This is a genomic window from Streptomyces sp. NPDC005402 (genome assembly GCF_040606575.1).
Classification (GTDB): domain Bacteria; phylum Actinomycetota; class Actinomycetes; order Streptomycetales; family Streptomycetaceae; genus Streptomyces.
This window is the reverse complement of record NZ_JBEXFB010000026.1, coordinates 1-56111: the sequence shown is the minus strand read 5'-3', so window position 1 is coordinate 56111 and position 56111 is coordinate 1. Positions and strand designations below refer to the sequence as shown.

The window sequence follows — 56111 nt, the reverse complement described above, 5'->3', positions numbered from 1 at the left end:
CGCCTGAGGCCGTGGGCGAGCAGCAGCAACAGCACGCCGGTGCTGAGCGAGAGCGCGGCCGCGAACGGGCCGAGCGCGCCGGGCAGTACCTCGGCCATCGTGTGCATACGGCTGTGCCTGAAGCGTGGGAAGACGCCGGCGGCGATGTCCAGAAGGCCTACAAGTGCGCAGGCTCTGGCGACGAGGACGGGGACGGCCTCGGGGCGCGGTCCGTGCAGTGCACGCCGTAGCCGTGTTGATCGGATCGGAACCCCGCCCGACATTTCCTCATCTGTCCTGACAGACATCGCATCCCATGGTTCTGCGAGTGACTCTGGATCCGGAGCCTGATTCGGGCATCCGGCGACATTGCGCCCTCTAGGACGGTGTCTCGTGAGGAGAGGTTCACTCATCTTCTCAAAGCCGTTTCAAAGGCCGAGGAAAGCGAAAGCAAGCAATGGGTCTCACGAGCAACAACACGCTGGTGCCGGCGGTCCTGTCCGCAGTCGCGCTGTTCGCCGGCACGGTGTGGCTCTGGCCACGGCTGGCGCGCCGGGGCTGGCGGTCCGTCAGCGGCCGTATCGGGCTGCTGTTCACGACGCAGGTCCTGATCTTCGTGTCGGTAGGACTCGCCGCGAACCAGGCCTTCGGGTTCTACGCCTCCTGGGCCGACCTGTTCGGTCAGGAGACCGACCAGGGCGTGGTGGTCGACCACACCCCGGGCAAACGGTCGAGCGGGCCTCTGAGGGTGACCGAGATAGGGGACGTGCCGGGCAGGGGCGGCTTTCGGCCGTCGTCGGCCGGGCAGGTCCAGAAGGTCGACATCGTCGGCCCCACCTCTCACATCGCCAGCCCCGCGTACGTCTATCTCCCCCCGGAGTATTTCCAGGAGCGCTATCGCACGCGTACCTTCCCCGCCGCCGTCGTACTCACCGGTTATCCGGGTACCGCGCGGGCGCTGGTGGACAAACTCCACTATCCGCGCACAGCTCTGGAACTCACCAAGAGCGGCCGTATCCAGCCGATGATCCTCGTGATGCTGCGGCCGACCGTGGCACCGCCGCGGGACACCGAGTGCGCGGACGTGCCGGGCGGTCCGCAGACCGAGACGTTCTTCGCGAAGGACCTTCCGAAAGCGATCGACGAGCACTACAGGGTGGGCAAGGAGCTGGGGAACTGGGGAATCATCGGGGACTCCACGGGCGGCTACTGCGCGCTGAAGCTCGCCATGCACCACCCCAAGGTGTACGTCGCCGGGGCGGGCCTGTCCCCGTACTACAACGCGCCCGTCGACCCCACCACAGGCGACCTCTTCCAGGGCGACAAGGCGCTGCGCAACCGCGCGAACCTGTGGTGGTGCCTCAAGCACCTGAGCGCGCCGGACACCTCACTGCTCGTCAGCAGCAGCAAGGTGGGCGAGAAGAACTACAAGGACACCCTGAAGTTCATAGAGCGGGTGAAGGCGACGGAGACGACACGGATCTCGTCGATCATCCTCGAAAGCGGCGGGCACAACTTCACCACCTGGCGGCGGGAGATCCCGGCGACCTTGGAGTGGATGAGCGGGCTGCTCACCGGTGATCAGCGATCGATGAGCGATCGGTGAGTGGTGTGAGTGGTCGACGAGTGATCAATACGCCGAATTCGGCGGCCGCTCCGATTCCTGATGTCGTGTGAAGGCCACGGGGTGGCTGTGTTTTTACGGGGCGGGGCACCATGGTTCGCCTACGCGCGGTAAGTTTCTGGCCATGCCACGTGGACGTCACCGCCATTCCCCGCCTTTGCACAGGCTGCTGCCTCCGTCGGCGATCGCAGGCGTCTCCCTCGTCTGCGCCTTCGGCCCCTGGGTTTTCTCGCAGCAGGCCGTGCTGCGCGTGATAGCCGCGTTCGCCGCGGCGGTCGCGGTCGTCGGGGCGGCCGTCATGCGGCGTTGGGACGCGCAGGCGGGCAAGCAGGTCGCCGACCTCACGCGCGCGCGTGCGAGCGACGAGTGGCGGCACGAGGAGCGGGTCGCCGAGCTCGAGACCGACCTCGAGGAGTCGCGGGAGCTGCGCGTCAAGCTGGAGCAGCGGCTGCGGGCCAAGCGCGCCGAGCTGGCGGGCCTGCGCAACGAACACGCGGCGCTGCTGCGGCGGTACGCCACGGCGGAGACGGAGCGGGCGAGCGCCCTGGAGGGCCGCCGGCTGCTGGAGATAGAGGCCGCCCCGGCGCGTGCGCTGCCGCCGGGGGAGCGGGCCGGGGCGGAAGCCGCGGCGGAGGCCGTGGTGGTGGCTGCCGAGGACGGGACCGAGGCCGAGGCCGAGGCGGGGACCGAGGCCGCGGAAGCCGTGGAAGCTCCGGAGGCCGCGGAGGCTTCTGAGGAGCAGCCGGAGCGGCCCGCGATCTTCTCCCCGGAGGGGTCGCGGTTGTTCCTGCGGGCGAACGCGGCGCTGAAGCGGCTCGACGAGGGTGGCGACGGGGACAGGGACGAGGACGACGGGGGCACGAGGACGGAGACCCCGGCCGAGGTCGAGGCTCTGGCCAGGACAGAGGTCAGGACAGAGGTCAGGACAGAGACTAAGGCGGAAGCCAAGGCCAAGCCGCCGGCCAAGGTCGAGCCCAAGGTCGATCCGGTGAACGCCGGTTCCGCCGCGGCGGACACCGCCGGTACCGAGGCGGAGGCCGCGCAGGAGGACGAGGCGCGGGGGAAGCCCGAGGCGGCCGACGGGCATGAGCGCGCGGCCGCCACCACCACGGCGAGAGCCGACCGGCCCCAGCAGCAGCCCGCCGGTCACTTCATCGCTCCGACCGCGGTGGCGGTGGCCCCCGCGGCTCCCGTGCGACGCCCGCGGGTCGAGGGCGGGTTCGACTTCTTCGGCACCAAGTCGGGGGCCTCGCGGGACGCCCTGGAGGCCGTGCAGAACGAGGACCTCGCCGATGTCGTCGGCCAGGAGGCACTCGCCCTGCACAAGGCCGAGTCGGAGGCGGAGTTCAAGCCGGCAGACGAGGATTCGCGGGGCGTCGGCCAGGTCATCGACCTGACGGCCCACGACGAGACGGAACAGATCAACCTGCAGGGACTGCGCAGCGCGGTCTCCTGACGGACGCACAGCTGCTCGCGAGGGGCACGGTCAGACCATCCAGCGGTCGGGCCGTGCCCCTTTCCGTCCCGTCCGCGACCTCTCGGCCTGTGCCCCGAGCAGCTGCGCGGCCTCCCGCGCGTCCCTCAGGCGGGCCGTGACGGTCTTGTTCGCTCCCGTGTCCACATGCACGTCGGCGACCCCCCACAGCCGCTCCCAGGGCCCCTGCGAGAGCCGTACGCTCTGGACCTTCGCGTGCGGCACGAGCGCCAGGCTCCGGCGCAGCAGCCCCCGCCGCGAGGCGAACACCGTGTCGGTGACGGCGAGTCCGTGGCCGCGCCACCACAGGGGCATGCACCGCCCGGCCCGCCGTGGAGGCCGCGACAGCGCCGACGGCGGCGGCACGGTCACCCCGGGCAGCACGCGCGCGACGACCGCCTCGGCGGCCTCGCGCGGGGCGACCGGCACCAGCACGGAGTTGGACGATCCGGCGACGTCCAGCTCGACGCGCACCCAGCCGCGCCGCCGCCACAGCAGCGGCTCCACGATCCGTACGGTCTGGACCCGCCCCGGCGGCACCGTCTCGTGGCTGCGGTCCAGGAGGCCGTGGTCGATGCGCAGCCCGTCGGGGGACTCGCCCACCGTCCAGTCGTACTCGGCGACGAACCGCCCGATGCTGCTCGCCCCCGCCGCGCCGAGCAGCGGCACGGCGGTCGCGAGGACCGTCCACAGGCTGTGGGTGGCCATCCACAGCAGCGGCGGTACGACGAGGGCGGCGACGAGGGCGCCCCAGGTGGCGCCCGTCAGTACGAGGGAGAGCGCGAGGTCACGCGGGGGCGTGCGCAGCAGCTCGCGCGCCGGAGCCTCGCCGACCTCGTGCGCGGTCTCGGGGGCGAACCCGGCGGCGCGCGCGAGGAGTTCCGCCCGCAGGGCCCGCGCCTCGCGCTCCCCGAGGAAGGCCAGTTCGTCCTTCTTGTCGGTGCCGACGACGTCCAGCCGGAGCTTCGTGACACCCGCCACGCGCGCGAGGAGCGGCTGGGTGACGTCGATCGCCTGGATCCGCTCCAGCCGGATGTGCGCGGTGCGCCGGAACAACAGGCCGGTCCGGATACGCAGTTCGGTGTCGGTCACCGCGAAGTGGGTGAACCACCAGGTGAGAAAGCCGTACAGGGCGGCGGCCGGGATGATGACGGCGAGCGCGATCAGCAGGGTGGTGGTCGTCAGCCGGGTCAGCTGGCGCTGCGCCTGGTCGGGGTCGTGCACGGCCCACCCGATGACCACGGCGACCGGCGCCCACGCCCGCCTGAGCGGCGTTATGGGATGCAGCCGCCGCTCGGCGACGGGTTCCTTCTCCGGCTTCTCCTGTACGGCGTCATCGACGCCCGGCGTCGTCACAGGCCCGCCGATCGGGCCTCGCCGAGTTCGGTGAGCCGGTCGCGCAGCCGCTCCGCCTCGGCCGGGTCGAGGCCGGGGATGGTCGCGTCGGTCGCCGCGGCGGCGGTGTGCAGCTGAACGCTGGCCAGCCCGAAGTGCCGCTCCACGGGCCCCGAGGTGACCTCCACCAGCTGCATGCGGCCGTACGGCACGACGGTCTCCTCGCGCCACAGCACACCCCGGCTGATCAGCAGGTCGTCGGCGCGCTCGGCGTAGCGCCAGGAGCGCCAGTTGCGGCCGAGCACCACCCAGCCCCAGCCGGCGAGGGCGAGCGGCAGCAGCGCGAACGCCGCCCACACCGGCCCGCACAGCAGACCGAGCAGCAGCCCGAGGGCCACCGCGAGCAGTCCCAGCCACACCACCAGCAACAGCCGCCGCATCCGCAGCAGCCCCGGCGGCAGCCCGGTCCACACCGGTTCGTCGCCCGCGACCTCTGTGTCCTGCCCGCTCCCCGTCTCCATAGGGCCAGCGTACGTAGGAGAGACTGTGTCCATGACTCCTACGACGGAGACCACGGTCGGCATCGGCGGCGCCGCGGAGAGCACCGACATGGTGCTCAACATCGGACCGCAGCACCCGTCCACCCATGGCGTGCTGCGCCTGAGGCTGGTCCTGGACGGCGAGCGCATCATGAGCGCGGAGCCGGTGATCGGGTACATGCACCGCGGCGCGGAGAAGCTCTTCGAGGCGCGCGACTACCGCCAGATCATCATGCTCGCCAACCGCCACGACTGGCTGTCGGCCTTCTCCAACGAGCTCGGCGTGGTCCTCGCCGTGGAGCGGATGCTCGGCATGGAGGTCCCCACGCGCGCGGTGTGGACACGCACGCTGCTCGCCGAGCTCAACCGGGTGCTGAACCACCTGATGTTCCTGGGCTCGTATCCGCTGGAGCTCGGCGGCATCACCCCGGTCTTCTACGCGTTCCGGGAGCGGGAGGTCCTCCAGAACGTCATGGAGGAGGTCTCCGGCGGCCGCATGCACTACATGTTCAACCGCGTCGGCGGCCTCAAGGAGGACCTGCCGGCGGGCTGGGCCACGCGTGCGCGTGCGGCCGTCTCCGCCGTGCGTTCGCGCATGGACCGCTTCGACGACCTGGTGCTCGGCAACGAGATCTTCCGGGGGCGCACCAGGGACGTGGGCGTCCTCGCCCCGGAGACCGTGCACGCGTACGGCGTCAGCGGGCCCGTCGCGCGCGCCTCGGGCGTCGACTTCGACCTGCGCCGGGACGAGCCGTACCTCGCCTACGGGGAGCTCCAGGACACCCTGAAGGTGGTGACCCGGGCGGAGGGCGACTGCCTGGCCCGCTTCGAGGTCCTCCTGGAGCAGACCCACAACGCCCTCGACCTCGCCGACGCCTGCCTGGACCGGCTCGCGGAACTCGAACCCGGGCCGATCAACCAGCGCCTGCCCAAGGTCCTCAAGGCGCCCGAGGGACACACCTACGCGTGGACCGAGAACCCGCTCGGCATCAACGGCTACTACCTCGTCAGCAAGGGCGAGAAGACCCCGTACCGGCTGAAGCTGCGCTCGGCCTCGTACAACAACATCCAGGCGCTGGTCGAGCTGCTGCCGGGCACGCTGGTCGCGGACATGGTGGCGATCCTGGGGTCACTGTTCTTCGTGGTCGGGGACATCGACAAGTAGGCCGTCGACCAGTAGGCCGTCGACGCCGACGGGCTGGAGCAGCCAGCCGAAGTCGCCGAGGCCGCCCGGCGCGGTGAGTTCGGCGGCCTCTCCGGCGCGCGCGAGGGCGCGTACGTACTCCGCGGGTTGCGTGGACGCCAGTGAGAGCGGGGGGCGTGCGCCTGTTATGCCCAGGGCGCGCAGGGCATCGCGCTGAGGCAGCAGGCGCCCTCCGGGGAGCGCGCACGAGTCCAGCGCCACATGGGCCGTGAGGTCGCACGACCCGTCCGGCACGGGTGCGCACTCGCGCCCCTCACGGAAGCCGGTGAGCGTCCCGAAGGGGGGACGCGCGGCTGCCGTGTGCGCATAGTCGACGGCGACCGCGAGCCCCCGCCCGACCGTCGCCACAGCCGACGCCCATGCCTGGTCCCGGCGCAGGCCGATCTCGGCCCGCAGTCCCTCCTCGGCCGGCAGCGGCCACCACCGGTCCAGCCACTCGGCCTCCGCACCGGCGACCGGTTCCCCGAGACGTTCGCGACCGTCGCGTCGTACGAGGACCCGTCGCGGCCGGCCCGAGGAGTCCGTCTCGGCGATCTCCACGGGTACGTTGTCCAGCCATTCGTTGGCGAACAGCAGCCCGGTGATGTTCGTCGGCGGCTCGGACAGCCACTCGATCCGGTGATCGAGGGCGGCGGGGCGGCCGGCGACTTCGACGGCGTACACGCGCGTGCGGGCGTTCACCTCCGCGGGCAGCGCGGCGAGGACACCGGTGGCCAACTCGCCCCGTCCCGCGGCCATGTCGACGAAGTCGAGGCGGGCGGGCCGGCCCAACGCCTCGTCGAGGCGGCACAGCAGCCGGGCCACGGCCTCGGCGAACAACGGTGAGGCGTGCACGGACGTACGGAAGTGCCCGGCGGGCCCCTCCGGCCTGCGGTAGAAGCCGTCCGGGCCGTAGAGGGCGGCCTCGGTGGCGGCCCGCCAACCGGTCCAGCCGCCCGTCGTGTCATTGGTCACGCCGTCAGGCTAGGCGCATGGGGGAAGGGGGCCTCCACCTTGGGGAGTACGCGCGGGCGGTACGGATCGGTCCTCCGGTTGACCCCTGCACACATCACGCTTCCCTACGCTGGGTTACGTGCAGCGCCTCTATGACTTCCTCCGCAGACACCCGACAGGGGTCGACGTCTTCTGGGCCGTCATCCTGTTCGGGATCTCGCTCGCGAGCGAGACCGCCCGGGGGGAGTCCCGGGGGACCGAGTCCCCGCTGGTGATCATTCCTGTCGTCCTGCTGCTGTGCCTGGTCGTCGCGCTGCGCAGACGCATGCCGGAGCAGATGCTGCTGCTGGCCATCGGGCTCGGCGTGGTGCAGCTCGCGCTGGACGTGGAGACCACGACCGCCGACTTCGCGTTCCTGGTGATCGTCTACACGGTGGCGGCCACCGGCGCCCGCTGGGCCTCCCGGCTGGCGCTGACGATCGGCCTGTGCGCGGCCCCCGTCGCGCAGCTGCGCTGGCCGAACGAGCACTCCAGCGCGCTCGGCAACGTCGCGATCATGATCTTCCAGACGGTGCCGTTCGCCCTGGCCTGGGTGCTCGGCGACTCGATCCGCACCCGCCGCGCCTACTTCGCGCAGCTGGAGGAGCGCAACGCCCGCCTGGAGAAGGAGCGCGAGGCACAGTCCAAGGTCGCCGTCGCCGCCGAGCGCGCCCGGATCGCCCGCGAGCTGCACGACGTGGTCGCGCACAACGTGTCCGTCATGGTGGTCCAGGCCGACGGCGCCGCCTATGTCCTGGACGCCGCGCCCGACCAGGCCAAGAAGGCCCTGGAGACCATCTCCTCGACCGGCCGCCAGGCCCTCGCGGAGATGCGCCGCCTGCTGGGCGTGCTGCGCACCGGCGAGCACCAGGAGGGCGGTGAGTACGTCCCGCAGCCCGACGTCGAGCAGATCGAGGACCTCGTCGAGCAGTGCCGCGGCTCCGGGCTCCCCGTGGACTTCAAGATCGAGGGCACCCCGCGCCCGCTGCCCAGCGGCGTCGAGCTCACGGCGTACCGCATCGTGCAGGAGGCGCTCACCAACACGCGCAAGCACGGCGGCCCGAACACAGGCGCCAGCGTGCGCCTGGTCTACTTCGACGACGGCCTCGGCCTGCTGGTCGAGGACGACGGCAAGGGCGCCCCGCACGAGCTGTACGAGGAGGGCGGCGCCGACGGCGCGGGCCATGGCCTGATCGGCATGCGCGAGCGGGTCGGCATGGTCGGCGGCACCCTGGACGCCGGCCCCCGCCCCGGCGGAGGATTCCGCATCAGTGCGCTGCTGCCGCTCAAACCAGCGCATTGACACCGACGCGCGCCCCCTGTTGACACCTGTCACGCCCCCTGGCGACATGCCGTACGACCCCGAGGAAACGGAAGAGGCCCGATGACGATCCGCGTGATGCTCGTCGACGACCAGGTGCTGCTGCGCACCGGGTTCCGGATGGTGCTCGCAGCCCAGCCGGACATGGAAGTCGTCGCGGAGGCGGGGGACGGTGTGGAGGCCCTCCAGGTGCTGCGCTCGACCGCCGTGGATGTGGTCCTGATGGACGTCCGCATGCCGAAGCTCGACGGTGTGGAGACCACCCGCCGCATCTGCTCGGAGCCCGAACCGCCGAAGGTGCTGATCCTGACCACCTTCGACCTCGACGAGTACGCCTTCTCCGGGCTGAAGGCGGGCGCCTCCGGCTTCATGCTCAAGGACGTGCCCCCCGGCGAGCTGCTCACCGCGATCCGCTCGGTGCACAGCGGTGACGCCGTGGTCGCCCCCTCGACGACCCGGCGCCTGCTCGACCGGTTCGCGCCCATGCTGCCCGCCACCGGCAAGGAGCCCCAGCACAAGGAGCTGGAGCGGCTCACCGGCCGCGAGCGCGAGGTCATGGTGCTGGTGGCGCAGGGGCTGTCCAACGGCGAGATCGCGGCCCGGCTGGTGCTGTCCGAGGCGACGGTGAAGACCCATGTCGGCCGCATCCTGACCAAGCTCGGCCTCAGGGACCGGGTGCAGGTGGTGGTCCTCGCCTACGAGACGGGGCTGGTGCGCGCGGGCGGCCAGGGCTGAGGGACGGGCCGGAGGCACACGGCCCGGAGGCACACGGCCCGGAAGGACCGGCCCGAGCAGGGGCTACCTCAATATCCCTTCCAGGAAGTCGCTGCCCAGCCGCGCCACCACGGTGACGTCCAGCTGGTGCAGGACGTACCGGCCGCGGCGGCGGGTGGTGATCAGGCCCGCCTTCTTCAGGACGCTCAGGTGCCGGGATATCTCCGGGGCGGTCATGCCGTGCACCTGGGCGAGCTCGCTGGTGGTGTAGGCGCTGCGGGCCAGATGCCGGCACAGGCGCATCCGGACCGGATGGGAGAGCGCGGTCAGCCGCAGCGCCAGCTGCTCGACCGACGGCGGGGAGGCGAGCTCGGGGGAGTTGACCGGGTAGTGCAGGGCGGGCTGCCAGCCGTACCGGTGCAGGACGCTCAGATGCGGCCAGCCCAGGCTGGTCGGGATCAGCAGCAGACCGCCCTCCGCCGTGGCGCTGTGTCCGATGCCCAGCTTGTCGACCGTGATGCGGCCCGCCGCCTCGTCGAGCGTGACCGCCGGCGACACCGCGGTCAGCGCCTCGGCGAGGCCCTTGTGGCGCAGCAGGTCCGTTTTGTGGCGGGCGTCCGCGGCGAGCTGGTGGCGCAGCCGCGACCAGGTGTCCGCGAAGAACGCCTCGTCGCAGTCCTCCACGAACTGCCGCAACCAGGCCCGGATCCGCGGCGGGTCGGCCAGCAGCCGCTCGGCGAACCGCACCTGTCGCGGTCCGCGCGACGCGGCCAGTTCCAGGGCCCGCCGGTGCAGCGCGCCGTCGGAGAGCACGCTCGGGCCGTGCGAGCAGTACGGCAGCGCGCAGGTGAACTCCAGTGCCGCGTCCACGAACTGCTCGTCCGTCAGCTTGTCGAGCAGGTCCAGATCCTCGGCGATGCAGACCCCGGGGAGCGAGGTCCGGCCCGCGACGCCGGCGAACGGCATGAACAGGTCCGAGAACGTCGTCCGCCACAGGAAGTCCGCCTCGCACATCCGGTCGGCGAGGTGCGGGTCGAGCCGCGCGGTCACGCCCGTCACCCAGGCCTGGAGTCCCGGATGGTGTCCCGGTTCGGCCAGCGCGTGCAGTGCCATGCCGAGTTCGGCCAGGGGCGAGGGCACGACGGCGACCCTCTCCGGCCGTAGCCCCGCGATGTCGATGCGCACGCTCATGGCCTCATGGTGCACTCCGCCACTGACAACGCCGCCCTAGATTGACAGGGGCCGTCAATCGACGCGCGGCCAACGCCGTTGGCCGCGCAGCCTGGGGTCCTGAGCGTCACGCGGCAGCATTTCCTCGACAGCCCCCGCGCCCGGCACCCACGAGCGCGGGGGCGGACACGGCACGCGCTGTTCCGGTGGCCGCACCGGCAGGACCGCCCGAGCTGCTGACCCCCTAGCGGGCGCCGCCGGTCCCCTGGCCTGCGACCTCCCGCAGCCGGACGGCGAAGTCGGCGGCCGCCGCCCGCACGTCGTCCGCCGTCCACTCCAGGGCGGCGGCGCGGACGTAGACCTCGGTCATGGACAGGCCCGGGCCCTTCTCGTCCCAGGGGTTGATGAACAGGGCCGTCCCCGTCTCCTCCGACTGCCGGATCGCCGCCTCGGAGAGCTCGTCGACGCCGTACGGCAGCCAGACCTGGAAGTCGAAGGTGTGCGGTACCTCGGGGTGCACCCGCGCCCACGGCACCCCGGCCCGAGCGAACCCCTCGCGCAGCGCGGCGGCCACCACGCGCGCGTGGGTGACGTACTCGGGCAGCCTGGGCAGTTCGTGTTCCAGTCCGGCGAGGGCCGACAGGATGGTCGGGAACTGCTGGAAGACCGCGCCGCCGTACCGGTGCCGCCAGGTCTTCGCCTCGTCGATCAGGCTCTTCGGGCCGGCGAGCGCGGCCCCGCCGAAGGCCTGGAGGGACTTGTAGAACGACACGTAGACGCTGTCCGCGAGGTCCGCGATCTCGGCCAGGGGACGGCCGAAGTGGACGGTGGTCTCCCACAGGCGGGCCCCGTCGAAGTGCACCACCGCGTCCCGCTCGCGCGCCGCCTCCACGAGCTCGGTGAGCTCCTCCCAGGTGGGCAGCACGTAACCGGCGTCCCTGAGGGGCAGTTCCAGCATCAGCGCCCCGAAAGGCTCCTCGAAGCCGCGTATCTCGTCGGCCGTGGGCTGTCGGGGTTCGCTCGTCACAGGGACCGGGCGCAGACCGGAGACCTCCCGGAAGGCGTCGCGCTCGTGCACCTCCGGGTGGGCCAGGGCGTGCAGGGCGACCGTGGGGTTGCCGGTGCGGCCCGCCCAGCAGCGCAGCGCCACCTGCTGGGCCATCGTGCCGGTCGGGAAGAAAGCGGCTGCCTCCTTGCCGAGGAGACCCGCGACCTTCTCCTCCAGGGCGGCGACGATGCCGTTGCCGTACAGGTCGGTCGGCTCGTCCAGGTCGTACAGGGCGTCCGCCCCGTCGAGCAGCGCCAGGCGCTCACGGAGGGGCGCGAGCAATCCCAGTCGCGCCAGCGTGCGCTCCGCGCTCTGGTAGGCGCTGATGCGCCGTGCGCGGCGCCGCAGGAGCCGCTCCTCTTCTGTGCGGTGCTCCGCCTGCTCCCCCTCCCTGACCTGCTCCGGTCGTCCCTCGTTCGCCGCCTGGACGGCCCTCTGCCCCGCTGTGTCACTCATGCGCGGATCATCTCGTGCGCCCCCGGACGAGGGCACGCCGATTTCCTTACGCGTGGCCCATGGAAACCCACAGCCTGTGGACAACCGGACGTCCCTCGAACCGATCGCGTTAACATGACGAGAAATCGTCCGGTACCCAGATGCGGACTGGAACGGGAAGGCCGCCGTCGCGTGAGTACAGTCCAACAGCCAGACAGCAAGGACCGCCCAGCGCGGCTCACCGTCGGCGTCGTCGGCGCCGGCCGGGTGGGGCCGACGCTCGCCGCGTCCCTCCAGCTCGCCGGGCACCGGCCGGTGGCCGTCTCCGGGGTCTCCGACGCCTCCCGGCGACGGGCCGCGCTGATGCTCCCGGACGTTCCGCTCGTCACCCCCGCGGATGTCCTGCAGCGCGCCGACCTGGTGCTGCTGACCGTCCCCGACGACACCCTGCCCGGCCTCGTCGAGGGCCTCGCCGAGACCGGTGCCGTGCGGCCGGGGCAGCTGCTCGTGCACACCTCCGGGCGCTACGGCGCGAAGGTCCTGGACCCCGCCCTGCGCGCGGGCGCCCTGCCGCTGGCCCTGCACCCGGCGATGACCTTCACGGGCACCCCGGTGGACGTCCAGCGGCTCGCGGGCTGCTCCTTCGGCGTCACCGCGCCCGAGGAACTGCGGCTGGCCGCCGAGGCCCTGGTCATCGAGATGGGCGGCGAGCCCGAGTGGATCGACGAGGAGAAGCGCCCGCTGTACCACGCGGCCCTCGCCCTCGGCGCCAACCACCTGGTCACGCTGGTCGCGCAGGCCATGGAGCTGCTGCGCTCGGCCGGCGTGGAGGCCCCCGACCGGATGCTCGGTCCGCTGCTCGGCGCAGCCTTGGACAACGCCCTGCGCTCCGGCGACGCGGCCCTCACCGGCCCCGTCGCGCGCGGGGACGCGGGAACGGTCGCCGCGCACGTCACCGAGTTGCGCAAGCACGCCCCGCAGACCGTCTCCGGCTATCTGGCGATGGCCCGGGCGACCGCCGACCGCGCGCTCGCCCACGGACTGCTGAAGCCGGAGCTCGCCGAGGACCTCCTCGGGGTACTCGCCACCGGGACCGACGGCGCCGAGGGAGACGCCCGATGACCACGACCCTGCTGCGCACCGCCGATGAACTGCACGCACGCACGCGCGTGGGCCGCCGGGCCGTCGTGATGACCATGGGAGCCCTGCACGAGGGCCACGCCACGCTCATCCGCACCGCGCGCGAGATCGCCGGACCGGACGGCGAGGTCGTCGTCACCGTCTTCGTGAACCCCCTCCAGTTCGGGGCGGGCGAGGACCTCGACCGCTACCCGCGCACCCTGGACGCCGACCTCAAGATCGCCGAGGACGCCGGCGCGGACGCCGTCTTCGCGCCCTCCGTCGACGAGGTCTACCCCGGCGGCGAGCCCCAGGTGCGCATCAGCGCGGGCCCGATGGGAGAGCGCCTGGAGGGCACCTCGCGCCCCGGCCACTTCGACGGGATGCTCACCGTCGTCGCCAAGCTGCTCCATCTCACCCGCCCCGACATCGCCCTGTACGGCCAGAAGGACGCCCAGCAGCTCGCCCTGATCCGCCGGATGGTGCGCGACCTGAACTTTGGCGTCGAGATCGTCGGCGTGCCCACCGTGCGCGAGGACGACGGCCTGGCCCTCTCCAGCCGCAACCGCTACCTCACGCCCAAGGAACGGCGCACGGCCCTCGCGCTCTCCCGCGCCCTGTTCGCGGGCCGCGACCGGCACGCGGCCCAGGAGGCACTGCGCGCCCGGGCGCGCGAAGTGCCCGCCACCCACGCGCGTGCCGAGGCCCTGAGCGCCCTCGGCGAGTCCCGCGCGGCCGCCGACGCGCACGCCGTCGCCAAGGCCCTGCCGGGTGCCCCCTCGGCCGTCCGCGCGGCCGCCCGGCTGATCCTGGACGACGCCGCGCGCCAGGACCCACCCCTGGCCCTGGACTACCTCGCGCTCGTCGACCCGGCCGACTTCAGCGAGATCGAGGACGACTTCACCGGCGAGGCCGTCCTCGCCGTCGCCGCCCGGGTGGGGACGACCCGGCTGATCGACAACATCCCCCTGACCTTCGGAGCCGCCTCGTGACCAGCACAGGCATACGACTGCACGCGCCCGCCCCCGGGTGGTCCATCGACGCGGACGTCGTGGTCGTCGGCTCCGGGGTCGCCGGCCTCACCGCGGCCCTGCGCTGCGAGGCAGAGGGCCTCAGGACCGTTGTCGTCACCAAGGCCCGCCTCGACGACGGCTCCACCCGCTGGGCGCAGGGCGGCATCGCCGCGGCCCTGGGCGAGGGCGACACCCCCCAGCAGCACCTGGACGACACCCTGGTCGCGGGCGTGGGCCTGTGCGACGAGGAGGCCGTACGGATCCTCGTCACCGAGGGCCCCGACGCCGTACGCCGCCTGATCGCGACCGGCGCGCACTTCGACGAGTCCGAGGCGGGCGACCTGGAGCTCACCCGCGAGGGCGGCCACCACCGGCGCCGGATCGCGCACGCGGGCGGTGACGCGACCGGCGCGGAGATCTCCCGGGCGCTCGTCGAGGCCGTACGCGCGCGGGGCCTGCGCACGATCGAGAACGCGCTCGTCCTCGACCTGCTCACCGACGCCGACGGCCGCACGGCGGGCGTCACCCTGCATGTCATGGGCGAGGGCCAGCACGACGGCGTGGGCGCCGTGCACGCCCCCGCGGTCGTCCTCGCGACCGGCGGCATGGGCCAGGTGTTCTCCGCCACCACCAACCCGTCCGTGTCGACCGGCGACGGCGTCGCGCTCGCCCTGCGCGCGGGCGCCGAGGTCAGTGACCTGGAGTTCGTGCAGTTCCACCCCACCGTGCTGTTCCTGGGCCCGGACGCGGAGGGACAGCAGCCGCTGGTCTCCGAGGCCGTGCGCGGCGAGGGCGCCCACCTGGTCGACGCCGACGGGGTGCGCTTCATGGTCGGGCAGCACGAACTGGCCGAGCTCGCGCCCCGCGACATCGTCGCCAAGGGCATCACGCGCCGCATGCAGGAGCAGGACGCCGAGCACATGTTCCTCGACGCCCGGCACTTCGGCGCCGAGATGTGGGAGCACCGCTTCCCGACGATCCTCGCCGCCTGCCGCGCCCACGGCATCGATCCGGTCACCGAGCCCATCCCGATCGCACCGGCCGCCCACTACGCCTCCGGCGGCGTGCGCACCGACTCCCGGGGCCGTACGACCGTCCCGGGCCTGTACGCGTGCGGCGAGGTCGCCTGCACCGGCGTGCACGGCGCGAACCGGCTCGCCTCCAACTCGCTGTTGGAGGGCCTGGTCTACGCCGAGCGCATCGTGGCCGACATCGCGGCGGTCCAAAAGGCGAACGGCCTCCACGCGCGCGTGCCGGTACCCGTCGAGCACCCCGAGACGCCCGCCCATCCCCTGCTCGCCCCCGAGGCCCGGTTCGCGATCCAGCGCGCCATGACGCGCGGTGCGGGCGTGCTGCGCTCGGCCGCGTCCCTGGCCGGCGCGGCGGACGCGCTGCACCAGTTGCACACCGACGCCCGCGACGCCCTCACCGAGAACGGCAAGACGGCCGAGCCCGGCGTCGACACCTGGGAGGCCACCAACCTCCTGTGCGTGGCTCGTGTCCTGGCCGCCGCGGCCCTCCTGCGCCAGGAGACGCGCGGCTGCCACTGGCGCGAGGACGAGCCCGACCGGGACGACACGGCGTGGCGCCGCCACATCGTCGTACGACTGAATCCCGACCGGACCCTCGCCGTACACACCACCGATACCGCAGACTTCCCCCCGACCCGGCAGCACCTTCAGGAGCAGTGACAGCAGTGAGCACCGACGACCTTCCCCTCGCCTCGTCCGGCGGCTGCGGCGACGGCTGCGCCTGTGGCGCGGACGCCGGCATCGGCGACGACGAATACCTGGAGTGCGGACTCGACCCCGCGCTCGCGCAGCTCCTGGCCGACGCCGGGCTCGACCCCGTGGAGGTCGAGGACATCGCCAATGTCGCCATCCAGGAGGACCTCGACCACGGTGTGGACGTGACGACCGTCGCGACCATCCCCGAGGACGCCGTCGCCACCGCCGACTTCGTCGCGCGCGAGGCGGGCGTCGTGGCCGGCCTCAGGGTCGCCGAGGCGGTCGTCTCGGTGGTCTGCGAGGACGAGTTCGAGGTCGAGCGGCACGTCGAGGACGGCGACCGGGTGGAGCCGGGGCAGAAGCTCCTGTCGGTCACCACGCGCACGCGTGACCTCCTCACCGCCGAGCGCAGCGCGCTCAACCTGCTGTGCCGGCTCTCCGGCATCGCCACCGCCACGCGCGCGTGGGCGGACGCGCTGGAGGGCACCAAGGCACGCGTGCGGGACACGCGGAAGACGACTCCCGGGCTCAGGTCGCTGGAGAAGTTCGCGGTGCGGTGCGGCGGCGGGGTCAACCACCGGATGTCGCTGTCCGACGCGGCGCTGGTCAAGGACAACCACGTGGTCGCCGCCGGTGGCGTCGCGCAGGCCTTCAAGGCCGTACGGGAGGCGTTCCCGGACGTGCCGATCGAGGTCGAGGTCGACACCCTGCACCAGCTGAGGGAGGTCCTGGACGCGGGCGCCGACCTGATCCTCCTGGACAACTTCACGCCCGGCGAGTGCGAGGAGGCGGTCGCGCTGGTGCACGGGCGGGCCGCGCTGGAGGCCTCCGGGCGGCTGACGCTGGACAACGCGCGCGCGTACGCCGACACCGGGGTCGACTACCTCGCCGTCGGGGCGCTCACCCACTCCGCGCCGATCCTGGACATCGGCCTCGATCTGCGCGAGGCGGAGTAGTCGCGATGCTCCTCACGATCGACGTAGGCAACACGCACACCGTCCTCGGGTTGTTCGACGGCGAGGACATCGTCGAGCACTGGCGGATCTCCACGGACGCCCGCCGGACGGCGGACGAGCTGGCGGTCCTGCTCCAGGGCCTGATGGGCATGCATCCGCTCCTCGGGGACGAACTGGGCGACGGCATCGACGGGATCGCGATCTGCGCGACCGTGCCGTCCGTGCTGCACGAGCTGCGTGAGGTGACACGGCGCTACTACGGCGACGTGCCGGCCGTGCTGGTCGAGCCCGGAGTGAAGACGGGGGTGCCGATCCTCACCGACAACCCCAAGGAGGTCGGCGCGGACCGGATCATCAACGCGGTGGCGGCCGTCGAGCTGTTCGGCGGCCCCGCGATCGTCGTGGACTTCGGTACCGCGACGACGTTCGACGCCGTCTCCGCGCGCGGGGAGTACGTCGGCGGGGTCATCGCGCCCGGAATCGAGATCTCCGTGGAGGCGCTCGGGGTGAAGGGGGCGCAGCTGCGGAAGATCGAGGTGGCCCGGCCGCGGAGCGTGATCGGGAAGAACACCGTCGAGGCGATGCAGGCCGGGATCGTGTACGGGTTCGCCGGGCAGGTCGACGGCGTGGTGAGCCGGATGGCCCGGGAGCTCGCGGAGGACCCGGACGACGTGACGGTGATCGCGACGGGTGGGCTGGCGCCGATGGTGCTGGGGGAGTCGTCGGTGATCGATGAGCACGAGCCCTGGCTGACGCTGGTGGGGCTGCGGCTGGTCTACGAGCGGAACGTGTCGCGGATGTGACCTGCCGGGCGGGGGCGCGGGGACCGGCATTGGTGTGGCCCCGTCGCGCCACACCCGTCCGTTATAGCGGGTTTGTCTGATTAGCGCGTACTGTCGCTGCATGCCCACGCCATACGGATCCCGCGGCGGCATGGCGTTCGGCGTGGAGGAGCTGCGTGTGCTCCGCCGCGCTCTCGCCCTCGCCCTTCACCCCGCCCCCGCCTCGGCCGAGGACATCAAGGACTGCCACCGCCTCGCCGAGTCCCTCGACGAGGCGGTGCGTGAGGGCGCCCGGCTGCGCGCCTTCTTGGTGGCCGACCTCGCCCGGTACCGAGCCGCACTGCCCGGCACCGCCGCCGGCTACCTCGCACTGCTGGAGGAGGCGCTCGGCGCCGGGTACCGGCCCGAGCCCGATGATCTCGCCGCGCTCCGGGCGCTGCGCGGCAACCCCGTCGCGGCGGCGCTGCTGAGCCGCTGCCAGGTGCTGGCCGAACGGGACGTGAGGACCCGCCTCGCGGGCGCCACGGGCGCCCGGCGCGCCCCGGTGGCCCCTGTGGTCCCGGCCTCCCGTACCCGCCTCCTGGCGCTGCCCGGTGGCCTTTCCGGGGGCTTTTCCGGCGACCGCTTCGGAAGTGCCCGCGGCGGTCCGGCGGAGCAGGACGCCAAGGAGCCGCAGCGCGAACCGCGGAAGGAGCCGGCCAGACCCCCGGCCAAGCCCGCGGAGAAACCCTCTCCCGCCGCCCCGAAGCCCTCCCGTCCCATTCCCACCCCGGGCGAGGTCTTCCCGCGCCGCAAGCCGACCCCGCCGCAGCAGCTGGCCGCGGGCTGAGGCGGAACAGGCCGCACCCCGCCCGAGTTGTCCGTCCGCGCGTGGCTACTCTGGACGCATGGACTATGTCTCCGCGCTCGTGCCCCCGGTCGTCATGGCCGTGTTCTTCATCGGTCTGATCCGAGTCATCGTGAAGACCCAGGGCGGCGCCAACAAGGCCAAGGAGGACGCGGCCGTCGACGCCGCCCTCGCGCGCGCGGAGGCGACCAAGCAGGCCGACTGACCGGCCGCACCCTCGTCGGCGTACGACTCCCCGAGCCACCGAGCTTTCGGAGTCGTACGCCCTTTTTGTTGCTGTTCGGCACTCAAAGGGCCCGTCTGTCACGCCGACAGCCGGATCTCCCACTATTGTGCTGAGCTGTGCCTCGCCCATTGGGAGAACTCGAAGACGCGGTGATGACGCGGGTGTGGAAGTGGAACCGCCCGGTCACCGTTCGAGAAGTCCTGGAAGACCTTCGGCAGGAACGGTCCATCGCGTACACAACCGTGATGACCGTTTTGGACAATCTCCATCAGAAGGGCTGGGTGCGCCGTGAGGCGGAAGGCCGGGCCTATCGATATGAGGCGGTCTCCACACGGGCCGCCTACGCCGCCGCACTGATGAACGACGCCTGGTCCCAGAGTGACAACCCCGCCGCCGCTCTCGTCGCCTTCTTCGGCATGATGAGCGAGGAACAGCGCCAGGCACTCCAGGACGCCGTACGGATCGTCGGGGGACCGACCGAGGAGAACCCCGACTCGGCATCGCGGGACGGCGGGCGATAGCGTCCGCTCATGTCCGCGAAGAGTCCCTCCGCCGAGAACCCCGAAGTCACCGCAAAAGCCATCACCGTCCGGCGGGCCCGCACCAGCGATGTCGCCGGCATCCGTCGGCTCCTTGACTCCTACGTCCATGACCGCATCCTGCTCGACAAAGCGACGGTGACGCTTTACGAGGACATCCAGGAGTTCTGGGTCGCCGAGCGCGACGACAACGCCGAGCTGGTCGGCTTCGGCGCCCTGCACGTCATGTGGGAAGACCTCGCGGAAGTGCGCACTCTCGCCGTGAAGCCCGGGCTGAAGGGTGCCGGGGTCGGGCATCAGTTGCTGGAGAAGTTGTTGCAGACGGCCCGCTGGCTCGGTGTTCGTCGCGTTTTCTGTCTCACCTTCGAAGTGGACTTCTTCGGCAAGCACGGCTTCGTCGAGATCGGTGAGACACCCGTTGACACCGATGTCTACGCCGAGCTACTGCGTTCCTATGACGAAGGCGTGGCGGAGTTCCTCGGTCTCGAACGGGTGAAACCGAACACCTTGGGCAACAGCCGGATGCTTCTGCATCTGTGATCGCCAAGGATTCCGGCGCTCGGTCCTGCCCAGGTTCCCTATGTCCGAAACGCGCATGTTTCCGGACGGAGCGGCCCCTGTCGGTCTCTCCCGGGGGTTTGTGTTTTCCAGGCAAAAGCGGTTTGCTTTCCGACGTACTGCAGTACTGCATATAACAGGGGACGGCGAAACGGCGGACGCCGCAGACCCCCGGCCCTCAAGTATTGGATGAAAGGAAATCCGGTGGCACAGAAGGTTCAGGTCCTTCTTGTCGATGACATCGACGGCGGCGAGGCGGACGAGACCGTCACGTTCGCGTTGGACGGCAAGACGTACGAGATCGATCTCACGACCGCCAATGCGGACAAGCTCCGTGGCCTTCTCGACCCTTACGTGAAGGGCGGTCGCCGCACCGGAGGCCGTGCTTCGGGCGGCCGCGGAAAGGCGCGGGCCGCTTCCGGTGGCAGCCAGGACACCGCTCAGATCCGTGCCTGGGCCAAGGAGAACGGTTACGAGGTCAATGACCGCGGCCGTGTTCCGGCGAGCATTCGTGAGGCTTACGAGAAGGCCAACGCCTGATCGAAAGGTCCACGAGGGCCAGGGCCTGCGAAGGCTTATGGCCGAGCGCGCCGCAGCCGCAGCCGGTGGCACTGCGTCGCCACCGTGTTCACGACGCGTACGAGATCGGGGGCACCCCCACGGCCCCCAAGCGCCGACACCGTCGGCAGCGAGGCCTCGACCTCGCACCCAGGCTCGGGGGGCCGCAGCCACACGGCGGCCCCCTGCAGGGCGCCCGGGCGGCCCGGGACGAGAGGCCGCCGGCCTCCGGCAGCCCGGCTCACCTCCCTCGGCGACGGTCGGGGCGTGCGTCCCCCCGGTTCCGGGAGCGACGCCAGGACAACGCCTTCGCCCTCTCCCGACTCCGGACGCGCAGAGCGCTCCGACGGCACCTCTCCGAGCCCGTCCACCCCGGGTTCCGGCGGACGCGGTGCCCGCATCACACCGCCCGTGCCGATCGCCCGCAGGTCGAGCGCCAGCGCGCCCCACTCCAACCAGTCCAGCAGGCCCGGCAGCTCCTCCGCGCTGCCCGCCGCCACCAGGAGCCGCATCCGGTCGCCCCGCAACGCCACCGGAGAGGCCCCGGTGAGGTGGCGCAGGGCCGCGCGACCTGCCTCGGCCGGGACGTCCAGGACGTCGAAGCGCAGACCCAGGCGCAGTCGTAGGGGAGATTCAGGGGTGCTCCCGGGCACCGTGGGCCATCCCAGTTCGTTCTCGTACCAGCGGCGGACCGGATCGTCGTCGTCGGCGGCCCGGTCGAGCGGCCGGCGCGGGGGCGGGACCGCGGTGAGATCCGCGGTGAGAGGGGGGTGGCTGGCGACCATGCCAAGTGCAACCGCCGGAAAGGCGCGAGAGTTACGCTGGGTGTACCGACGTGTGCGAAGAGTGGTGGAAGAGGGGGCGCGCGGAGGTGCGGGGTGGCACAAGGTTGTTCGCCCGTAGCGGAGGGACGGGGGGCGTACGGCATGGAGTGTCGGTTCGAGCGGGTAAGACATCCCTAGTGGGAGGGGGCGACACGCAGGAAAGGCCGTCTCACGTTCGCCATCGGCGTACTGGCGACTGGGGTAACTGCCTGGCCTGCGGGAACATCGTCTCGCACCATCGGGTTGGAGCAGATGTCGGCGTTCGGGGTCAGGAGGCCAAGGACGGTGTCGGCAGTTGGAATGAGCGGTCCCCGCTTGCGGGACTAAGCTGCGGAAGGACAGGGAGGGGAAGTTCCCCCCACTGCCTGACCGCTCTGAGGAGCGATTAACGATGTTCGAGAGGTTCACCGACCGCGCGCGGCGGGTTGTCGTCCTGGCTCAGGAAGAAGCCCGGATGCTCAACCACAACTACATCGGCACCGAGCACATCCTCCTGGGCCTGATCCACGAGGGTGAGGGTGTCGCCGCCAAGGCCCTTGAGAGCCTCGGGATTTCGCTCGAGGCGGTCCGCCAGCAGGTGGAGGAGATCATCGGGCAGGGGCAGCAGGCCCCGTCCGGGCACATCCCCTTCACCCCCCGTGCCAAGAAGGTCCTGGAGCTGTCGCTCCGCGAGGCCCTTCAGCTGGGCCACAACTACATCGGCACGGAGCACATCCTGCTCGGCCTGATCCGTGAGGGCGAGGGCGTCGCCGCCCAGGTCCTGGTCAAGCTGGGCGCAGATCTCAACCGGGTGCGGCAGCAGGTCATCCAGCTGCTCTCCGGTTACCAGGGCAAGGAGACCGCCACCGCCGGCGGGCCTGCCGAGGGCACCCCCTCGACGTCCCTGGTCCTCGACCAGTTCGGCCGGAACCTCACCCAGGCCGCTCGTGAGTCCAAGCTCGACCCGGTCATCGGGCGCGAGAAGGAGATCGAGCGGGTCATGCAGGTGCTGTCCCGCCGTACCAAGAACAACCCGGTGCTGATCGGTGAGCCCGGCGTCGGCAAGACCGCCGTCGTCGAGGGCCTCGCCCAGGCCATCGTCAAGGGCGAGGTGCCCGAGACCCTCAAGGACAAGCACCTCTACACCCTGGACCTCGGCGCGCTGGTCGCCGGCTCCCGCTACCGCGGTGACTTCGAGGAGCGCCTGAAGAAGGTCCTCAAGGAGATCCGCACCCGCGGCGACATCATCCTGTTCATCGACGAGCTGCACACGCTGGTCGGTGCGGGTGCCGCCGAGGGCGCCATCGACGCCGCTTCGATCCTGAAGCCGATGCTGGCCCGCGGTGAGCTGCAGACCATCGGTGCGACCACGCTGGACGAGTACCGCAAGCACCTGGAGAAGGACGCGGCCCTCGAGCGCCGCTTCCAGCCCATCCAGGTCGCGGAGCCGTCCCTGCCGCACACGATCGAGATCCTCAAGGGTCTGCGCGACCGGTACGAGGCCCACCACCGCGTCTCGATCACCGACGAGGCGCTGGTCCAGGCCGCCACCCTGGCCGACCGGTACATCTCGGACCGCTTCCTGCCGGACAAGGCGATCGACCTGATCGACGAGGCCGGTTCCCGGATGCGCATCCGCCGGATGACCGCGCCGCCGGACCTGCGCGAGTTCGACGAGAAGATCGCGGGCGTGCGCCGCGACAAGGAGTCCGCGATCGACTCGCAGGACTTCGAGAAGGCCGCCTCCCTCCGCGACAAGGAGAAGCAGCTCCTGGCCGCCAAGGCCAAGCGGGAGAAGGAATGGAAGGCCGGCGACATGGACGTCGTCGCCGAGGTCGACGGCGAGCTGATCGCCGAGGTCCTCGCGACCGCCACCGGCATCCCGGTCTTCAAGCTGACCGAGGAGGAGTCCTCGCGTCTGCTGCGCATGGAGGACGAGCTCCACAAGCGGGTCATCGGCCAGGTCGACGCCGTCAAGGCGCTGTCGAAGGCGATCCGTCGTACGCGTGCGGGCCTCAAGGACCCGAAGCGTCCCGGTGGTTCGTTCATCTTCGCCGGCCCGTCCGGTGTCGGTAAGACCGAGCTGTCCAAGGCGCTCGCCGAGTTCCTCTTCGGTGACGAGGACGCGCTGATCTCCCTCGACATGTCGGAGTTCAGCGAGAAGCACACGGTCTCGCGCCTCTTCGGTTCGCCCCCCGGATACGTGGGCTACGAAGAGGGCGGCCAGCTGACCGAGAAGGTCCGCCGCAAGCCGTTCTCCGTCGTCCTCTTCGACGAGGTGGAGAAGGCCCACCCGGACATCTTCAACTCGCTGCTGCAGATCCTGGAGGACGGTCGCCTGACCGACTCCCAGGGCCGGGTCGTGGACTTCAAGAACACGGTCATCATCATGACGACCAACCTCGGCACCCGGGACATCTCCAAGGGCTTCAACCTGGGCTTCGCGGCCTCGGGCGACAAGAAGACCAACTACGAGCGCATGAAGAACAAGGTCTCGGACGAGCTCAAGCAGCACTTCCGGCCCGAGTTCCTCAACCGCGTCGACGACGTGGTCGTCTTCCCGCAGCTGACCCAGGCCGACATCCTCCAGATCGTCGACCTGATGATCGGCAAGGTGGACGAGCGCCTCAGGGACCGGGACATGGGCATCGAGCTCTCCCAGTCCGCCAAGGAGCTGCTGTCCACGAAGGGTTACGACCAGGTGCTGGGTGCGCGACCGCTGCGTCGCACGATCCAGCGCGAGATCGAGGACACGCTGTCGGAGAAGATCCTCTTCGGTGAGCTGCGTCCCGGTCACATCGTGGTCGTCGACACGGAGGGCGAGGGCGAGACCCAGACCTTCACCTTCCGCGGCGAGGAGAAGGCGGCACTGCCCGACGTCCCGCCGATCGAGCAGGCGGCCGGCGGTGCCGGGCCGAACCTGAGCAAGGAGGCGTAAGCCTCAGGCCCGTAGGGCCGACGAGAGGGGCCGGTGCTCACAGAGCACCGGCCCCTCTCGCGTTCTGCCACGACCGGGCGGGTTCCACTGGCCGCCCCGGCCGAAGGCCGCGACGCTGCCCCGGTCTCGGTGCGGACCTTCAGGGGATCGCCGGTGCGGGGGTCGTGAAACTCCATCTGGATGTCGCCCGGTTCGAGGACGACGTCCTGTCCCGCATCCCGCCGCGCGCCGGGCCGCGGTCAGCGGTTCGATGCGTGACCCGTGAGGGGGCCGGTACCCGAAGGTGCCGGCCCCACGACGTGCGTGTACGCGGTCCGGTGGGAGTGGGTCAGGACAACTGGCCGCCGTAGTCAGGGAGTTTGAAGGTCTTCTCGGCGTGGCCGCCCGACAGGTCGGTGGCGCTGTTGCCGATGTTCGCGATGATCGTGTAGCCCTTGTTCTCGATGTCGACGCGCTGGGCGGTCTTGTAGGTGGCGACGTCCTTGAAGAGGTCGATGAAGTTGCGGACGTAGAGGCCGCTGACCTGGTAGCCGACCTGCTTGAGGTTGTAGTCGGTCGCCGAGGCGATGATGCCGGGGCGCGCGGTCACGAAGAACAGGGATACGCCGTGCTCCTGGGCGTACTTCGCGACGTCCAGGACGGGCTTGTTGGCCGGCGAGGGGTAGCTGAAGCCGAAGTCCGTCTCCAGCGTGGTGTTGTCGATGTCGAAGACGATCGCCTGCTTCTCGCCGGGCTTGGGGGCGGCGATGCGTGCCTTCAGGTAGGGGAGGGCCTGGCCCATCACGGCCTGGCAGTCGGTCTGCCAGGTGGCGTAGTCGACGTCCGCTGCGGCGGCCGTGGCGGTCGTGGAGGCGCTTGCGGTGGTCGTCGTCGCGGCCTCGGCGGGGACGGCCAGGGCGACAAGTGCGGCTGCGAAGACGGTGCTTACGGCTGTGCGGCGCGCCCAGGGGCGTCTGTCTGTCATGGGGGGTCCTCTCACGTCCGGAAACGCTGCAGTTGTCTCGTGCATGTTTGTTGGTGAGGGTGGCGCGAGGGGAACCGTAGGGTTACTGGTTGGTAGGAGGCCAGAGACGTGCATCACATGTCACGGCTTTTACATCCGGGCCGCCGGTGACTTGCCGCACAGGTGATTTGTCCATTACTAGGCGGAATAGTGGAAGACTTCGAGGAGGGTAAAGGGTGAAATAGGGGTGGGAAAGGGGCGAGAAAGGGACTGCCCGGATGGTCTCTTGAGCCCGATTACTACATTCCGTCGTAGATGCGCCATTTGGGGGTATTCGGCCTCCGGGGTTACCAAGGGATGCCCCATCCGGTCGCCGTCGTGCGCCGGGTGGTTTCCTGTCCCCGGCTTCATGAGGTTCCGAATGTTCCAGCGCGTCTCCCACCGCTCTTCCCGTACGTCCCTGCTCCGCACCCGTGTGGCCGTCGTGGCCGCGTCCGTCGGGGCGTCGGCTGTACTGGGGGCCGGAGTCGCCTCGGCCGCGTCCACCTCGGCCTCCTGGGTCGACCCGGTGAAGAAGTACACGCTCAGCGCGAGCTTCGCGCAGGCCGGGGGCATGTGGCAGTCCACCCACAGCGGGCAGGACTTCGCGGTGCCGAGCGGCACGACCGTCTTCGCCGCGCACGGCGGGACCGTCGTCAAGGCGGGTCCGGGCGGTGCCGGTGACGGTCCTGCCTACGGCAACGCCATCGTGATCAAGAACGGCAAGCGGACGTACTCGCAGTACGCCCACCTCTCCCGCATCAAGGTCAAGGTCGGCCAGGTCGTCAAGACCGGTCAGCGCATAGCCCTGTCCGGCAACACCGGCAACTCCAGCGGCCCGCACCTGCACTTCGAGATCCGCACCACCGCGAACTACGGCTCGGCCATCGACCCGGTCGCCTTCCTGCGCGCCAAGGGCGTCAAGGTCTGAGCCGGAGGTGCCCGAGGGTCGGGGTGGCGCGCGTGGCGCGTCCCGTCGAGTCTGGTGAGCGGGGGCGACGTGTACGGCTGGGCGGCGCCTCCGTCCGGGCGGGGCGGGCCGTGGTTCGGGCCGCGGGGAGCGGCTGTGCGGCCGACGGGCGCTGTCTCCGGGTGAGTCGGGCGTGCGAGCCGTTCCGGCTGCCTCGGCGGTGGGGCGGGGCGTGAGTGGTTCGTGTCGTCTCAGGGTCGAACCGCGGGCGTCGGCACTCGCGTTGTTCGCGGGCTGGAGCGGGTGCTGAGTCGTTCGTGTTGGGTTCCGGGCTGGGATCGCGGGCGTGGGCTCCCTATGTTGCCTTCGGAGCGAACGGCGGGCGCCAGCACTCGTGTTGGCCTTGGGGTGGGTCGGGGCGTGAGTGGTCCGTGTCGTCTCAGGGTCGAACCGTGGGCGCCGGCTCCCGGCGTTGTTCGTGGGCTGGGACGGGGGGAGTCGTTCGTGTTGGCTTCAGGCCGGTTCGCGGGCGGGAGCTCCTTGTGCTGCCTGGTGGCGAACGGCGGGCGCCGGCCGTCGTGTTGGCCTTGGGGTGGGTCGGGGCGTGAGCGGCTCGTGTCGCCTCACGGCCGAGCCGCGGCAGTGCCGGTCTCGCGGGTGGGCTGCCCCTGGCCCGACCGCAGGCGCCGGCTCCTCGCGCAGCCCCGCCCGGGCCGAAGGAGGCCCGCACTCGGCGTCGCCGGGCCGGCGACGCCCGCACCCGGAGACATCCGCTCCCGAAGACATCCGCTCCCGGAGGCTCCGAACCCGGCGCCGCCCGTATCGCAGACGCCCGACCCCGGCGCCCGCCGCGCCGCAGACGTCGGCCCCCGCTCCACCCGGACCCGGCCCTAACCGTTCCTGCCACCCCGGTGGGCCCGGGTGACCAGATCTGTCGCTACCTCCAGGACCGCCTTGCGCTTGGACTCCGGGTCCCCGGCGATGTCCTGGAGGAAGAACATCCCGGCGTGCAGGGTGAAGATCGCGCTGACGCAGCGGACCTGGTCGGTCAGGTCGGCCTCGGGGTCGACGATGATCTCGCGCAGCCCCTGCATGCGCTCCTTGAAGGTCTCGCCGACGCGCAGTTCACGGACCGTCGCCTGGTTCTCCTGCATGAAGCGGAACAGCGGCGTCGCGCCGGCCAGCGTCTCGCTGTAGCGCCGTACGATCTCCTGCTTCGTCTCCAGGGTGTGCGGCTGCTTCCGGCCCCACTCGATCAGGTCGAGGATCGGCTGCGTCAGGTCGTCGAAGATGCTGACGAGGATCTCTTCCTTGGTCTTGAAGTGGTAGTACAGCGCCGCCTTGGTGACGTCCAGGTGCTCGGCGATCTCCCGCAGGGACGTCTTCTCGTACCCCTGCTCCGCGAAGAGTTCGAGCGCGACGTCCTGGATGCGCTGGCGCGTGTTGCCGCGGCGCTGCTGCTTCGTGACGTCCATGGTGCCGCCCATCCTCGTGCTCCTCGGCTTTCCATAAAACTTACTTGACGCCCGGCTAGTTACGCGTCTACCTTCCCCAGTGTAGACAACTAGCCGGGCGGCAAGTAAGTACCCCGGCGGGGGCAGTACCGCAGGACCTCAGGGGAGTGGGAAGAACGATGGCGGACACGCAGACGGTCGAGACGGAACCGGACAAGAAACAGCGGAGCGTACGGGTCGTCCTGCTCGCGCTGATGATCACCATGATGCTCGCGATGCTCGACAACATGATCGTGGGCACCGCGATGCCGACGATCGTCGGCGAGCTCGGCGGACTCGAGCACCTTTCGTGGGTCGTGACGGCCTACACGCTGGCCACCGCGGCAGCCACCCCGCTCTGGGGCAAGCTCGGTGACATGTACGGCCGCAAGGGCGTCTTCATGAGCTCGATCGTGCTCTTCCTGGTCGGCTCCGCGCTCAGCGGTATGGCCCAGGACATGGGGCAGCTCATCGGCTTCCGGGCCGTCCAGGGCCTCGGCGCCGGCGGTCTGATGGTCGGCGTCATGGCGATCATCGGTGACCTGATCCCGCCGCGGGAGCGCGGCAAGTACCAGGGCATGATGGCCGGCGTCATGGCGCTGGCGATGATCGGCGGCCCGCTGGTCGGCGGCACCATCACCGACAACTGGGGCTGGCGCTGGTCCTTCTACATCAACCTGCCGCTCGGTGTCGTGTCGCTCGGCCTGATCAGCGCGGTGCTGCACCTGCCGAAGAAGCGCGCACAGGCCCGTATCGACTACCTGGGCGCCGCCCTGCTGACCGTCGGCATCACCTCCATCGTGCTGGTGACCACCTGGGGCGGCACGGAGTACGCCTGGACCTCCGCGCGGATCATGGAGCTGATCGGCATCGGTGTCGCCGCGCTCGTCGGGTTCGTGTTCTGGCAGACCAAGGCCGCCGAGCCGGTCGTACCGCTGCACATCTTCCGCAGCCGCAACTTCACGCTGATGTCGATCATCGGCTTCATCACCGGCTTCGTGATGTTCGGCGCCACCCTCTTCCTGCCGCTGTACCAGCAGTCCGTGCAGGGCGCCTCCGCGACCAACTCCGGGCTCCTGCTGCTGCCGATGCTGGGCGCGATGCTGGTGACCTCGATGGTCGCGGGCCGGATCACCACCAACAGCGGGCGGTACTACGTCTTCCCGGTCGTCGGCAGCGTCCTGATGGTGATCGGCCTGTACCTGCTGTCGACGATGGACACGGGGACCTCGCGGCTCACCTCCGGTGTCTTCATGGCCGTCGTCGGGTTCGGCATGGGCTGCCTGATGCAGATCACCATGCTGGTCGCGCAGAACAGCGTGGAGATGAAGGACATGGGCGTCGCGTCCTCGTCCACCACCCTCTTCCGCACGCTCGGCTCCTCCTTCGGTGTGGCCATCATGGGCGCGCTGTTCAACCACCGGGTCCAGGACGTCATGGCCGAGCGCGGCGGCGCGCTGGGGGCCAAGGTGACCGAGCAGTCCGCGTCGCTGGACTGGAAGAGCCTGCAGAAGCTGCCGGTCTCGGTGCGCGAGGCGTACCAGTACGCGGTTTCCGCGGGCACGCACTCGGCGTTCCTGCTCGGCTCGATCGTCGCCGTGGTCGCGCTGGTGGCGGCGGTGTTCGTCAAGGAGGTGCCGCTGAAGGGAGCGGGCCCCCAGAAGTCGGCGGACGACGCGGCGCCGGCCCCGCTGGTCGAGGTCTGAGCCGCCTCTGCTGAACCGAAAGAACCGAAGGCCCCCGGACGGTGTCCGCCCCGGGGGCCTTCTCCGTGTCCGCCCGCGGGGTCGATGTCAGTGCCGCGTGCCACCATCGGGCTCATGGACAAAGTGCGGCAGATCCGGCTCGCCAAGGACGCCATGGACCGGGACTGGGCCGACCCGGAGCTGGACCTCGGCGCCGTCGCCGCGCATGCCGGGTACTCGCGGTATCACTTCCTGCGCGCCTTCAAGGAGGCGTACGGCGAGACACCTGGGCAGTACCTCACGCACCGCCGGATCGAGCGGGCCGAGGAGATGCTGCGCGGGGCCGATCTGAGCGTCACCGAGATCTGCCACCTGGTCGGCTTCAGCAGCCTCGGCACCTTCTCCGCCCGCTTCAAGGCGCGGACCGGACTCACCCCGAGCGAGTACCGCACCCGGCACGTGGGCCGCGGCGCCGCCCTGATCCCCGGGTGCTACGCCATGCTCTGGGCCGGCGGATTCCCCACCGCGAGAAGCCGGAAGAGAACCGCAACTTCGAAGAAGCGACCCGGCCCCGCCGCTGCCTACGGTGACGGGGAGGAACCCCCGGACGACAGGAGAGCGGAGCCATGATCAAGGGACTGGGCATCGCCACCGTATGGACCTTCGACCAGCGACGCACCAAGGCCTTCTTCACGGAGAAGCTGGACTTCGAGGTGCGCAGCGAGGTCTCGATGGGCGAGATGACATGGGTCACCGTCGGCGCCAAGGAGCAGGCGGGCGTCGAGCTGGCCCTGATGAGCCTGGACGGCCCGGGCCTGGACCCCGAGTCCGCCGAGGCGCTGAAGAAACTCGTCGGCAAGGGCGTGATGGGCGCGGGCGCGTTCCGGACCGACGACTGCCGCGGTGACTACGAGACGTTCCGGGCGCGCGGGGTGGAGTTCATCCAGGAGCCGCAGGAGCGGCCGTACGGCATCGAGGCGATCTTCCGCGACGACAACGGCAACTGGTACTCGCTGACCCAGCGCAGCGAGGAGCTGGACTTCTCCAAGGACTGGGCGTGACAAAGGACGTGGCCGAGGCGGACCACACCGCCGTACGGGTCGCCCTCTGGCGGGCCCTGCACGTCCGCGCGGATGCGCCGCCGCATGTGCTGGAGGACGAGATCGGGCTGCGGCTCGCGGACCCGGGCGACGGATGGCGCGACCGCCCCGACATGCACGTGGACGCCACACGCCGCACCCGGGCGTCGATCGTGGCCCGGGCGCGGTTCGTCGAGGACCTGGTGCTGGAGCGGGGTGTGCACCAGTACGTCGTCCTCGGCGCCGGTCTCGACACCTTCGCCCAGCGCAGACCGGAGGTCGCCGCGGCGAGCGGGCTGCGGGTCTTCGAGGTCGACCGCCCGGGACCGCAGGCGTGGAAGCGGCGGCGGCTCGAAGCCCTCGGGTTCGGGGTCCCGGAGTGGCTGCGGCTCGTGCCGGTCGACTTCGAGGGGGACTGGTGGGGGCGGCTGGCCGAGGCGGGCTTCGATGCCGGGCGCCCCGCGGTGGTGGCCTCCACGGGCGTCACCATGTACCTCACCCGGGAGGCGAACGCGGCCACGTTCCGCCTGGTCGCCGGGCTCGCCCCGGGGTCCACGTTCGTGACGACGTTCCTACGGCCGCCGGAGGACGTGGAACCGGAACAGCGCCCGCAGCTGGAGGTGGCCGTAGCGGGAGCACGGGCGGCGGGCACACCGTTCCTGAGCTTCTTCCGGCCCGCCGAGATCCTGACCCTGGCCCGCGAGTCCGGCTTCCGCGAGGCCCGGCATGTGCCGGTGGAGGAACTGGACCGGCGGTACTTCGGGGAGCGGACGGACGGCGTACGACCGTCCCGGGGCGAGGAGCTGATGGTGGCGACCACCTGACGGAGGCGCACCTGATCCGTCCGCGGGTCACGGCAGCATCGGATAGCTTCCCGTGGCCGTGGGCGCGTGTTCCGGCAGCCACAGCACCGCCACCGCCCCCTCCGCGGGAACCCCCTCCGGCGTCCCGGCGGGGCGGACGTTGCGGAAGGTCAGCCGGGCCCCCAGCACCCGCGCCTGACCCGCCGCGATCGTCAGCCCGAGCCCGTGCCCGTGGCCCGCGCGGTCCGCGCTGCCCGTACGGAAGCGGCTCGGGCCGTCGGCGAGGAGGTCCTCGGGGAAGCCGGGGCCGTGGTCGCGGACGCGGATGACGCGGCCCTCGACGGTGACCTGGACGGGCGGCTCGCCGTGCCGGGCGGCGTTGGCGAGGAGGTTGAACAGGACGCGCTCCAGTCGGCGCGGATCGGTCGTGACCTCCGACTCGTGCACCACGCGGACCTCTATTTCCGGGTCCTTGGCCGCCACCCGCCGGGTGACGAACTCGCCGAGCAGGATGTCCTGGAGCTCGGCCCGCTCGTTGGCGCCGTCGAGGCGGGCCACCTCCAGGACGTCCTCGACGAGGGTGCGCATGGCCTTCGCCCGGTCCAGGACCAGTTCCGTGGGCCGGCCAGGAGGCAGCAGTTCCGCCGCCGTCAGCAGACCCGTCACCGGTGTCCGCAGCTCGTGCGCGATGTCCGCGGTGACCCGGCGCTCGGCCTCCAGCCGCTGCTGGAGCGCGTCCGCCATGGCGTCCACGGCACTCGCCAGGTCGTCGGTCTCGTCCCGGACGACCCCGCCGATCGCGTCCCGCACCCGGACGTTCGTCTCGCCCTTGGCCATCTGGTTCGCCGCGGTCGCCGCCTTCCGCAGCCGCCGCGACAACTGCCCCCCGATGAGCACGCCGAGCGCGCTGCCGCCGAGGACCACCGCGATGGAGCCGATCACCAGCGCCTGGTCGAGGTCGTTGAGGATGTCGGTGCTGCGGTCGGTGAACCCGGTGTGCAGGGACAGCACATGGCCGCCCTTGACCGGGACGGCCGCCCAGATGTCCGGACCCCGGTCGGGGCGGTCGGAGACGTACGTCGCCCGGCGTCCCTCCTCGACCTTCTCGCGCAGCGCGGGCGGCAGATGACGGTCGTCGACCGCGATGCTGGGGAAGTTCGGCTTGCCCGTCAGCTCGTAACTGCGCTGGGCGATCTGGATCCGCTCGTCCGCCAGGTCGCGCGCGTTGTCCAGCATCGAGACGCGCGCCGCGTTGTGCACGACCAGGCTGAGCGCGACCGCCACGAGCGCGCCGACCAGCGCGATGGCCGCGCTCAGCTTCCACCTCAGGCCCGTCCGCACGGCCACGCGCTCCGCCACCGGGCCCCGAAGGATCCCCCGCATACCCCAGGTCCCCCTGCTCAGGCCTTCAACTTGTAGCCGAAGCCGCGGACCGTCTCGATCCGGTCCTGGCCGATCTTCGTCCGCAGCCGTTGCACATGGACGTCGACGACCCGGGTATCACCGCCCCAGCCGTAGTCCCACACCCGCTCCAGCAGCTTGTCGCGGGACAGGACCGTGCCCGGCGCGGAGGAGAACTCCAGCAGCAGCCGCATCTCGGTCGGGGTGAGCGCCACCGTCTGCCCGGCCCTGCGCACCTCCATGCCCTCGGTGTCGATCTCCAGTTCACCGAAGGTCAGCACGCCCCCGGCGGCCGTGTCCGCGTCCACCTCGCCCCGGTCGGCCCCGCCCGCGTGCCCGAAGCGGCGCAGCACCGCCCGGATCCGGGCGACCAGGACGGCCCCGTCGAAGGGCTTGGTCACGTAGTCGTCGGCGCCGGCCTCCAGCCCGAGCACCACGTCGATCGAGTCGGCGCGCGCCGACAGCATGATCACCGGCACGGTGGACTCGTCGCGGATACGGCGGCACAGGCTGACCCCGTCCAGGCCCGGGACCATGACGTCCAGCAGGGCGATGTCGGGACGGTCCGCCCGGAACGCCTCCAGCCCCGACAGGCCGTCGGGCATGGCGGTGACCGCGAAGCCGTCCCGCTCCAGGGCGAGTTGGGTGGCCTCGCGGATGACGTCGTCGTCCTCGACGAACAGCACGTGGGTCTGGTCTGCCATCCGGGTGCTCTCACTCTTCGGGGTCGTTGCGGTCACTGGGGGATCGTTCCGGGCGGCCCGATCGGTTCACGCCGTACGCCGGCGGACCATGCCGTACGTCAGCTGTCGGGCACCGACGTCGGATCCGTGCCGACGACGTCGCTGTAGTCGCTGTGCGTCCGGTACACCGCGGCGAACCTGCCCGAGGCCCAGCGGTACGTGATCACGTTCTCGCCGGAAGGATCCGACACCGGGTCGCCCTTCTCGTACACCTGCTTGGTCACCACCAGATCGCCGCGGTCGATCTCGGCGTAGACCGGAGGTTCCTCGGTCTGGAAGACATTCTGGTACGAACCGTCTTCCTCGCGATACACGTACGAGCCGACACCCACCAGATCCGCACAGGTCACGACGTTGACGACGACGTCGTCGGCCGAGCCGCCGGTGAGGTCGCCGTAGAACAGGTCGACCGGGTACTGGTCGGTGCCACAGGGCTCCAGATCGCGCTTGACCGCCTCGGAGACCTTCGGGTCGGACCTGAGGAGAGCGACCGCGCCCTTCCGGTCCAGACGCGGGGAAGTCAGAGCGGACGGCCGGACCGAGGGGGAGCCGCCGTCCTCCGCGACCGCGTGCGCCGGACCCTCGTCACGGGTGCCGGTGCCGCCGGTGGCGCAGGCGGAGACGAAAAGGGCGAGGGCGGCCAGCACGACCACCGCCGTGCTTGCCGCCTGGAAGATCCCCCGGACCGGAGCGAGGTCCGGCCGGGTGGGCCCGGGCTCGGTCAGGCCGCCTCGCAACGCTCCCGCTCCTCACGCTCCAGCGCGCGTGCGTCCAGGTCGCGGGCCTCCAGCTCCTCACGGAGCCGGGCGAGCGCCCGGTGCAGCGTGCTCTTGACCGTACCGGCCGACATGCCGAGGGCGGCGGCCGTCTCCTCCGTGGACATCTGCTCCCAGTGTCGCAGCACCACGACGCTGCGCTGTTTGGGGGCCAGCACCTTCATGACGTCCATCAGCAGGGCGCGGTCCGCGTGCTGCTCGGTGGAGTCGTCGACCGAGGCGTCCGGGAGCTGCTCGGTCGGGACCTCCTCCAGCTTCCGCGCCCGCCACCACTCCGTACGGGTGTTGATCATCACCCGGCGCAGGTAGGCGTCCGCGAGCCGCTTGTCCTCGATGGTCTCCCAGCGGCCGTACGTCCGCACGAGCGCCGTCTGGAGCAGGTCCTGCGCGTCGACCGGGTCCGGGACCAGGCGGCGTGCGCTGCGCAGCAGCGCGTCCTGCCGGGTGCGAACGTACTCCTCGAACTCGAGCACCTCTCCCTGCGCCATGTCGACCGCCTCCTGATCCCCGTTCCGGCAGTCCCTGCCGGTTCTCATCGCGTGTGCTGCCGCCTGGTGTGCGGCATGGCAACGAAGCTACGGAGCTGTTGTCACGGGGCTGTGCGAAGCAGCACGCGGCTGGCAATCGGCTGTCCGTCGGTTGTGTAACGGAAGCTGAAAAGGGGTAAACCGGCGCGGTCATTCGCGCCGGTTCAGGGAGATTCGCCGGTTTGCTTCGCGACGCCTATGTCAACGGCAGCCGATACAAACCACCCGGGAGGGGCTCGACGAGCCCGTCCGCGACCAGACCGTCCAGCGCCCGAGCCCGCTGCACCGGCTCGTGCCACACCCGGTCCAACACCGCCTGCGGCACCGGCGCGTGGGCCTCCCGCAGCACGGCGAGCAGCTTGCCGCGGACCTGGCGGTCGGTACCGGCGTACGTCTGCCCGCGCCGCGGCGGCCCGTCGTGCTCGGGCTTGCCCGCGAGCCGCCAGGCGCACTGGGCGGCGATGGGGCAGCGCCCACAGGCCTCGTTCTTGGCCGTGCACACCAGCGCGCCCAGCTCCATGGAGGCGGCGGCCCAGCGCGCGGCGGTGCGCTCGTCCTGCGGCAGCAGCGCGCGGGCGAGTTTGCGCTCGGCGGCCGTGGTGGCGTTCGGCGGGTACTGGACACCGGTCACCGCCCGCGCGAACACCCGCCGCACATTGGTGTCCAGCACCGCGTGCCGCTGCCCGTACGCGAAGGAGGCGACGGCGGCGGCCGTGTACTCGCCGATGCCGGGCAGCGCGAGCAACTGTGCGTGGTCCGTCGGTACGTCACCGCCGTGCCGTTCCGTTATGGCGACCGCGGCGCCGTGCAGCCGCAGGGCCCGGCGCGGATATCCGAGCCGGCCCCAGGCGCGCACGGCCTCACCGGGCGCCTCCGCGGCCAGATCGGCGGGCCGCGGCCACCGCGCGAGCCACTGCTCGTAGACCGGCAGCACCCGGCTCACGGGCGTCTGCTGGAGCATGAACTCGCTGACCATCACCCCCCACGGGCCTGCCTCGGGCCGCCGCCACGGCAGATCCCGGGCGTGCTCGTCGAACCAGTCGATGACGGGGGAGTGCAGGCCGGCTCCGCGGGGAGCGTCGGTGACGCCGTCGGCGGGGCTGCTGTGCGGGGGCTGGGGCTGGGGCTGGGGCTTCGTGGGCGCAGTCATGGCCTTCCGATCCTGCCATGGCCGGGGGCCCGTGCGCGGGTACCGCCATGCCGGGGGCCACGGGACCTGACGGTCGACAGCGGTGCGGACCACCGCACTGAGCCCGGCCGTCGCCGCCGCCCCGCGGGGGCAACTCGTGGTGCGGGCGGGAAAGTCGGGAGGCAGCCGTGGCCAGAGGTGCAAGGCGCGCGATCGCGAACAGGTGGGTGGTGTCGGCGAACGGTGCGCCGAAGAGCGGGAGTCCGGCCTCCGTCCATGTCCCGCCGCTGTGTCGTACCCACGTGAGGGTGTCATCCGCGACGTCGGTGATGTCCCGGTAGAGCCCGGCGCCCCTGAAGTCCATGGTCACGGACCGTAGGCGGTGGGCCGATACGGTCACACCCCGCGATCGTCACGTGTCAGTTTCCGGAATGATGATCCTGAAAAGTTGTGGCGTCCGGCGGCGGGTGAGGGCGGCGAACTCGCCGATCTCTCGTACAGTTTGCGCCGTGGGATCTCTGCGCAATCCGGTCGGGCCGCTTCCCTCCTCCATCTACTGGCGACGGAGGGCCGTCATGCTGTCCGTCCTCGCCGTGCTGGCGCTGCTGATCGCATGGATCGTCAGCTCCGGCGGCGGAGGCGGCAAGAACGGCGCGGACGGGCCCAACGACAAGAATCCCTCCCCCTCGACGATCACCCCCGGACCCTCCGGTTCCGGACCGGCGATCAGTCAAGCCCCGGGCGGCCGCGACGAGTCGACGACCGGTGGGGACACCGGCGGCGGTTCGGGATCGGGCTCCGGTTCCGGCGCGGCTGCCGGCGCGGGGGCCGGCTCGGGAGCCGGCGGTGAGACCGTTACGGGTGGCTCCGCCGGGGCGGGCGGGTCCGGTGCCGGCGGCAGCGCCGGGAGCGGCGGTACGGGCATCGGCGTCGGGCAGGGCGACACCCTTCCGGCCGGCTCCTCGATGCCCAACTGCACCGCGGGTGCGGTGAAGTTGCGCGTGCGGAGTCTGCACAACGCCTACGCCCCCGGCCAGACGCCGACCTTGCTGCTGACCGCGACGAATTCCTCCGGCAGTGACTGCAAGGTCGATCTCGGGCCCAGGAACGCGGTGTTGACGATCACTCAGGCCGGCTCGGACGACACCTACTGGTCGTCCGCCGACTGCCCCAAGTCCGCGGGGAACCTGGTCTACCGGGCTCCGGCCCAGAGCAGCATCACGTACACCGTGACGTGGGACCGCAAGCCGAGTGCTCCGCAGTGCGCGACGCCGCCCGCGGGGTCTGCGGGGGCGGGGACGTACCTGGTGGAGGTCAAGGCGCCCGGGTACGCCACGGCCCAGGCTTCGTTCGTGCTGGAGAACGACTGAACGACTGAGAGGGTGCCGCGGACGCTTGTCTGTGCCCGCGGCTCCGTGGGGCTGGTCACGCAGTTCCCCGCGCCCCCCTGAAGTCGAAAGCGCTTAGACGTACCGCTCCAGAATCGAGCTCTCCGCGAGCCTGGACAGGCCTTCCCTGACGCTCCTTGCCCTGGCCTCGCCCACTCCGTCCACCGTCTGGAGGTCGTCGACGCTGGCTGCCAGAAGCTTCTGGAGGCTGCCGAAGTGTTCCACCAGGCGGTCGATGATCGCGCCGGGCAGGCGGGGGACCTTGGCCAGGAGGCGGAAGCCCCGGGGGGACACGCCCGAGTCGATCGCCTCGGGCGAGCCGGTGTAGCCCAGGGCGCGGGCCACGGTGGGGAGTTCGAGGAGCTCGGCGTGGGTCAGGGCGTCCAGTTCGTACAGCGCCTCGTCGACCGTGCGGGAGCGCTTCGCGGTGGGTTCGGGGACGTAGTCCCGGACCACCAGTTCGCGCTCCGGCTCCACGCCGGCGATCAACTCGTCCAACTGGAGGGCCAGGAGGCGGCCGTCCGTGCCCAGTTCGACCACGTACTCGGCGATCTCGGTGGCGATACGGCGGACCATCTCCAGGCGCTGGGCCACGGCCGACACGTCCCGGACCGTCACCAGGTCCTCGATCTCCAGTGCGGAGAGCGTGCCCGCGACCTCGTCCAGGCGCAGCTTGTAGCGCTCCAGGGTCGCGAGGGCCTGGTTCGCACGGGACAGGATCGCCGCCGAGTCCTCCAGGACGCGGCGCTGGCCGTCGACGTACACGGCGATGAGGCGCATCGACTGGGAGACCGAGACGACCGGGAAGCCGACCTGCTTGCTCACCCGGTCCGCGGTGCGGTGCCGGGTGCCCGTCTCCTCCGTCGGGATCGTCGCGTCGGGCACGAACTGCACGCCCGCCCGCAGGATCTTCGACAGGTCGGACGAGAGCACGATGCCGCCGTCCAGCTTGCACAGCTCACGCAGACGCGTGGCCGCGAACTCGACGTCCAGGACGAAACCGCCCGTGCACATCGTCTCCACCGTCTTGTCGAAGCCCAGCACGATGAGTCCGCCGGTGTTGCCGCGCAGCACCCGCTCGAGGCCGTCGCGCAGCGGGGTGCCGGGGGCCACGGCGCTCAGGGAGGCGCGCATCAGGCCATCGGAACCGCTGCTCCCACCGGACTTTCCGGGAGCTGCTGCCCGGTCGTTGGCTGCCACTGCTCTCCTCCGGTCGCGGGTCTTGGACGCTCCCGTGTCGCACATTCGGTTCGTACGGACGGGCGAGACCAGGGCAAAGTCTACCGGCGGTCCTCCGCGTCCTGTGGGGCCTCTCGCCGACGCGAGCGTGGAAGGACCCTCAGGGCGTCCCCTATGTCCGCCACTTCCCGGACCTTCATACCGGCCGGGATCTTGCCGGGATCGCTCGGTACGAGTGCGTGCGTGAAGCCCAGACGGTGTGCCTCGGAGAGCCTGCGCTGGACGCCCGTGACCCGTCTGACCTCGCCCGCGAGGCCCACTTCGCCGATCGCGACGAGGTTCTTGGGCAGCGGGGTGTCGCTCGCCGCCGACGCCAGGGCGAGGGCGATGGCCAGGTCCGCGGCGGGTTCCGAAAGCTTTACCCCGCCGACCGTCGCGGAGTAGATGTCCCGCTTGCCGAGCGCGCTGATCCGGCCGCGCTGCTCCAGGACGGCGAGCATCATCGAGACGCGGGAGGTCTCCAGCCCCGAGGTGGTGCGCCGGGGCGAGGGGATCTGCGAGTCGACGGTGAGCGCCTGGACCTCGGCCACCAGGGGACGGCGGCCCTCCAGGGTGACGGTGAGACAGGTGCCGGGGACCGGTTCGTCACGACGTGTCAGGAAAAGTCCGCTTGGGTCCGTCAGGCCCGTGATGCCCTCGTCGTGCAGTTCGAAGCAGCCGACCTCGTCGGTGGCGCCGTAGCGGTTCTTGACGCCCCGTACGAGCCTGAGGCGCGCGTGCCGGTCGCCCTCGAAGCTCAGGACCACGTCCACGAGGTGCTCCAGCAGGCGCGGACCGGCGATCGCGCCGTCCTTGGTGACATGGCCCACCAGGAGCGTGGACATCCCGCGCTCCTTGGAGACCCGGATCAGCGCCCCGGCCACCTCGCGCACCTGGGCCATGCCGCCGGGGGCGCCGTCGATCTCCGGGGAGGCGACCGTCTGCACCGAGTCGAGGATCAGCAGGGACGGCTTCACCGCGTCCAGATGTCCGAGGACCGAGGACAGGTCGGTCTCGGCGGCGAGATACAGGTGGTCGTCGATCGCGCCGATGCGGTCGGCGCGCAGCCGGACCTGGCTCGCGGACTCCTCGCCGGTCACATAGAGCGTGCGGTGCTCGTCGCTCGCCGACTTGGCCGCCACGTCCAGCAGCAGCGTGGACTTGCCGACGCCGGGCTCGCCCGCGAGGAGCACCACCGCGCCGGGCACGAGACCGCCGCCGAGCACCCGGTCCAGCTCGGGCACGCCGGTCGAGCGGGCGGTGGCCTGGCGGCTGTCGACCTGGCCGATGGGCACGGCGGAGGTGGTGACGCGGCCGGGTGCCGTCGTACGCACCGCGGGCGCGCCGTACTCCTCGATCGTCCCCCAGGCCTGGCACTCGGGGCAGCGACCGAGCCACTTGGCCGTCTGCCAGCCGCACTCCGTGCAGCGGTAGGACGGACGCTCCTTGGCGGACTTCGTACGGGCAGCCATGCACGAACCGTAACCGCCGCCACTGACAACGCGGCCGCCGCCCGCCGGACGGCAGGCGCTCCGGCATCCGGAACACTCCCGCGCTCCGGCACGTGAATCGGCCACGTCCGACGGGAACGAGCCATCGGATCAAGGGTTCCCGTCCCCTATTGAGGGATCGTTTCACCCGTACGGAGTAAAAGTGCTCAAGCCGCAGGAAGGGGTCATGTTTCGCCCCCTACGGTCCACGGATGATGAGCAGCAGTCCGGAGACCTCGACCCGCACCACCGGTGCGCACCGTGCGCAACGGCAGGAGCGCGACCGCGGTGCGGCGCGCACGCTGGCGCAGCGGTCGCCCGCGCGCTACGAGCCGTACCTGGACGGCCTGTTCACCTACTGCATGTCCGTGCTGTGCGACCACGACGCGGCGACCGCGGCCCTCGGTGACGTCCTCGCGCTCGCCGAGCGGCGCGGCGGCCCGGACACGGCCGGCGACCGCAGGGCCTGGCTGTACGCGCTGGCCCGCTGGGCCTGTCTGCGCAAGCTGACCGAGGCCAAGCAGAAACGTCAGGCCTCGCACGCGGCGGGCCGTCACGGAACTTCCCAGGAGCCCGCCGAACCCCCGCTCGCCGAGGCCGTCCTGGAGGCACGGCGCCGCCAACTCTCCCTGCTGGCCTGGCCGGAGGCGGCCGGTACGACCCCCGAGCAGCGCGAGGCGCTCGAACTCGCGGTGCGCCACCACCTCGCCGCCCACGAGGTCGCCGCCGTCCTCGGCATGGACCTCGCCGGCGCCCGCGAACTGCTCGCCGCCGCCGCCTGTGAGGTCGAGCGCACGCGCGCGGCCCTCGCCGTCGTCGAGACCGGTGACTGTCCGAGCGTGGCGCGGCTCACCGGCGACAACCAGTTCGTGCTCAGCTCCACCCTGCGCCGAGAACTCGTGCGCCACGTCGACGACTGCCCGCGCTGCCGCCGCAGTGCCGAGCGCGCGATCCCCGGCCGCTGGCCCGGCACCATGACCACGCCCGCCGAGCTGCCGGTGCTCGAAGCACCGCGCGCGGTCCTGCACAGGGTGCTGGCGCACCCTCCCCGCGCGCGTGGCGCCGCCGTGCCCCGCTTCGACCGGCGCGGCTTCCCGATGGACCCCAAGGACCGGGCCGCCCGCCGTGACCGCCTCCGCGCGCGTGCCGTCACCACGACCGTCGTCGCCACCGTCGTCGCCGCTCCCGTGCTCGCCCTGTGGGCCGCCTATCGGGGTGGTCCCGGCGAGGGGGCCGGCGGCCACTCCGCCAGTGCCAGCGAGGCACACGGTCCCGACAGTCTGGACGGCGTGGCGGCGAGCGGCGGCTACCAGAACGCCGGCAACGCGAGCACGAGACCCGGCTACCGTTTCGCCAAGGACGGCCGGCCCGACGTCTCCGTGGAGGTCGTCAGCGTCGCCGGCGCCGGGAAGAAGGGCGCCGGACACCTGGAGGTCGGCGCCCGGAGCAACGGCGACACCACGCTGATCACGCTCACCGCCACCGGCGACGCCTCGGTCCGCTGGTCGGCCACCACGGGAGCCTCCTGGCTCTACCTCAGCCAGTCCACGGGAACCCTGAAGCCCGGCGAGTCGTTGACGATCAAGGTGTACGTCGACCATCTGCGTGAGCCGTCCGGCCCCTGGAGCGCGCGCGTGGCGATCTCACCGGCCGGCGCCGTCGTCACCATCCAGGGCTACGGCACGGCGCCCGCGCCGTCCACCCCCGGCGCACCGACGCCACTCCCGCCCAGCCCCAGCCCCACGGCCTCGGCCCCCTCGGATCCCACCCCCAGCGACCCGCCGAGCTCGTCCCCCTCCCCGACCCCGCCGGACCCCACCCCGATGGACATGGCGAGCCCGACACCCTCACCGACGGACAGCGGCGGCCCGAGCCCGTCCGCGTCGTAGCGGATGCGGCGGCGAAGCCGGGGCTGGCGCCATCGGTGGATGCCGTCGGAGGCGCCGCCACAGCATGACCGTCGGAGGCGCCGCCACAGCATGGGCGCCCAGTGCCCCCGCACCGGCCGATTCCCGCCGATTCGACCGATTCCCGCCGCTCAGGCGATCGGGTCCGCCGGATGCGGTGCCAGCAGGGGCAGTTGGCTGGCCAGGCGTTGCTCACAGAGTTCGACCAGGCGGTCGTAGCCGGCCTTGCCCATCAGTTCGATCAGCTCGGGGCGGTAGGAGACGTAGACCGGGTCGCCCGCGCCGTGTGCCGAGGTCGCCGACGTGCACCACCAGTGCAGGTCGTGGCCGCCCGGACCCCAGCCGCGCCGGTCGTACTCGCCGATCGACACCTGGAGCACGCGGGTGTCGTCGGGCCGGTCGATCCAGTCGTACGTCCGCCGCACCGGCAGCTGCCAGCACACGTCCGGTTTGGTCTCCAGCGGCTCGCGGCCCTCCCGCAGCGCCAGGATGTGCAGCGAGCAGCCCTGGCCGCCCGCGAAGCCGGGCCGGTTCTGGAAGATGCACGAGCCCTGGAAGGGCCGGGTCTGCCGGTCGCCGTCCTCGTCCTCCGAGACCCAGCCGCCCCGGGTGCCCTCGTCGTGGTTCTGCCAGATGTCCGGAGTGAGTCGCGCCACGTGCTCGGCGACCCGCTTCTCGTCGTCCTCGTCGGAGAAGTGGGCACCCAGCGTGCAGCACCCGTCGTCCGCCCGGCCCGCCTGGATGCCCTGGCAGCCGCTGCCGAAGATGCAGTTCCACCGAGAGGTCAGCCAGGTCAGATCGCAGCGGAAGACCTGCTCGTCGTCCGCCGGATCCGGGAACTCCACCCACGCGCGCGCGAAGTCGAGCCCCTTCTCGTCGGCCTTCAGAGCCTTCACGGCTTTCCGTGACGGCTTCGGTGGCTTCACCCGCGAAGGACCGTCGGCAGATACGGCCGTTTTGTCGTCCTTCACCTTTTTCGTCTTTGGCACGCGTCCAGGGTAAGTCGCCCGAGGCCCCTCCGGAGACAGTCGAACGCCCAGCTGGCAGTAGCGTGCCCTCCATGAGACTCGGTGTCCTCGACGTGGGATCGAACACGGTGCACCTGCTGGTGGTGGACGCACACCCCGGCGCGCGCCCCCTGCCCGCGCACTCGCACAAGGCGGAACTGCGCCTTGCCCAACTCCTCGACCAGGCCGGGGCGATCGATCCCGAAGGCGTCGAGAAACTGGTCTCGGTCGTCAAGGGCGCGCTCCAGGCCGCCGAGGACAAGGGCGTCGAGGACCTGCTCCCGTTCGCCACCTCCGCCGTCCGCGAGGCCAGCAACGCCGACGACGTCCTCGCGCGCGTGCAGGCCGAGACCGGCGTCGAGCTCCAGGTTCTCACCGGCGCCGAGGAGGCCCGTCTCACCTTCCTCGCCGCCCGCCGCTGGTTCGGCTGGTCGGCGGGCAAGCTCCTGGTCCTCGACATCGGCGGCGGCTCCCTGGAGATCGCCTACGGCATCGACGAGGAGCCGGACGCCGCGGTCTCCCTGCCGCTCGGCGCGGGCCGTCTCACGGCGGGCTGGCTCCCCGGCGACCCCCCGGACCCGGACGCCATACGGGCCCTACGACGGCACGTGCGCGCCCAGATCGCCCGCACGGTCGGCGAGTTCGCCCGCTTCGGCGCCCCCGACCACGTGGTCGCCACCTCCAAGACCTTCAAGCAGTTGGCCCGTCTGGCCGGTGCGGCCCGCTCCGCCGAGGGCCTCTACGTCCAGCGCGAACTGAAGCGCGAGTCCTTGGAGGCCTGGGTTCCGAGGCTGGCCGGCATGACGACGGACCAGCGGGCGGAACTTCCCGGCGTCTCGGAGGGCCGCGCCAACCAGCTCCTGGCAGGCGCCCTGGTGGCCGAGGGCGCTTTGGATCTGTTCGGCGTGGAGACGGTCGACATATGCCCATGGGCGCTGAGGGAAGGCGTGATCCTGCGCAGACTTGACCACATGGGTTCGGCTCAGGGCCTTTAGGGGCGCGAGGAACCGGGCGACAAGCCAGGACGCACGCGAACCCGCCCAGTGGCAAGCGCCACAACGGCTCATAGGCGTTCCGTCCCACCCCGGCGGACGCCGTAGGCTGACGATCGTGGCAGAACCAGTCGTACGGATCCCGGATGCGAAGGTCGCCCTGTCGACGGCCTCCGTCTACCCGGAGTCGACGGCGACGGCCTTCGAGATCGCCGCACGTCTCGGATACGACGGCGTCGAGGTCATGGTGTGGACCGACCCGGTCAGCCAGGACATCGAGGCCCTGCGTCGCCTCTCCGACTACCACGGGATCCCCATACTCGCCGTGCACGCCCCCTGCCTGCTCATCACGCAGCGGGTGTGGTCCACGGACCCCTGGGTCAAGCTCCAGCGCGCCCGGACGGCCGCCGAGAAGCTGGGCGCGAGCACGGTCGTCGTCCACCCGCCGTTCCGCTGGCAGCGCCAGTACGCCCGCGACTTCGTCAGCGGGATCTGGCGGATGGCGAACGAGACGGACGTACGGTTCGCCGTCGAGAACATGTACCCCTGGCGCTACCGCGACCGCGAGATGCTCGCCTACGCCCCCGACTGGGACGTCACCAAGGACGACTACCGGCACTTCACGATCGACCTCAGTCACGCGGCGACCTCCCGGACCGACGCGATGGAGATGGTCGACCGGATGGGAGACCGTCTCGGCCACGTCCATCTCGCCGACGGCAAGGGTTCCGCGAAGGACGAGCACCTCGTGCCCGGCCGCGGCGGCCAGCCCTGCGCCGAGCTCCTGGAGCGCCTCGCGCTGACCGGCTTCGACGGCCATGTGGTCATCGAGGTCAACACCCGCCGCGCGATGTCCGGCGCCGAACGAGAGGCCGACCTCGCCGAGGCCCTGGCCTTCACCCGCCTCCATCTGGCCTCGCCGGTCAGGGTGCCGCGACGATGAGCGAGCGAGCAGGTGTGCGGGTGTCTTCGGCGGTGGGGGGTCGGGGAGGCGTGCGGGTGTCTGCGGCGGTGAGGGGCCGGGCAGGCGCGCAGGTGCCTTCGACGATGAGCGAGCGAGCAGCCGTGCGGGTGTCTGCGGCGGTGAGGGGCCGGGCAGGCGCGCAGGTGCCCCCGGCGGTGAGGGGCCGCGCAGGCGCCCAGGCGTCCCCGGCGACAAGGAACCGCGTAGTCGTGAAGGCGTCCCGGCCGTGAGCCACCTCGAAAGCGCCCCGGCGACCGGCGGCACCGCCCGGAAGCGCGGCCGGCCCCGGCGTACGGAATCGGACGCGGCCGGCACCCGTGACCGGATCCTCGTCGCGGCGCGTGAGGAGTTCGCCGAGCGGGGCTACGAGAAGACGTCCGTGCGCGGGATCGCCAAGGCCGCCGGGGTCGACTCGGCCCTGGTCCACCACTACTTCGGCACCAAGGAACAGGTCTTCGAGGCGGCCGTGGAGGTCGCCGCCGCGCCCGCGCTCACCGCGCCCGACGCGCTCGCCGAGGGCCCTCTCGAGGACGTCGGAGAGCGCCTCACCCGCTTCATCTTCGGCATCTGGGAGAACCCGGCGACACGTATGCCGATCCTGGCGATCGTCCGCTCCGCCGTGAACAACGAGACCGCGGCCACCGTCTTCCGCCGACTCGTCGCCTCCCAGCTGCTGCGCCGCATCGCCGACCAGCTGGACCTGCCGGACGCCGAGCTGCGGGTCGAACTGGCGGCCGCGCAGCTCGTGGGGACGGCCATGCTGCGCTACGTGATCAAGGTGGAGCCACTGGCGTCGACGGACATCGAGCAGATCATCGCGCGGGTGGCGCCGGTGGTGCAGAGCCATCTGACCGGGCCCTGACTCCGAGACGGGCGTCCCGCATTCCGGACACCTTGTCCCGACCCCTGGATGACCGGCGTACGCTCGTTAGCAGTCAGAAGTCTCTTACGACCGTCTCTGAAGTCTCTGACGACCATCTCTGAAGGAGCGAGCGACGATGCCCGAGCTGAGGTCCCGCACAGTCACCCACGGCCGCAACATGGCGGGCGCACGCGCCCTTATGCGCGCCTCCGGTGTACCCGGTGCGGACATCGGCCGCAAGCCGATCATCGCGGTCGCCAACTCCTTCACGGAGTTCGTGCCGGGCCACACCCACCTCCAGCCCGTCGGCCGGATCGTCTCCGAGGCGATCGTGGCGGCGGGCGGCATCCCGCGCGAGTTCAACACGATCGCCGTCGACGACGGCATCGCGATGGGCCACGGCGGCATGCTGTACTCCCTCCCCTCCCGCGACCTGATCGCGGACTCGGTGGAGTACATGGTCGAGGCCCACTGCGCCGACGCCCTGATCTGCATCTCCAACTGCGACAAGATCACCCCGGGCATGCTGAACGCCGCGCTGCGGCTCAACATCCCCACGGTCTTCGTCTCCGGCGGCCCGATGGAGTCCGGCCGCGCGACCCTCGTGGACGGCACGGTCCGCACCCTCGACCTGGTCGACGCGATGTCCGAGGCCGTGAACGAGAAGATCTCGGACGCGGACATGCTCCGTATCGAGGAGAACGCCTGCCCGACCTGCGGCAGCTGTTCCGGCATGTTCACCGCCAACTCGATGAACTGCCTGACCGAGGCCATCGGCCTCTCCCTCCCCGGCAACGGCTCGGTCCTGGCCACGCACACGGCCCGCAAGCAGCTGTACATCGACGCCGCCGACACCGTCATGGACATCACCCGCCGCTACTACGAGCAGGACGACGAGACGGTCCTGCCGCGCAACGTGGCCACCTTCGCGGCGTTCGAGAACGCCATGGCCCTCGACATCGCCATGGGCGGCTCCACCAACACGATCCTGCACCTGCTGGCCGCGGCCCAGGAGGCGGAGGTCCCCTTCGGCCTGGAGGAGATCAACGAGGTCTCCCGCCGCGTGCCGTGCCTCGCGAAGGTCGCCCCGAACGTCGCCAAGAACCGCACGTACTACATGGAGGACGTGCACCGCGCCGGCGGCATCCCCGCCCTCCTCGGCGAACTGCACCGCGCGGGCCTGCTCAACGAGGACGTCCACTCCGTCCACAGCCCGTCCCTCGCGGACTGGCTCAAGACGTGGGACGTCCGCGGCGGCTCGCCGTCCCCCAAGGCCCTGGAACTGTGGCACGCGGCCCCCGGCTGCGTCCGCTCCGCCGAGGCCTTCTCCCAGTCGGAGCGCTGGGAGTCCCTGGACGAGGACGCCGCCGAGGGCTGCATCCGCAGCGCCGAGCACGCGTACTCCAAGGACGGCGGCCTGGCGGTCCTCAAGGGCAACCTCGCGGTGGACGGCTGTGTCGTGAAGACGGCCGGCGTCGACGAGTCGATCTGGACGTTCGAGGGCCCGGCGGTCGTCTGCGAGTCGCAGGAGGAGGCCGTCCAGAAGATCCTCACCCAGCAGGTCAAGGAGGGCGACGTCGTCGTCATCCGCTACGAGGGCCCCAAGGGCGGCCCCGGCATGCAGGAGATGCTCTACCCGACCTCGTACCTGAAGGGCCGCGGCCTCGGCAAGGCGTGCGCCCTGGTCACCGACGGCCGCTTCTCCGGCGGCACCTCCGGCCTGTCCATCGGCCACGCCTCCCCGGAGGCGGCGGCCGGCGGCACCATCGCCCTCGTCGAGGACGGTGACCGCATCCGTATCGACATCCCGGGCCGGTCGATCGAGCTCCTGGTCGACGACGCCGAGCTCGCGCGCCGCGAGGCGGCTCTGGGCGGCGTGTACGCCCCGAAGAACCGCGAGCGCAAGGTCTCGGCCGCACTGCGGGCCTACGCCGCGATGGCCACCAGCGCGGACAAGGGTGCGGTGCGGGACGTGTCGCTGCTGGGCTGACGTCGCCGCTGGAGTGACGTCGCCGCTGGGCTGACGTCGCTCCGCGAGAGCCTGGGGCCGTCCCTTCGGGGGCGGCCCCCTTCGTTCTGCGCGCTACCAGGCCGAGGGGTCACGGGCGTCGACGGCGAATACGGTGCCGTCGGGGGCGGTGGCGTAGACGTGCTGGTCGGCGAGGACGGGCTTGGGCAACGCGCCGGCGACGGTGCCGGAGTTCGAGCCCGGACGCGCCCGGGTCTGTCCGACGAGCCGGCCCTTGTCGGCGTCGACGGCGAGCAGCCGGCCGTCGGCGGCTGTGAAGTACACCTGACCGTCGTCGGCCACGGGCTCGGAACCACGGCTCACGGACGTCTCCAGATGCCAGACCCGCTTGCCTGCCCGCGTGTCCATGGCGTCGAGAGAACCGGTCGCCGCCAGGACGTAGACGAGGTCGCCGCGCACGGTGGCGTGGGCGTCGGGCCGCGCGACGGGGAGTGCCACCCGGCGCGAGGACCCGGACTCCGGGCTGTAGCGGACGACGGCGTCCGTGTCGCCGTACTCATTGTTGGCGGAGAGGAAGAAGACGGAGCCCGTCTGCACGCCGACGGGGGTCAGGTTTCCGCTCAGCCGCGCCTCCCAGCGCACGACTCCGGTGGTCGGGTCCAGAGCCGTGACCTGGGTGCTGGAGGCGTCGGTGGAGTTCGTCGCGGCGTAAGCCAGGGGAGAGCCGGCGAACGAGACCAGGTACGGCAGGGTCTGCCCGTGCAGCCGGCCGCTCCACTTGGTGTCGCCGGTCGCGGCGTCCACCCCGGTGACCGTCCCGTCGGCATGGGGGAGCAGGAGCATCCCCCCGACGACGGCGAACGTGCCGTTCGTGGGCATCGTCCGCTCCCAGCGCGTCGTGCCAGACTCGGGGTCGAGTGCTTCCAGGTGCCGGTCCTCGTCCGTCAGCGTCTGCACGAGGCCGCCGCCGAGTACCGGCGGCCTGCCGGCCTTGGACGAGGCGACAGAGCGCCGCCACAGCACCGTGCCGTCGGAGGGGTCCAGGGCGAAGACGGCACCGGCCCGGGCGCAGAGCAACTGCTGTGTCCCGTACGAGCACTGCGCCGCACCGGTGCTGCCGGACACCGGCTTCGCCTCCCAGGCCGCGAACCCGGAGCCGGTCGCCGTGGGGGTGCCACCTGTCTCCGGCACGGGGTCGCCGGCGCCCAGCAACCGGACGGACGTGAGAACCCCGGCCGCGACCAGAACCAACGCGACCACTGCCAGGAGTGCCTTCTTGCCGGGAGGTCTTCTGCGCCGCGGTTCCGGTTTCGCCGGTTCGGGCCTCGGCGGCTCTACGGTCCGCTGAGCCGGTATGAACGCCTGGGTGTCGTACGAGGCCGCGACGGAGCGCAGCTCCCGCATCAACTCGTCCGGAGTGGGCCGGTCCTCGGGCTCCTTGGCGAGACACCGCACGATCAGCGGCGCGAGATTCGCCGGTACGCCGGTCAGATCCGGCTCGTCGTGCACCACCTGGTAGGCGACGACATACGGACTGTCGGAGTCGAACGGCCCGCGCCCGGTGGCCGCGTGCACCATCACCGAGCCGAGCGCGAAGATGTCCGCCGCGGGCCCCACCTCCCTCGGCCGCCGGAACTGCTCCGGCGCCATGAACGGCGGCGTCCCGATCAACTTCCCGGTCTCGGTGCGAAGTTCGCTGTCCTTTGGCCGAGAAATGCCGAAGTCGATGACCTTGGGCCCGTCCTCGGCGAGCAGCACATTGCTCGGCTTGAGGTCCCGGTGGACCACCCCGACCCGATGGATGTCGCGCAGCGCCTCGGCGAGCCCGGCCATCAGCCGGCGCAACTCGGCGGGCGCCATGGGCCCGTTCCGCTTCACCTGGTCGGAGAGCGTCGGGCCGGGAATGAACAGCGTGGCCATCCAGGGCCGTTCGGCATCGGGATCGGCGTCGACGACGGACGCGGTGAACGCCCCGCTCACCTTCCGCGCCGCAGCCACCTCCTGCCGGAAACGCCCCCTGAACTCGGGGTCCTTGGCGAACTCGGTGTGTACGACCTTCACCGCGAGCTTCATCCCCGAGGTGCTGCGCGCGACATGGACGACGCCCATCCCACCGGACCCGAGACATGACTCCAGCCGGTAGTGACCGGCGTACTCGGGAAGTTCCGCTTCCGCGCCCGCTCCGGTGTTGCCCTGTGGCGCCATGGAACCACCCCCGTGCTGATCATCCGCGCGCGCGACACACGGAGCCTATTCGATGACTCGTACGGGACAGAGGCGGCTTGCTAGTGTCCGCGTGCGAGTTGCGTACATGTGTTTCATGGCGTGATTCAGGGGAATCAACGGGACCCCATGGCAGTCATGGGGACCAACGGGGGAGGTTTCGCATGTCTGTTGACCGTGTGGAAGAGGCAGGGGCCGTCGAGGGGACCGCGGCCCTGACGGCGGCGGCATCGGTTCGCTACTACTCGGTCGCGCCTGGCGTCCGACTCAACGTCCGCAGCGGCCCCGGCACCAGCTACACCATCATCCGGGTCCTGACGGAGGGCGCCAAGGTGCCGATCTACTGCCAGACTCCGGGCACCTCGGTGACCGGCCCCTACGGCACCAGCAACATCTGGGACAACATCAGCAACGGCCAGTACGTCGCCGACGCCTACGTACTCACCGGCAGCGACGGCTACGTCGCCGACCGCTGCTCCTGAATGGCGTCACGCCGCGGCTGATCCCCGAAGGGAGCCCGCCCCGGTCCCGGAGCCATAATCGTCCCGTGAGCGACGAATCCGGCACCCAGGACATCCCCGCGGGCTCCCCAGAGGGCGGCCCCCGCCCAGAACCGATCCGCTTCTTCGGCACGACCTGGGTGAGCCACGACAACGGCTACGCCCTCCGCCGCACCGGCGCGGCCACGGGCTCCCTCGCCGCCACCGTCGCCTCCTGCCTGATCCTCCGCTTCGCCTACGAGGGCCTCCAGATCGCCGCCACCGGCAGCCTCGTGACCGTCCTCGTCATCGCGATGTTCGCGATCTGCAGCGCGCTGGCCTTCCGCAACACCTGGGACGGCTTCGGCAACCGCCCCGACCCCGACCGCCAGGCCTCCCTCCGCGGCCTGCTGGCCATCGGGTTCGTCGGCTCCCTGCTCGCCTATTTCTTCCGCACCCTCATGGAGGCGCCGGGCGAGAAGCTGCACCGCGAGGAGTACGAGACGGCGCTGAAGCTGCACGAGAAGCGAGGCGCTCGGCGTACCGGCAACCCCTCCAAGAAGAAGCGCCACCGCTGAGGCAGCCGGAATTCCCCGGCGAGGCTCACCACCCTCAAGCCCTTGAGCCCCCTCCGCTTCTCACCGAAAACTCACCGCCTCCCCCGCCCCTCCCCGTCACCATGTCCCTATGACGGCCTCCTTTCACACCAGCCGAGCCCACTCCTTCAACGCCGCCGCAGCCCAGTACGCCGCCAACCGCCCCTCCTACCCGCCCGCCCTCTTCGACGCGATCGAGGAGCTCACCGGGCATACCCTCACCGGCGCCCGGGTCGCCGACGTCGGGGCCGGTACCGGGATAGCGACCGCGCTGCTGCACGCCCGAGGCGCCGAGGTCGTCGCGGTCGAACCCGGGAACGGCATGGCCGAGCAGTTCCGTCGCACCCACCCCGGCATCCCGATCATCAGGGGCGACGGCAACGACCTCCCCCTCCTCACGGACTCCGCCGATCTCCTCACCTACGCCCAGTCCTGGCACTGGACCGACCCGGCCCGCGCGGTCCCGGAAGCCTGCCGCGTGCTGCGGCCGGGCGGTGCGCTGGCCCTGTGGTGGAACACCTACGCCCTCGACGTCCCCTGGATCGCCGGTCAGGTCGACCGGGTCGCCGAGCACTTCAAGGACTACGGCGCCCACCCGGCCGTCGAGGTGAACGGCAACGGAGCCCGGTCCGCCCTGGCCGACCCCAGCGGCCGCCTGGACTTCACCCACCGCGTGGTCCGCTGGAGCCGCCACGTGCCCGTCGACACCCACCTCGCCAACATCGGCAGCCACTCACTGTTCCTGGTCGCCGGTGAGGAACACGCCGGCGCCTTCCTCACCGAGGAGCGGCGGATCCTGCTGGAACTCTTCCCCGACGGAACAGTCGAGGAGACCTACGACGTCGAGCTCCTGGTCGCCGTCAACGCCTGACCCCGCGCAGTGACCTGAGCCCGCCCAGCTCAAGCCGTATCTCCCGGTCCTGCGGCAGCGCCTCCAGCTCCTCCAACAGCCGCAGGACCGGGGCATGCCCCAACACCTGTACGACGATCCCCGCCTCCCCCACCCCGGCCCTCGATCTCCTCGAAGAGGTTCCCTCCCTCAGCAGTGCGGGCCAGTACCCCCGCGAGGACCGGAAGTCGCAACCGGTGCGGCACCCGCGAAGCCTTGGACCGCGCCCCCGCCTGAAGGTTCACGCGTCATCGGCAGCGCTCCCGGCGGCCCAACACCGCGTTCCCCGCGCCCTACTTCAGCCCCCGCCATGGTCCGTCCACCTGCGCAGTCGTCGTACGGCGTCCACCGGTCCGCAAAGCGCGACCTGCTTGACGGCCTTAATCGCCAGGAGCATTATTCATCGCATGATGAATAAAGAGCCCGGACCACCTGACGACAACACGGATCCAGGACCGGCCACCTCCGCCGTCCACGCCGACGGTCTCACCGTCGTCCGAGGCCCCCGTACCGTCCTGCGCGGCCTCGCCTTCGATGTCCCCCGAGGTCAGATCACCGGCCTCCTCGGCCCCTCGGGCTGCGGCAAGTCCACCCTGATGCGCTCGATCGTCGGCACCCAGGCCAAGGTCTCCGGCACCCTCGACGTCCTCGGTCGACCCGCGGGTCACCCCAGCCTGCGCACCCGCATCGGCTACGTCACCCAGGCGCCCTCCGTCTACGACGACCTGACCGTCCGCCAGAACCTCGACTACTTCGCCGCGATCCTCGCCCCCGGCCGCGCCGCCGCCGACCGCCGCCACTCCGATGTCACCCGAGCCATCAACGACGTCGACCTCGCCACCCACGCCGACTCCCTCGCGGGCAACCTCTCCGGCGGCCAGCGCAGCCGCGTCTCCCTCGCCGTCGCCCTCCTCGGCACCCCCGAACTCCTCGTCCTCGACGAACCCACCGTCGGCCTCGACCCCGTCCTGCGCCGCGACCTCTGGAACCTCTTCCACGACATCGCCGCCCGCCGCGGCGCCACCCTCCTCATCTCCTCCCACGTCATGGACGAGGCCGAGCGCTGCCACCGCCTCCTCCTCATGCGCGAGGGCGAGATCCTCGCCGACGACACCCCCGAGGCCCTCCGCACCCGCACCCACTCCGACACGGTCGAGGAGGCCTTCCTCCACCTGGTCGACCGGGCCGTCGAGGCAAGCCGCACCAAGGAGCCCACGCGATGACCACGACCACCACTCCCGCGCCGGGTCTCACACCGACCCCCACCGGCGCCCTCAGCCTCTCCCGCACCACCGCCACCGCGGCCCGCGTACTGCGCCAGCTCCGCCACGACCCGCGCACCATCGCGATGATGATCCTCATCCCCTGCGTGATGCTGCTCCTCCTGCGCTACGTCTTCGACGGCAGCCCGCGCACCTTCGACAGCATCGGCGCCTCCCTCCTCGGGATCTTCCCGCTGATCACGATGTTCCTGGTCACCTCCATCGCCACCCTGCGCGAACGCACCTCCGGCACCCTCGAACGCCTCCTCGCCATGCCGCTCGGCAAAGGCGACCTCATCGCCGGCTACGCCCTCGCCTTCGGCATCCTCGCGATCATCCAGTCCGCCCTCGCCACCGGCCTCGCCGTCTGGTTCCTCGGCCTCGACGTCATTGGCAGCCCCTGGCTTCTCCTGCTGGTCGCCCTGCTCGACGCCCTGCTCGGCACCGCCCTCGGTCTCTTCGTCTCGGCCTTTGCGGCCTCCGAATTCCAGGCCGTCCAGTTCATGCCGGCCGTGATCTTCCCCCAACTCCTCCTCTGCGGCCTCTTCACCCCCCGCGACAACATGCACCCCGTCCTGGAGACCATCTCCGACGTCCTCCCCATGTCCTACGCCGTCGACGGCATGAACGAGGTCCTCAGGCACACCGACATGACGGCGACCTTCGTCCGCGACGCGCTGATCGTGGCGGGCTGCGCACTGCTGGTCCTGGGACTGGGCGCGGCGACACTGAGGCGCAGGACCGCGTAGGACCGCCGAAGGACCGCAAGGACCGCCACCAGCCCCATGTCCCGCCCACCGGACACCCACCCAGTACGCCCCGACCCGGTGCCAGACTGAACCGCATGAGTCAGAAAGTCGCAGTCCTCGGCACCGGCAAGATCGGCGAAGCCCTGCTCAGCGGAATGATCCGCGCCGGCTGGGCCCCGGCCGACCTCCTGGTCACCGCCCGCCGCTCCGAGCGAGCCGAGGAACTCCGCAGTCGCTACGGAGTCAGCCCGGTCACCAACCCGGAGGCCGCCAAGACCGCCGACACCCTGATCCTCACGGTCAAACCGCAGGACATGGGCACCCTCCTCGACGAACTCGCCCCGCACGTCCCGGCCGACCGCCTGGTCATCAGCGGCGCCGCCGGCATCCCCACCTCCTTCTTCGAGGAGCGCCTCGCCACCGGCACCCCGGTCGTCCGGGTCATGACCAACACGCCCGCCCTCGTCGACGAGGCCATGTCCGTCATCTCCGCCGGCACCCACGCCACCGCCGACCACCTCGCCCACACCGAGGAGATCTTCGGCGCCGTCGGCAAGACGCTCCGCGTCCCCGAGTCGCAGCAGGACGCCTGCACCGCCCTCTCCGGCTCCGGACCGGCCTACTTCTTCTACCTGGTCGAAGCCATGACGGACGCAGGCATCCTGCTCGGCCTGCCCCGCGACAAGGCCCACGACCTGATCGTCCAGTCCGCGATCGGCGCCGCCACCATGCTCCGCGACAGCGGCGAACACCCGGTGAAGCTCCGCGAGAACGTCACGTCCCCCGCCGGTACCACCATCAACGCCATCCGCGAACTCGAGAACCACGGCGTGCGAGCCGCCCTCATCGCCGCCCTCGAAGCCGCCCGCGACCGCAGCCGCGCACTGGCCTCGGGCAAGAAGGACTGAGCCCACCGGGGGCGGCCACCACGCGAGCGAAGCCGCCCCCGCGCTGTCATGCCCCCGCGCCTACCGCGCAGCGTTCAACACGACACCACTGTCGAGCGTGCCGGTATTCGCGGCAGCCCCTGTATCGGGAGCGGCCGGAAGCAGCCCGATCGCGCGATAAGCGGCATCCACGGTCGGCCGCGCCATCGCCCGTGCCCTCTCCGCGCCATCCCGCAGCACCCCCTCCACATAGCCAGGATCCGCGCACAACTCCTTGTGCCTCTCCTGCACGGGCCTCAAGACCTCGACCACGGCCTCGGCGGTGTCCTTCTTCAAGGCGCCGTACGACTCATATACACCGCTCAGCTCCGATGGGTTCCCACCCGTGCAGGACGCGAGGATCTCCAGCAGATTCGCGAGCCCCGGCCGGGCCTCCCGGTCGTACACGACCTCCTGGCCGCTGTCGGTCACGGCCCGCATCACCTTCCTCCGCACGACGTCCGGTTCGTCGAGCAGATAGACGATCCCCGGCCCGGAGTCGTCCGACTTCCCCATCTTCGACGTGGGCTCCTGGAGGTTCATGACCCGAGCGCCCACCGTCGGCACGGTGGCCCGGGGCACCACGAACGTGTAGCCGTACCGCTGGTTGAACCGCACCGCCAGATCCCGCGTCAGCTCCACATGCTGAGCCTGGTCGTCCCCGACCGGCACCTCGTCGGCCCCGTACGCCAGGATGTCCGCCGCCATCAGCACGGGATAGGTGAGCAGCGACAGCCGCACACTCCCGCCGCGCGTCCGCTCCCGAGCGGCCTTCTCCCTGTACTGGATCATGCGCCGCATCTCGCCGTCCGTGGCCACGCACTCCAGCACGTACGACAGTCGCGCGTGCTCGTCGACATGACTTTGTACGAACACCGTGCACAACTCGGGATCCAGCCCGGACGCGAGCAACAGCGTCGCCGCCTGCCGGCTCAGCCGTCGCACTCGCGCCGGATCATGGTCGACGGTCAGGGCGTGCAGGTCGACGATGCAGAAGAGCGACTCCGCCCGATGCTGGTCGACCGCGGCCCACTGCCGCATGGCTCCCAGATAGTTCCCCAGCGTCAGATGCCCTGTCGGCTTGACCCCGCTGAAGACCCGCGTCATCTCTCCACCTCCTGGTCGAGACCGCCGTCCCCGGCCGGCCGACCCTCAGGAGTCCTGGAGGGAGATACACGAACGGCCGCCGAGGCGGCGGCCGTTGAGTGCATACGTGCTTACGGCCGCCTTCAGGCGGCCCACCACTGCTGGGTGCACGTACGCGTTGTCATGCAGGCCAGCGTACGCCCGCAAGGGGCCGTCCGGGCCTGGGTTGACACTCCCCAGCCCGGTACGTAGTGTTCTCCGAGTTGTCCGACGTGAGCGCCGACCCCGGTCGGTCCCCGGACAGCCATTCCGCAGGTACCAGCCAACAAACGACGACAGTCGCTCTGTCTGCCGTCGCTGCATTGGTGCGCGTATTCGCGAAATGAGGAATCCACGTTCGAAAGGACGGCGGCCCCCCGATTAGCTCGGGAGCCGGGAATCCGCTAAAGTCTCACTCGTCGGAACGGCCCAACGGCCGGGAAGACAAGCCCCCTGACTGGGAATCGGGCCCGAAAGGATCTGGTAGAGTCGGAACCGCCGGAAAGGGAAACGCGGAAGCGGAAACCTGGAAAGCACCGAGGAAATCGGAACCGGAAACGGTCTGATAGAGTCGGAAACGCAAGACCGAAGGGAAAAGCCCGGAGGAAAGCCCGAGAGGGTGAGTACAAAGGAAGCGTCCGTTCCTTGAGAACTCA

Annotated in this window: 53 protein-coding genes (1 of these 53 running past the window's edge); 33 read left to right on the top strand and 20 right to left on the bottom strand. The window is 71.1% G+C overall.

The features are described 5' to 3' along the window. On the bottom strand, positions 1-263 hold the 5' portion of the coding sequence (locus ABZT02_RS37170; RefSeq protein ID WP_356025901.1) for a phosphatidylglycerol lysyltransferase domain-containing protein. The gene continues 1549 nt to the left of window position 1, outside the view; 263 of the gene's 1812 nt are visible here — the first part of the coding sequence; it begins with the start codon at positions 261-263; the stop codon falls past the left edge of the window. Positions 264-436: 173 nt separating this feature from the next. Here ABZT02_RS37170 and ABZT02_RS37165 point away from each other — a divergent pair, with 173 nt between their 5' ends. Next, a complete protein-coding gene (locus ABZT02_RS37165) occupies positions 437-1585 on the top strand; it encodes an alpha/beta hydrolase-fold protein (protein WP_356025768.1) in 1149 nt (382 codons plus the stop codon). A 142-nt stretch (positions 1586-1727) separates the two neighbouring features. Continuing rightward, the gene (locus ABZT02_RS37160; RefSeq protein ID WP_356025765.1) at positions 1728-3059 is read left to right on the top strand and encodes a hypothetical protein; all 1332 of its coding nucleotides are present in this window, start codon (positions 1728-1730) and stop codon (positions 3057-3059) included. Between the two features lie 30 nt (positions 3060-3089). Here the strand turns inward: ABZT02_RS37160 and ABZT02_RS37155 are convergent, their stop codons facing one another. Both ABZT02_RS37155 and ABZT02_RS37150 read right to left on the bottom strand, forming a co-directional pair. Then, the gene (locus ABZT02_RS37155) at positions 3090-4433 is read right to left on the bottom strand and encodes a PH domain-containing protein (protein WP_356025762.1); all 1344 of its coding nucleotides are present in this window, start codon (positions 4431-4433) and stop codon (positions 3090-3092) included. Continuing rightward, positions 4430-4933, bottom strand: a complete 504-nt coding sequence (locus ABZT02_RS37150; protein ID WP_356025760.1) for a PH domain-containing protein — start codon at positions 4931-4933, stop codon at positions 4430-4432. Before ABZT02_RS37150 ends, ABZT02_RS37155 begins: the two co-directional genes overlap by 4 nt. A 31-nt stretch (positions 4934-4964) precedes the next feature. Between ABZT02_RS37150 and ABZT02_RS37145 the strand changes: the two genes are divergently transcribed. Next, complete coding sequence (locus ABZT02_RS37145) at positions 4965-6116, top strand: NADH-quinone oxidoreductase subunit D (protein ID WP_356025757.1); 1152 nt, start codon at positions 4965-4967, stop codon at positions 6114-6116. Here the strand turns inward: ABZT02_RS37145 and ABZT02_RS37140 are convergent. Beyond that, complete coding sequence (locus ABZT02_RS37140) at positions 6081-7109, bottom strand: SAM-dependent methyltransferase (RefSeq protein ID WP_356025755.1); 1029 nt, start codon at positions 7107-7109, stop codon at positions 6081-6083. The two genes, ABZT02_RS37145 and ABZT02_RS37140, sit on opposite strands and share 36 nt — an antisense overlap. Before the next feature lie 118 nt (positions 7110-7227). Between ABZT02_RS37140 and ABZT02_RS37135 the strand changes: the two genes are divergently transcribed. Together ABZT02_RS37135 and ABZT02_RS37130 are read left to right on the top strand one after the other, a co-directional pair. Then, entirely contained in the window at positions 7228-8430 is a 1203-nt protein-coding gene (locus ABZT02_RS37135; protein WP_356025752.1) for a sensor histidine kinase, read from the top strand. Between the two features lie 81 nt (positions 8431-8511). Next, entirely contained in the window at positions 8512-9183 is a 672-nt protein-coding gene (locus tag ABZT02_RS37130) for a response regulator transcription factor (protein ID WP_355750587.1), read from the top strand. A gap of 63 nt (positions 9184-9246) precedes the next feature. On the opposite strand, the gene ABZT02_RS37125 is transcribed toward ABZT02_RS37130, so the two are convergent. Both ABZT02_RS37125 and ABZT02_RS37120 read right to left on the bottom strand, forming a co-directional pair. Then, positions 9247-10353: a DUF5937 family protein gene (locus tag ABZT02_RS37125; protein WP_356025750.1), complete on the bottom strand. Its 1107-nt coding sequence runs from the start codon at positions 10351-10353 to the stop codon at positions 9247-9249. 223 nt (positions 10354-10576) lie between these two features. Beyond that, positions 10577-11836, bottom strand: coding sequence for a beta-eliminating lyase-related protein (locus ABZT02_RS37120; RefSeq protein ID WP_356025748.1), 1260 nt, complete (start codon positions 11834-11836; stop codon positions 10577-10579). Between the two features lie 171 nt (positions 11837-12007). On the opposite strand from ABZT02_RS37120, the gene ABZT02_RS37115 reads away from it, so the two are divergent. The 10 genes from ABZT02_RS37115 to ABZT02_RS37070 all read left to right on the top strand — a co-directional run bounded on the left by ABZT02_RS37115 (position 12008) and on the right by ABZT02_RS37070 (position 20122). Next, positions 12008-12937, top strand: coding sequence for a DUF2520 domain-containing protein (locus tag ABZT02_RS37115; RefSeq protein ID WP_356025745.1), 930 nt, complete (start codon positions 12008-12010; stop codon positions 12935-12937). Next, positions 12934-13926: a pantoate--beta-alanine ligase gene (panC, locus tag ABZT02_RS37110; protein WP_356025743.1), complete on the top strand. Its 993-nt coding sequence runs from the start codon at positions 12934-12936 to the stop codon at positions 13924-13926. Before ABZT02_RS37115 ends, panC begins: the two co-directional genes overlap by 4 nt. Next, positions 13923-15638: an L-aspartate oxidase gene (locus ABZT02_RS37105; protein WP_356025740.1), complete on the top strand. Its 1716-nt coding sequence runs from the start codon at positions 13923-13925 to the stop codon at positions 15636-15638. The genes panC and ABZT02_RS37105 overlap by 4 nt, the downstream gene beginning before the upstream one ends. A 5-nt stretch (positions 15639-15643) precedes the next feature. Next, positions 15644-16630 carry a carboxylating nicotinate-nucleotide diphosphorylase gene (gene nadC / locus ABZT02_RS37100; RefSeq protein ID WP_356025738.1) on the top strand — a complete coding sequence of 329 codons (987 nt, stop codon included), beginning with the start codon at positions 15644-15646 and terminating at the stop codon, positions 16628-16630. Between the two features lie 5 nt (positions 16631-16635). Then, the gene (locus tag ABZT02_RS37095) at positions 16636-17433 is read left to right on the top strand and encodes a type III pantothenate kinase (RefSeq protein WP_356025736.1); all 798 of its coding nucleotides are present in this window, start codon (positions 16636-16638) and stop codon (positions 17431-17433) included. A gap of 130 nt (positions 17434-17563) precedes the next feature. Further along, complete coding sequence (locus tag ABZT02_RS37090; protein WP_356025898.1) at positions 17564-18241, top strand: hypothetical protein; 678 nt, start codon at positions 17564-17566, stop codon at positions 18239-18241. Between the two features lie 58 nt (positions 18242-18299). Beyond that, on the top strand, positions 18300-18464 hold the full coding sequence (locus tag ABZT02_RS37085) for a hypothetical protein (RefSeq protein WP_020122549.1): 165 nt from the start codon (positions 18300-18302) through the stop codon (positions 18462-18464). Positions 18465-18601: 137 nt separating this feature from the next. Further along, the gene (locus ABZT02_RS37080) at positions 18602-19006 is read left to right on the top strand and encodes a BlaI/MecI/CopY family transcriptional regulator (RefSeq protein ID WP_356025733.1); all 405 of its coding nucleotides are present in this window, start codon (positions 18602-18604) and stop codon (positions 19004-19006) included. A gap of 9 nt (positions 19007-19015) precedes the next feature. After that, positions 19016-19564: an amino-acid N-acetyltransferase gene (locus ABZT02_RS37075; protein WP_057612446.1), complete on the top strand. Its 549-nt coding sequence runs from the start codon at positions 19016-19018 to the stop codon at positions 19562-19564. A 222-nt stretch (positions 19565-19786) separates the two neighbouring features. Further along, the gene (locus tag ABZT02_RS37070) at positions 19787-20122 is read left to right on the top strand and encodes an Lsr2 family protein (RefSeq protein ID WP_037717519.1); all 336 of its coding nucleotides are present in this window, start codon (positions 19787-19789) and stop codon (positions 20120-20122) included. Between the two features lie 35 nt (positions 20123-20157). Here ABZT02_RS37070 and ABZT02_RS37065 read toward each other — a convergent pair whose 3' ends face one another. Further along, positions 20158-20925, bottom strand: coding sequence for an SCO3374 family protein (locus ABZT02_RS37065; RefSeq protein ID WP_356025730.1), 768 nt, complete (start codon positions 20923-20925; stop codon positions 20158-20160). Positions 20926-21355: 430 nt separating this feature from the next. Here ABZT02_RS37065 and ABZT02_RS37060 point away from each other — a divergent pair, with 430 nt between their 5' ends. Then, a complete protein-coding gene (locus ABZT02_RS37060) occupies positions 21356-23881 on the top strand; it encodes an ATP-dependent Clp protease ATP-binding subunit (protein ID WP_356025728.1) in 2526 nt (841 codons plus the stop codon). A 328-nt stretch (positions 23882-24209) separates the two neighbouring features. On the opposite strand, the gene ABZT02_RS37055 is transcribed toward ABZT02_RS37060, so the two are convergent. Next, on the bottom strand, positions 24210-24845 hold the full coding sequence (locus tag ABZT02_RS37055) for an HAD family acid phosphatase (protein WP_356025725.1): 636 nt from the start codon (positions 24843-24845) through the stop codon (positions 24210-24212). A gap of 400 nt (positions 24846-25245) precedes the next feature. Between ABZT02_RS37055 and ABZT02_RS37050 the strand changes: the two genes are divergently transcribed. Continuing rightward, positions 25246-25794 carry a M23 family metallopeptidase gene (locus ABZT02_RS37050; protein ID WP_356025895.1) on the top strand — a complete coding sequence of 183 codons (549 nt, stop codon included), beginning with the start codon at positions 25246-25248 and terminating at the stop codon, positions 25792-25794. Positions 25795-26663: 869 nt separating this feature from the next. Here ABZT02_RS37050 and ABZT02_RS37045 read toward each other — a convergent pair. Next, positions 26664-27260, bottom strand: coding sequence for a TetR/AcrR family transcriptional regulator (locus tag ABZT02_RS37045; RefSeq protein WP_356025723.1), 597 nt, complete (start codon positions 27258-27260; stop codon positions 26664-26666). Positions 27261-27406: 146 nt separating this feature from the next. Between ABZT02_RS37045 and ABZT02_RS37040 the strand changes: the two genes are divergently transcribed. The 4 genes from ABZT02_RS37040 to ABZT02_RS37025 all read left to right on the top strand — a co-directional run bounded on the left by ABZT02_RS37040 (position 27407) and on the right by ABZT02_RS37025 (position 30854). Next, positions 27407-28972, top strand: a complete 1566-nt coding sequence (locus tag ABZT02_RS37040; RefSeq protein WP_356025721.1) for an MDR family MFS transporter — start codon at positions 27407-27409, stop codon at positions 28970-28972. Between the two features lie 114 nt (positions 28973-29086). Continuing rightward, positions 29087-29581 carry a helix-turn-helix transcriptional regulator gene (locus ABZT02_RS37035; RefSeq protein ID WP_356025719.1) on the top strand — a complete coding sequence of 165 codons (495 nt, stop codon included), beginning with the start codon at positions 29087-29089 and terminating at the stop codon, positions 29579-29581. Next, positions 29578-30012, top strand: a complete 435-nt coding sequence (locus ABZT02_RS37030) for a VOC family protein (protein ID WP_356025716.1) — start codon at positions 29578-29580, stop codon at positions 30010-30012. The genes ABZT02_RS37035 and ABZT02_RS37030 overlap by 4 nt, the downstream gene beginning before the upstream one ends. Continuing rightward, the gene (locus ABZT02_RS37025; RefSeq protein WP_356025892.1) at positions 30003-30854 is read left to right on the top strand and encodes a class I SAM-dependent methyltransferase; all 852 of its coding nucleotides are present in this window, start codon (positions 30003-30005) and stop codon (positions 30852-30854) included. Before ABZT02_RS37030 ends, ABZT02_RS37025 begins: the two co-directional genes overlap by 10 nt. Before the next feature lie 27 nt (positions 30855-30881). Here ABZT02_RS37025 and cseC read toward each other — a convergent pair whose 3' ends face one another. The 5 genes from cseC to ABZT02_RS37000 form a co-directional block, all read right to left on the bottom strand. Next, positions 30882-32216 carry a two-component system sensor histidine kinase CseC gene (gene cseC / locus ABZT02_RS37020; protein WP_356025714.1) on the bottom strand — a complete coding sequence of 445 codons (1335 nt, stop codon included), beginning with the start codon at positions 32214-32216 and terminating at the stop codon, positions 30882-30884. Positions 32217-32233: 17 nt separating this feature from the next. Continuing rightward, positions 32234-32938, bottom strand: a complete 705-nt coding sequence (gene cseB, locus ABZT02_RS37015; protein WP_356025712.1) for a two-component system response regulator CseB — start codon at positions 32936-32938, stop codon at positions 32234-32236. Positions 32939-33036: 98 nt separating this feature from the next. Then, a complete protein-coding gene (locus ABZT02_RS37010) occupies positions 33037-33714 on the bottom strand; it encodes a hypothetical protein (protein ID WP_356025709.1) in 678 nt (225 codons plus the stop codon). After that, entirely contained in the window at positions 33699-34241 is a 543-nt protein-coding gene (locus ABZT02_RS37005; protein WP_356025707.1) for a SigE family RNA polymerase sigma factor, read from the bottom strand. The genes ABZT02_RS37010 and ABZT02_RS37005 overlap by 16 nt, the downstream gene beginning before the upstream one ends. A 235-nt stretch (positions 34242-34476) precedes the next feature. Next, a complete protein-coding gene (locus tag ABZT02_RS37000; protein WP_356025705.1) occupies positions 34477-35430 on the bottom strand; it encodes an A/G-specific adenine glycosylase in 954 nt (317 codons plus the stop codon). A 488-nt stretch (positions 35431-35918) separates the two neighbouring features. Between ABZT02_RS37000 and ABZT02_RS36995 the strand changes: the two genes are divergently transcribed. Next, positions 35919-36779: a hypothetical protein gene (locus ABZT02_RS36995; RefSeq protein ID WP_356025702.1), complete on the top strand. Its 861-nt coding sequence runs from the start codon at positions 35919-35921 to the stop codon at positions 36777-36779. 93 nt (positions 36780-36872) lie between these two features. Here ABZT02_RS36995 and disA read toward each other — a convergent pair whose 3' ends face one another. Both disA and radA read right to left on the bottom strand, forming a co-directional pair. Continuing rightward, the gene (gene disA, locus ABZT02_RS36990) at positions 36873-37997 is read right to left on the bottom strand and encodes a DNA integrity scanning diadenylate cyclase DisA (RefSeq protein ID WP_356025700.1); all 1125 of its coding nucleotides are present in this window, start codon (positions 37995-37997) and stop codon (positions 36873-36875) included. Between the two features lie 80 nt (positions 37998-38077). Further along, positions 38078-39487 carry a DNA repair protein RadA gene (gene radA, locus ABZT02_RS36985; protein ID WP_356025697.1) on the bottom strand — a complete coding sequence of 470 codons (1410 nt, stop codon included), beginning with the start codon at positions 39485-39487 and terminating at the stop codon, positions 38078-38080. 230 nt (positions 39488-39717) lie between these two features. Here radA and ABZT02_RS36980 point away from each other — a divergent pair, with 230 nt between their 5' ends. Next, positions 39718-41394: a hypothetical protein gene (locus ABZT02_RS36980; protein ID WP_356025695.1), complete on the top strand. Its 1677-nt coding sequence runs from the start codon at positions 39718-39720 to the stop codon at positions 41392-41394. Positions 41395-41543: 149 nt separating this feature from the next. On the opposite strand, the gene ABZT02_RS36975 is transcribed toward ABZT02_RS36980, so the two are convergent. Next, on the bottom strand, positions 41544-42401 hold the full coding sequence (locus ABZT02_RS36975; RefSeq protein ID WP_356025692.1) for a hypothetical protein: 858 nt from the start codon (positions 42399-42401) through the stop codon (positions 41544-41546). 71 nt (positions 42402-42472) lie between these two features. Here ABZT02_RS36975 and ABZT02_RS36970 point away from each other — a divergent pair, with 71 nt between their 5' ends. The 4 genes from ABZT02_RS36970 (at position 42473) to ilvD (ending at position 47227) form a co-directional block, all read left to right on the top strand. Continuing rightward, positions 42473-43414, top strand: a complete 942-nt coding sequence (locus ABZT02_RS36970) for a Ppx/GppA phosphatase family protein (RefSeq protein ID WP_356025689.1) — start codon at positions 42473-42475, stop codon at positions 43412-43414. Positions 43415-43529: 115 nt separating this feature from the next. After that, entirely contained in the window at positions 43530-44354 is an 825-nt protein-coding gene (locus ABZT02_RS36965) for a sugar phosphate isomerase/epimerase (RefSeq protein ID WP_356025687.1), read from the top strand. A gap of 247 nt (positions 44355-44601) precedes the next feature. Then, positions 44602-45237, top strand: coding sequence for a TetR family transcriptional regulator (locus tag ABZT02_RS36960; protein WP_356025684.1), 636 nt, complete (start codon positions 44602-44604; stop codon positions 45235-45237). 136 nt (positions 45238-45373) lie between these two features. Further along, the gene (gene ilvD / locus ABZT02_RS36955; protein WP_356025681.1) at positions 45374-47227 is read left to right on the top strand and encodes a dihydroxy-acid dehydratase; all 1854 of its coding nucleotides are present in this window, start codon (positions 45374-45376) and stop codon (positions 47225-47227) included. Positions 47228-47320: 93 nt separating this feature from the next. Here the strand turns inward: ilvD and ABZT02_RS36950 are convergent, their stop codons facing one another. Beyond that, positions 47321-49411, bottom strand: a complete 2091-nt coding sequence (locus tag ABZT02_RS36950) for a serine/threonine-protein kinase (protein ID WP_356025679.1) — start codon at positions 49409-49411, stop codon at positions 47321-47323. 182 nt (positions 49412-49593) lie between these two features. Between ABZT02_RS36950 and ABZT02_RS36945 the strand changes: the two genes are divergently transcribed. The 3 genes from ABZT02_RS36945 (at position 49594) to ABZT02_RS36935 (ending at position 51375) form a co-directional block, all read left to right on the top strand. Beyond that, on the top strand, positions 49594-49911 hold the full coding sequence (locus tag ABZT02_RS36945; RefSeq protein ID WP_356025676.1) for an SH3 domain-containing protein: 318 nt from the start codon (positions 49594-49596) through the stop codon (positions 49909-49911). A gap of 65 nt (positions 49912-49976) precedes the next feature. Next, entirely contained in the window at positions 49977-50486 is a 510-nt protein-coding gene (locus ABZT02_RS36940) for an EamA/RhaT family transporter (protein WP_356025674.1), read from the top strand. Positions 50487-50595: 109 nt separating this feature from the next. Continuing rightward, positions 50596-51375, top strand: a complete 780-nt coding sequence (locus tag ABZT02_RS36935; protein WP_356025671.1) for a methyltransferase domain-containing protein — start codon at positions 50596-50598, stop codon at positions 51373-51375. Here the strand turns inward: ABZT02_RS36935 and ABZT02_RS36930 are convergent. Next, complete coding sequence (locus tag ABZT02_RS36930) at positions 51365-51508, bottom strand: hypothetical protein (RefSeq protein ID WP_356025669.1); 144 nt, start codon at positions 51506-51508, stop codon at positions 51365-51367. The genes ABZT02_RS36935 and ABZT02_RS36930 overlap by 11 nt on opposite strands. A gap of 292 nt (positions 51509-51800) precedes the next feature. On the opposite strand from ABZT02_RS36930, the gene ABZT02_RS36925 reads away from it, so the two are divergent. The 3 genes from ABZT02_RS36925 (at position 51801) to proC (ending at position 54312) form a co-directional block, all read left to right on the top strand. Further along, positions 51801-52616: an ABC transporter ATP-binding protein gene (locus ABZT02_RS36925; RefSeq protein ID WP_356025667.1), complete on the top strand. Its 816-nt coding sequence runs from the start codon at positions 51801-51803 to the stop codon at positions 52614-52616. Then, complete coding sequence (locus tag ABZT02_RS36920) at positions 52613-53404, top strand: ABC transporter permease (RefSeq protein ID WP_356025664.1); 792 nt, start codon at positions 52613-52615, stop codon at positions 53402-53404. The genes ABZT02_RS36925 and ABZT02_RS36920 overlap by 4 nt, the downstream gene beginning before the upstream one ends. Before the next feature lie 95 nt (positions 53405-53499). Further along, entirely contained in the window at positions 53500-54312 is an 813-nt protein-coding gene (gene proC, locus ABZT02_RS36915) for a pyrroline-5-carboxylate reductase (protein WP_356025662.1), read from the top strand. 60 nt (positions 54313-54372) lie between these two features. On the opposite strand, the gene trpS is transcribed toward proC, so the two are convergent. Next, entirely contained in the window at positions 54373-55437 is a 1065-nt protein-coding gene (trpS, locus tag ABZT02_RS36910) for a tryptophan--tRNA ligase (protein ID WP_356025660.1), read from the bottom strand. Positions 55438-56111 lie beyond the last annotated feature (674 nt).

Coding starts and splice junctions, on each gene's coding strand:
- ABZT02_RS36935 (WP_356025671.1), top strand. CDS start 50,596: ATGACGGCCTCCTTTCACACCAGCCGAGCCCACTCCTTCAACGCCGCC.
- ABZT02_RS37145 (WP_356025757.1), top strand. CDS start 4,965: ATGACTCCTACGACGGAGACCACGGTCGGCATCGGCGGCGCCGCGGAG.
- ABZT02_RS37065 (WP_356025730.1), bottom strand. CDS start 20,925: ATGGTCGCCAGCCACCCCCCTCTCACCGCGGATCTCACCGCGGTCCCG.
- ABZT02_RS36920 (WP_356025664.1), top strand. CDS start 52,613: ATGACCACGACCACCACTCCCGCGCCGGGTCTCACACCGACCCCCACC.
- ilvD (WP_356025681.1), top strand. CDS start 45,374: ATGCCCGAGCTGAGGTCCCGCACAGTCACCCACGGCCGCAACATGGCG.
- ABZT02_RS37095 (WP_356025736.1), top strand. CDS start 16,636: ATGCTCCTCACGATCGACGTAGGCAACACGCACACCGTCCTCGGGTTG.
- ABZT02_RS37130 (WP_355750587.1), top strand. CDS start 8,512: ATGACGATCCGCGTGATGCTCGTCGACGACCAGGTGCTGCTGCGCACC.
- ABZT02_RS36925 (WP_356025667.1), top strand. CDS start 51,801: ATGATGAATAAAGAGCCCGGACCACCTGACGACAACACGGATCCAGGA.
- ABZT02_RS37030 (WP_356025716.1), top strand. CDS start 29,578: ATGATCAAGGGACTGGGCATCGCCACCGTATGGACCTTCGACCAGCGA.
- ABZT02_RS37060 (WP_356025728.1), top strand. CDS start 21,356: ATGTTCGAGAGGTTCACCGACCGCGCGCGGCGGGTTGTCGTCCTGGCT.
- ABZT02_RS37090 (WP_356025898.1), top strand. CDS start 17,564: ATGGCGTTCGGCGTGGAGGAGCTGCGTGTGCTCCGCCGCGCTCTCGCC.
- ABZT02_RS36980 (WP_356025695.1), top strand. CDS start 39,718: ATGATGAGCAGCAGTCCGGAGACCTCGACCCGCACCACCGGTGCGCAC.
- ABZT02_RS36950 (WP_356025679.1), bottom strand. CDS start 49,411: ATGGCGCCACAGGGCAACACCGGAGCGGGCGCGGAAGCGGAACTTCCC.
- ABZT02_RS37035 (WP_356025719.1), top strand. CDS start 29,087: ATGGACAAAGTGCGGCAGATCCGGCTCGCCAAGGACGCCATGGACCGG.
- ABZT02_RS37125 (WP_356025750.1), bottom strand. CDS start 10,353: ATGAGCGTGCGCATCGACATCGCGGGGCTACGGCCGGAGAGGGTCGCC.
- ABZT02_RS37055 (WP_356025725.1), bottom strand. CDS start 24,845: ATGACAGACAGACGCCCCTGGGCGCGCCGCACAGCCGTAAGCACCGTC.
- ABZT02_RS37120 (WP_356025748.1), bottom strand. CDS start 11,836: ATGAGTGACACAGCGGGGCAGAGGGCCGTCCAGGCGGCGAACGAGGGA.
- ABZT02_RS36945 (WP_356025676.1), top strand. CDS start 49,594: ATGTCTGTTGACCGTGTGGAAGAGGCAGGGGCCGTCGAGGGGACCGCG.
- cseC (WP_356025714.1), bottom strand. CDS start 32,216: ATGCGGGGGATCCTTCGGGGCCCGGTGGCGGAGCGCGTGGCCGTGCGG.
- ABZT02_RS37045 (WP_356025723.1), bottom strand. CDS start 27,260: ATGGGCGGCACCATGGACGTCACGAAGCAGCAGCGCCGCGGCAACACG.
- ABZT02_RS37005 (WP_356025707.1), bottom strand. CDS start 34,241: ATGGCGCAGGGAGAGGTGCTCGAGTTCGAGGAGTACGTTCGCACCCGG.
- ABZT02_RS37085 (WP_020122549.1), top strand. CDS start 18,300: ATGGACTATGTCTCCGCGCTCGTGCCCCCGGTCGTCATGGCCGTGTTC.
- ABZT02_RS36970 (WP_356025689.1), top strand. CDS start 42,473: ATGAGACTCGGTGTCCTCGACGTGGGATCGAACACGGTGCACCTGCTG.
- cseB (WP_356025712.1), bottom strand. CDS start 32,938: ATGGCAGACCAGACCCACGTGCTGTTCGTCGAGGACGACGACGTCATC.
- proC (WP_356025662.1), top strand. CDS start 53,500: ATGAGTCAGAAAGTCGCAGTCCTCGGCACCGGCAAGATCGGCGAAGCC.
- ABZT02_RS37165 (WP_356025768.1), top strand. CDS start 437: ATGGGTCTCACGAGCAACAACACGCTGGTGCCGGCGGTCCTGTCCGCA.
- radA (WP_356025697.1), bottom strand. CDS start 39,487: ATGGCTGCCCGTACGAAGTCCGCCAAGGAGCGTCCGTCCTACCGCTGC.
- ABZT02_RS37150 (WP_356025760.1), bottom strand. CDS start 4,933: ATGGAGACGGGGAGCGGGCAGGACACAGAGGTCGCGGGCGACGAACCG.
- ABZT02_RS37000 (WP_356025705.1), bottom strand. CDS start 35,430: ATGACTGCGCCCACGAAGCCCCAGCCCCAGCCCCAGCCCCCGCACAGC.
- ABZT02_RS37050 (WP_356025895.1), top strand. CDS start 25,246: ATGTTCCAGCGCGTCTCCCACCGCTCTTCCCGTACGTCCCTGCTCCGC.
- ABZT02_RS37075 (WP_057612446.1), top strand. CDS start 19,016: ATGTCCGCGAAGAGTCCCTCCGCCGAGAACCCCGAAGTCACCGCAAAA.
- panC (WP_356025743.1), top strand. CDS start 12,934: ATGACCACGACCCTGCTGCGCACCGCCGATGAACTGCACGCACGCACG.
- ABZT02_RS37040 (WP_356025721.1), top strand. CDS start 27,407: ATGGCGGACACGCAGACGGTCGAGACGGAACCGGACAAGAAACAGCGG.
- ABZT02_RS37160 (WP_356025765.1), top strand. CDS start 1,728: ATGCCACGTGGACGTCACCGCCATTCCCCGCCTTTGCACAGGCTGCTG.
- trpS (WP_356025660.1), bottom strand. CDS start 55,437: ATGACGCGGGTCTTCAGCGGGGTCAAGCCGACAGGGCATCTGACGCTG.